The sequence below is a fragment of the Streptomyces sp. NPDC043896 genome, assembly GCF_056435605.1.
In genome coordinates this window covers 1-57,671 of record NZ_JBWKEE010000021.1, presented here as the reverse complement: position 1 = coordinate 57,671, position 57,671 = coordinate 1, and the positions used below count along the sequence as shown (strand labels likewise).

The window sequence follows — 57,671 nt, the reverse complement described above, 5'->3', positions numbered from 1 at the left end:
GCGTTGGGAACGGCAGGGGGCAGGGGTTTCATGAACACCGAGGGCACGCACGACGGACCGTCGACCCACCAGGGTCACGTCCCCCGGCCGGCGGGCCCGCCGCCACCCCTCGGCGCCCCGCCCAAGCCCCTGCACGCACCTGCCGTCGGCACCCCCTTCACCGACTGGCTGCGCACCGCGCGCCCCCAGGCCGACCCCGGCGTCTGGCGCTTCGGCTTCGTCCCGCGCGCCGGGCGCGAGGAGGACCGGGCCACCGACCGGTCGCTGCTCAGCGGGGCCGCCATCTCCTTCCTGGCCTGCGTCCTGCTGTGGTCCCTGATCACCGACAACTACATCCCGTACACCGACCTGCCGGTCAAGCTGCTCACCCCGCACGACTGGTGGGAACTCGGCGGCGAGCCCAAGGCGGGGCCCGGCGTCGCCGCCCTCCAGGCGTACATGCTCCTCGTCACCGGGGCACTGGTGTGGTGGTTCAGCCGCCTCGGCTCCTGGGGCCTGGCCTTCGAACGGCTCGTCGCCGCCCGCGGACCGCGCGCCCGGGTGGCCGGCGCCGCCACCCTGGCGCTGCTCACCGTGGTGGTCATCTGGACCGGGACCGTGCCGCTCCTGGGCCTGCTGGGCGGCCACCTGCCCCTCGCGGACATGACCGAAGGGCAGCAGAGGCTCGTCAGCCACCTCGTGCTCGCCGTGGCCGTCGCACCGTTCCTCGTCTTCTTCACCCGGCTCGCCCTCAAGCCCGCCCCCGGCCGCCGCGCCCCGGCCGCCCCCGCCCCGGCACCCGCCGGAGCCGACCCCGCCGACTGGCCCGAGGTACGCGGGGCCGGACTCGCCGGGGCCGCCGACCGGCTGGGAGCCGAAGCCGGCGCCGGGCGGATGAACGACGTCGACTACGCCCGCATCCGGCGGGCCTGGGAATCCGTCCGCGCCGACCCGACCCGGCTGCGCGCCTTCGACAGCGCCGTCCGCGACAAGGGCGCCGCCGCCTGCGCACACCCCTCCGGCGACCGCGACCTTCCCGCCCGCGCCGCCCGGCACGACCTCCTCGCCCGGCAGGTGCTGCTCGGCACCGTCGAGGACGGCGAGCGCAACCCCTACGCCCGCCGGGGCACCGGATTCGCCCTCGACCCCGGGGTGCTCGGCACCTCCCTGCTGGCCGTCGGCCCGTCCGGCACCGGCAAGACCGCCCGCCTCGTACGGCCCGTCGTCGAATCCCTCGCGCTCCAGGCGCTGGCCGGACAGGCCGCCGTCGTCGCCGTCGGCGCGGCCGGCTCGCAGCTCGGCCCCGACAGCGCCTACGACATCGTCGTGCGCGTCGGCGACCCCGCGTCCGTCCACGACCTCGACCTCTACGGAGGCACCGCCGACCCCGACGAAGCGGCCGGGCTCCTCGCCGAGGCCTTCGTCGGAGACGTCCCCGGCATCGACGTACGCCGCGCCGCGACCGCCCTCGCGCAGCTGATCGGCCCCTTCCGCGAGGCCTACGGCCGCTTCCCCGCCGTACCCGAACTGCGCGAGCTCCTCGACGGGGTGCCCTCCGCCCTCACCGCGCTCCGCCAGGCCCTGGAGGGCACCGGCCGGCAGGCCATGCTCCGCGAGCTGGACGCGCGCCTGCGCCAGCAGGGGGCCCCCGGCGACCCCGGGCCGGCCCTCGCCGACCGCGCCGCCCTGCTCGACCGGCCCGCCTTCGCCGGATTCTTCGACGTCGGGGCCTTCGAGGCCGGGGCGGCCCGCGCGGGCTCCGAGCGGCGCGGGCGGCCCTTCTCGCTGCGCGCCCTCGAACACCCCGTCCGGGTCCGCGTCGACCTCCCCGAACGCGGGCACGCCGACGCCTCCCGGATGCTGGCCCGGCTGCTCCTCGCCCAGTTCAACGCCTCCGCCGCCGCCCGCGCCGACCGCTCGCTCTTCGCCTTCCTCGCCCTCGACGACGCCTCGCACACCCTCACCCCGGAAACCGTCCGCGGCGTACAGCGGCTGCGCTCGGCCAACGCCGGCGTCCTGCTCACCCTGCGCACCCTGGACGACGTACCGGAGGCCCTGCGCACCCCGCTGCTCGGCGCCGTCGGCTGCCGGATGGCCTTCTCCGGGGTCACCACCTGGGACGGGCAGCGCTTCGCCGAGGCCTGGGGCACCGAGTGGGTCGAGACCCGCGACGTCACCCACCGCACGGTCTTCGCCGACCAGCCGCTGACCCGCGCCGTCCACGCCTTCCGCAAGCTGGTCACCGGAAAGGCCGTCACCACCGACGCGGTCACCGTGCGCCAGGTGGAGCGCGCACGCTGGTCCGCCTCGGACCTGGCGCACGCCGTACCGCCCGGCTGCGCGGTGCTGTCGCTGACCTCCGTCCGGGGCGAACGCGCCGCTCCGCTGCTCGTCCGGCTGTCGGGAACCGGCTGAGCACAGGCTGAGCCGACCCGTACGGGGTGGCAGAATCGGAGGGGGTCGTTCATACGGCTTGGCGAAAACCGCTCCCGGCCCCCTCCCCTCCGTCCCCCGTCTGGAACCCGATGCCGCTCACCCTTGCCTCGCTCGTCCAGCACTCGGCGCTCAAACTCACCGTCCGGGCCGGGGAGAGCCGCCTCGACACCCCCGTGCGCTGGGCCCACGTCAGCGAGCTCGCCGACCCCGTGCCGTACATGGAGGGCGGCGAGCTGCTGCTCGTCACCGCGATGAAGCTGGACGCGGACGACCCCGACGAGATGCGGCGCTACGTACGCCGCCTCGCCGCCGCCGGGGTCGTCGGCATCGGCTTCGCCGTCGGCGTCAACTACGAGGCCATCCCCGAAGCGCTCCTCCAGGCCGCCCGCGAGGAGGACCTGCCGCTGCTGGAGGTACCCAGGCGCACCCCCTTCCTCGCCATCAGCAAGGCCGTCTCCGCCGCGCTGGCCGCCGACCAGTACCGGGCCGTGACCGCCGGCTTCGAGGCGCAGCGGGAGCTGACCCGCGCCGCGCTCTCCTCCGACGGCCCCGCCGACCTGCTCGCGAAGCTGGCGGCCCACGTGCACGGCTGGGCCGCGCTGTACGACACCTCCGGCGCCGTCGTCGCCGCCGCCCCCGACTGGGCGGCGCGGCGGGCCGCCCGGCTCACCCCCGACGTGGAGCGGCTGCGGGAGCGGCCCGCGCCGGCCAGCGCCGTCGTGGGCGGCGCCGAGGACCGGGTCGAGCTCCAGTCCCTCGGCACCGGCCGACGCGCCCGCGGCGCCCTCGCCGTCGGGACGGGGGCCCCGCTGGGCACCGCCGAGCGGTACGCGGTCCACTCCGCCGTCGCCCTGCTGACCCTGACCACCGAGCGCTCCCGGTCCCTGCACGACGCCGAGTCCCGGCTGGGGGCGGCGGTGCTGCGGATGCTGCTGGAGGGGGAGCCCGAGCACGCCAAGGCCGTCGCCGGCGACCTGTACGGCGCCCTGCTGGAGGGACCGTTCCGCATCGTCGCCGCCGAGCCGGCACTCCCGGGGACGGCCCAGCCGGAGGGGCTGGCACTGCTCGCCGACGCGGTGGAGTCGGCGGCGGCCCGGACCGGGGAGGCGCTGCTCGTGGTCCCGGAGCCGGGCCGGCTCGTGGTGCTGGCCGCCGACGGGGGCTCGGCGGTGCAGGCCTGCGCGGACCACGCCGAGGCCCTGGAGTCCCGGCGCGGCCGGGAGGCGGCCGGACCGGAGCCCGACGAGCTGGTCGTCGGCCTGTCGGCGGCGTCCGGCCCGGCGGGCGTGGCGGCGGCCCTCAAGCAGGCCGACCAGTCCCTGGCCGTGGCCCGGCGGCGGGGCCGGGCGATGGTCGAGCACGAGGACCTGGCGGCGGGGTCGGTCCTGCCGCTGCTCGCCGACGACGCCGTACGCGCCTTCGCCGACGGCACCCTGCGGGCCCTGCGGGAGCACGACGCGACCGGCCGGGGCGACCTGGTGGCCTCCCTCCAGGCGTGGCTCTCCCGCCACGGCCAGTGGGACGCGGCCGCCGCCGACCTCGGCGTGCACCGCCACACCCTGCGCTACCGGATGAAGCGCGTCGAGGAGATCCTCGGCCGCTCCCTGGACGACCCGGACGTCCGCATGGAGCTCTGGCTGGCCCTCAAGGCCAGCCCGGCGCCCTCCTGACGCGCGGCCCCCCTTCCTGGCGCGCCGCTCGCCTTCCTGACGCGCCGCTCGCGCGGCTCGGCCGCAGGCGGCCTCCCCGGCTTCGCGCCGCTGCGCCGGCCTCCGGCCGTCGGACCCGGTCGGGTCCGGTCCCGGTGGCTGGTGCCGGTGGGCTCTGTGCGGGTGGCGGGCCGCCGCCCTTCCGCCGTTCCCAGGGGCCGCCCCTGAGCCCGGGACGGTCGCTGCGCGCCCGTCGCCTCGTACGCCGGCCGGGCTGAGAACGGCCCCGCCGGCGTACGGGACGCGGCTCCGCGCGGCGGCACGGCCTCGGGCGGAGGCCGCGACAGTGACAAAGCGGCGCAGGGTCGTGCGGAGGTTCTCCAACGCGGCTAAACCGTGAAGTCCGGGCGGCGCCCTACCTTGGTGGGGACAAGGACCACCGCACAAACCGAAGGGCCGGGATTCGCATGACTTCCACCCACGCCTTCTGGCTCGCCGGCCGCCAGGCCACCGGCGAGGACAGCTTCGACGTCCACAACCCGTGGGACGGCCGGCTGGTCGGCACCGTCAGCGTGCCCACCGACGCCCAGGTCGAAGAGGCCGTGGCCGCGGCGTACGCCGTGACGGCGGAGTTCTCCGCGACCCCCGCCCACGTACGTGCCGCCGCCCTGGACCACGTGTCCAAGCGGCTGGTCGAGCGCACCGAGGAGATCGCCCAGCTGATCTCGGCCGAGAACGGCAAGCCGATCAAGTGGGCCCGCGGTGAGGTCGGCCGTGCGGTGTCCGTGTTCCGTTTCGCCGCCGAAGAGGCCCGCCGCTTCAACGGCGGCGAGGCCCAGCGCCTCGACACCGACGCCGGCGGCGTCGGCCGCCTGGCCCTGACCCGCCGCTTCGTCAAGGGTCCGGTCCTCGGCATCGCGCCGTTCAACTTCCCGCTGAACCTGTGCGCCCACAAGGTGGCCCCCGCCATCGCCGTCGGCGCGCCGATCATCCTGAAGCCGGCCCCGGCCACCCCGCTCTCCGGCCTGATCCTCGGCGAGCTGCTCGCCGAGACCGACCTGCCGGCCGGCTCCTGGTCCGTGCTGCCCGTCGCCAACGACAAGATGCCGGCCCTGGTCAAGGACGACCGCCTCCCGGTCATCTCCTTCACCGGCTCCGACACCGTCGGCTACGCCATCCAGCAGTCGGTGCCCCACAAGCACTGCACCCTGGAGCTCGGCGGCAACGCCGCGGCCGTGGTCCTCGCCGACTGGTCCTCCGACGCCGACCTCGACTGGGCCGCGACCCGCATCGCGACCTTCTCGAACTACCAGGCCGGCCAGTCCTGCATCTCCGTGCAGCGCGTGATCGCCGACGCCTCCGTCTACGACCGCCTCGTCGAGAAGGTCGTCGCGAAGGTCCAGGCCCAGGTCACCGGCGACCCCGCCGACGACGCCACCGACGTCGGCCCCCTGGTCTCCGAGGACGCCGCCAAGCGCGTCGAGTCCTGGGTGGACGAGGCCGTCTCCGCCGGCGCCAAGCTGCTCACGGGCGGCAAGCGCGACGGTGCCACGGTCGAGCCGACCGTCCTCGCCGAGGTCCCGGCCGGCGTGAAGCTGGCCACCGAGGAGGTCTTCGGCCCGGTCCTGACCATCACCCGGGTCGAGAACACCGACGAGGCCTTCGCCGCCGTCAACGACTCGAAGTTCGGCCTCCAGACCGGCGTCTTCACCCGCGACGTCCAGGTCGCCTTCCGCGCCCACCGCGAGCTGGAGGTCGGCGGTGTGATCATCGGCGACGCGCCGTCCTACCGCGCCGACCAGATGCCGTACGGCGGCGTCAAGCAGTCCGGCGTGGGCCGCGAGGGCGTCCGCTACGCGATGGACGACTACACGTACGAGCGCGTCCTGGTCCTCACGGGCCTCGACATCTGACCGACTCGTACGGTCACAGACCGACGGCCGGAGCCTACTGTGCGGGGGCTCCGGCCGTCCCCCTTTTCCGGACGACTTCGCGGGCGTCCCCCTTTTGCAGGCGCCCGTATTTTCCCGGGCGCCGGGAGCGGGTACGACTGACAGGTAGCACCGATCGGTAGGTCCCCCGATGCGGCGAGGTGAGTACCCGGATGTCGGCAACACGGCCCGTACAGCCCAAGGTGACCGAGCGCGAGGCGCGTCAGGTCGCGGAAGCGGCCCGCGAGCAGGACTGGCGCAAACCCAGCTTCGCCAAGGAGCTCTTCCTCGGCCGCTTCCGGCTCGACCTGATCCACCCCCACCCGACCCCCGCCGACGAGGACGTCCGGCGCGGGGAGGCCTTCCTGGCCCGGCTGCGGGACTTCTGCGAGCGCGAGATCGACGGGCAGCGCATCGAACGCGAGGCCCGGATCCCCGACGAGACGGTGCGCGGGCTCAAGGAGCTGGGCGCCCTCGGCATGAAGATCGGCACCGAGTACGGCGGCCTCGGCCTCACCCAGGTCTACTACAACAAGGCGCTCGCCCTCGTCGGCTCCGTCAGCCCGGCCATCGGCGCCCTGCTCTCCGCCCACCAGTCGATCGGCGTGCCGCAGCCGCTGAAGATGTTCGGCACCAAGGAGCAGAAGGACGCCTACCTGCCGCGCTGCGCCACCACCGCGATCAGCGCCTTCCTGCTCACCGAGCCGGACGTGGGCTCCGACCCGGCGCGGCTGGCGACCACCGCCGTGCCCGACCCGGACGACGACGGCACGTACGTCCTCGACGGGGTCAAACTGTGGACCACCAACGGGGTGGTCGCCGACCTGCTCGTGGTCATGGCCCGCGTCCCCCGCGGCGAGAACCACCGCGGCGGCATCACCGCGTTCGTCGTCGAAGCCGACTCGCCCGGCATCACCGTCGAGCACCGCAACGCCTTCATGGGCCTGCGCGGCCTGGAGAACGGCGTCACCCGCTTCCACCGCGTCCGGGTGCCCGCCGCCCAGCGGATCGGCGCCGAGGGCGCCGGGCTCAAGATCGCGCTGACCACCCTCAACACCGGTCGGCTGTCCCTGCCCGCCATGTGCGTCGGCGCCGGCAAGTGGTGCCTGAAGATCGCCCGGGAATGGTCCGGCGTGCGCGAGCAGTGGGGCCGCCCCGTCGCCCGGCACGAGGCCGTCGGCGCCAAGATCTCCTTCATCGCCGCCACCACCTTCGCCCTGGAGGCCGTGGTGGACCTCGCCTCCCAGATGGCCGACGAGGACCGCAACGACATCCGCATCGAGGCCGCCCTCGCCAAGCTCTACGGCTCCGAGATGGCCTGCCTGATGGCCGACGAACTCGTCCAGATCCGCGGCGGACGCGGCTTCGAGACCGCCGAGTCCCTCGCCGCGCGCGGCGAACGCGCCGTGCCCGCCGAACAGCTCCTCCGCGACCTGCGCATCAACCGGATCTTCGAGGGCTCCACCGAGATCATGCACCTGCTGATCGCCCGCGAGGCCGTCGACGCCCACCTCTCCGTCGCCGGCGACCTCATCGACCCCGAGAAGGACCTGGGCGACAAGGCCAAGGCCGGAGCCCGCGCCGCCGGCTTCTACGCCCGCTGGCTGCCCAGGCTCGCCACCGGCCCCGGCCAGGTCCCCGGCACCTACCGCGAGTTCCACCCGGCCGGCCACCCCGACCTCGCCACCCACCTGCGCTACGTCGAACGCGGCGCCCGCAAACTCGCCCGCTCGACCTTCTACGCCATGTCCCGCTGGCAGGGCCGCATGGAGACCAAACAGGGCTTCCTCGGCCGGATCGTGGACATCGGCGCCGAGCTCTTCGCGATGAGCGCGGCCTGCGTCCGCGCCGAGCACCTGCGCGAGACCGGCGACCACGGACGCGAGGCCTACCAGCTCGCCGACGCCTTCTGCCGGCAGTCCCGGCTGCGCGTCGAAGAGCTCTTCGGCCGCCTGTGGGCCAACACCGACGACCTCGACCGCAAGGTCGTCGAAGGCGTCCTCGGCGGCACCTACACCTGGCTGGAGGAGGGCGTCCTCGACCCCTCCGGCGACGGCCCGTGGATCGCGGACGCCGCCCCCGGACCCTCCACCCGCGAAAACGTTCACCGCCCCCTGCGCTGACCTGCCATCATCGGCAGCAGATCGGACCGATGTACGAGACGGACGTACGGGCACGAGCACCGGTACCGGCACGAGCACGAGGCGGGCGAGAGGACGATGGCGACGGCCGAGGAGGACCGGGCCCGCCGACGGCTGGCCTGGTGCGTGGCGCACCTGCTGCGCCACGCACCGCACCACGTGGTGGCCGACCTGATCGACCGGCTGGACGGGCCCACCCGCAAGTACCTGTGCCGCGACCAGTGGCTCCCCGCCGGGGCCGTCACCCTGCTGCTGCGCCAGGGCACCGACACCGACCGGCACTACATCGCCCGCAACCCGCACGTCGTCGGCCGCCCGCTGCCCGGCCTCCCCGGCCCCGCCCGGTACGCCGCCCGGCCGGGGCCCTCGCCCGAGCTGCTCCGCGAGACAGGCCCCGGCCCCCTCACCCCCGACGCACTGATACGCCTGCTGCGCCGGCACGGCCGGCGCCCCCGGATCCCGCTCACCCTGCTCCGCATGCCGCACCTGCTCGACCTCCACGACCCCGAGCCGCTGCTGCGCGCCCACGCCCGCGCCCCGCTGCCGGCCGGCGCGGTCGAGGCGCTGCTGCTGGCGGGCGGACTGCCCCGGCGGGCGTGCCGCGCCCTGCTCGACGCGCGCACGGGGGACCCGTACGGGCGCCACTGGTACCGGCCCGCCGTCCGCGCCGTCCGGATGGGCCTGCTGACCTGCGACGAACTCGTCGCCTCCGTGGCACCCGCCGCGCGCACCCTGCTCCTCGGCCACCTCCCCGCCGCCCACGGGCTGCGCTGGACCCTGCCCGAACAGGCCGAGATGCAGTCGGCCGTGCACCGCGCCCTGCGCCCCGCGCTCGGCGACGACCCCCGGCTGTGGGCCGAACTGGGCCGCCGGGCCCCCGCCTTCCGCGGCACCCTGCCCGAACTCGCGGCCGCGCTCGCCGCAGGCACCCCGCCCGCGCCCGGAGAGGCACGCCACGACCCGGCACTGGCCCGCGCCGTCCGCCACCTCGCCCCCGACCCGGCCCCCGCCGACCCGGCCGGCGCCTGGGAGCGGGAGCTGGCCCTGGTGAGCCTGGCCGTACCCATGGAGACGGCCGCCGAGGACGTCCGCTGGGTCCGCGACTGCCTGGACCGGGGCCTGCTCACCGGCGCCGACGTGGTCCGGCACAAGGTCCCCGCCTGCTGGGCGCTGGACGAGGACCAGTGGCTCGGGTACACCGGCCACCCCGACCGCCACGACCGGCCCGCCGCCGTGCTCGCCGCCCGCGCCGAGGCCGACCGGCTCTTCGAGGCGGCCCTCGGCGACGACCCGGGGGCCTGGTGGCGCGCCGCCCGGGTGCTCCCCGACTTCGCCGGGACCCTCCCCGAACTCCTGGCGCGCGTCACGGACGGGGACTCCGTGTCCAAGCGTCCGTGAGTTGCGGCAACAATGGGGGGCATGAGCGACAGTCCAGCCCCCCTCGCCGACCCGCACCTCCTCTTCGACGCCGCGGCCGGCCGCCGGGACATCGTCATCCTCGGGTCGACCGGGTCCATCGGCACCCAGGCCATCGACCTCGCCCTGCGCAACCCGGACCGGTTCCGGGTCACCGCGCTGTCCGCCGCCGGCGGCCGGGTCGCCCTGCTCGCCGAGCAGGCCAGGCGGCTCGGGGTCCGGGCCGTGGCCGTCGCCCGCGAGGACGCCGTACCGGCCCTGAAGGAGGCGCTGGGCGAGCAGTACGGCGCCGGCGAGCCGCTGCCCGAGATCCTGGCCGGGCCCGACGCCGCGACCGAACTCGCGGCCTCCGACTGCCACACCGTCCTGAACGGCATCACCGGCTCCATCGGCCTCGCCCCCACCCTCGCCGCGCTGCGGGCGGGCCGCACCCTGGCCCTGGCCAACAAGGAGTCGCTGATCGTCGGCGGCCCCCTGGTCAAGGCCCTCGCCAAACCCGGCCAGATCATCCCCGTGGACTCCGAGCACGCGGCCCTCTTCCAGGCCCTCGCCGCCGGCACCCGGGCCGACGTCCGCAGGCTCGTGGTCACCGCCTCCGGCGGCCCCTTCCGCGGCCGCACCCGCGCCGAGCTGGCCTCCGTCACCGTCGAGGACGCCCTCGCCCACCCCACCTGGGCCATGGGCCCGGTCATCACCGTCAACTCGGCGACCCTCGTCAACAAGGGGCTGGAGGTCATCGAGGCGCACCTGCTCTACGACATCCCCTTCGACCGCATCGAGGTCGTGGTCCACCCGCAGTCCTACGTGCACTCCATGGTCGAGTTCACGGACGGCTCCACCCTCGCCCAGGCCACCCCGCCGGACATGCGCGGCCCCATCGCCATCGGTCTCGGCTGGCCCCAGCGGGTCCCCGACGCCTCCCGTTCCTTCGACTGGACCAAGGCCTCCACCTGGGAGTTCTTCCCGCTGGACACCGAGGCCTTCCCGTCGGTCGGCCTCGCCCGCCACGTCGGCACCCTGGGCGGCACCGCCCCCGCCGTCTTCAATGCGGCGAACGAGGAGTGCGTCGACGCCTTCCTGGCCGGTCGGCTGCCGTTCACAGCAATCATGGATACGGTCTCCGCAGTGGTCGAGGAGCACGGAACGCCCACGTCGGGAACCTCCCTGACGGTGGCGGACGTCCTCGAAGCGGAGACCTGGGCCAGGGCCCGGGCACGGGAGATGGCGGCGCGGGCCGCCGTGGAGGCGGGCGCATGACCTTGCTGCTGACCCTGATCGGCGTACTCGTCTTCGTCGTCGGACTGCTGTTCTCCATCGCCTGGCACGAGCTCGGCCACCTCTCCACGGCCAAGCTCTTCGGCATCCGCGTGCCCCAGTACATGGTCGGCTTCGGCAAGACCCTCTGGTCGCGGAAGAGGGGCGAGACCGAGTACGGGATCAAGGCCATCCCGATGGGCGGCTACATCCGCATGATCGGGATGTTCCCGCCCGGCGAGGACGGCAAGGTCACCGCCCGCTCCACCTCGCCGTTCCGGTCGATGATCGAGGACGCCCGCTCGGCGGCCTACGAGGAGCTCCAGCCGGGCGACGAAACGCGGCTGTTCTACACGCGCAAGCCCTGGAAGCGCGTGATCGTGATGTTCGCGGGCCCCTTCATGAACCTGGTGCTCGCCCTCGCGATCTTCTTCGGCGTCTGGATGACCTTCGGCATCAACCGGACCACCACCCAGATCGCGACCGTCTCGCCCTGCGTCATCCAGCAGAGCGAGAAGCGCGACGTCTGCAAGGACGGCGACCCGGTCGCCCCGGCCAAGAAGGCCGGCCTGCGGGCCGACGACCGGATCGTCGCCTTCAACGGCAAGCAGGTCACCGACTGGTCCGCCCTCCAGAAGCGGATCCGGGACACCGTCGGCCCCGCCACCGTCACCATCGTGCGCGACGGCCAGGAGCTGAACGTCCCCGTCACCCTGATCGCCAACCAGGTCGCCAAGAGCGACGGCCACGGCGGCTACGTCAAGGGCCAGTACGTGACCGCCGGCTGGCTCGGCTTCAGCCCGAAGACCGAGATCGCCGCCCTGTCCTTCGGCGAGTCCGTCGACCACATGGGCGAGATCGTCGAGAGCAGCGTCGAGGGCCTCCTCAAGCTCCCCGCCAAGATCCCCGCCCTGTGGGACGCGGCCTTCGGCGGCGCCGAGCGCGAGCCCGACTCCCCGATGGGCATCGTCGGCGCGGCCCGGATCAGCGGGGACATCGCCGCCCTGGACCTGCCCAGCGAGCAGAAGATGTCGATCCTGCTGAACGTGCTGGGCATGTTCAACCTCTCGCTCTTCCTGTTCAACATGCTGCCCCTGCTGCCCCTGGACGGCGGGCACATCGCCGGCGCCCTGTGGGAATCCCTGCGCCGCACGATCGCGAAGATCTTCCGGCGCGCCGACCCCGGCCCCTTCGACGTGGCGAAGCTGATGCCCGCCGCGTACGTCGTCGCCGGCGTCTTCGTCTGCTTCACCCTGCTGGTGCTCGTCGCGGACGTGGTCAACCCCATCAAGATCACCTAGCCGTACGGGCACCACGTCGGCGGCGACCGGAGCCGGGCACGCATCGTGCCCGGCTCCCTACGTTCGGGTGGCGCCACCCCCTCGGATGCAAGGGGCGCTCGCTGCTTGGCGTAACCTCGAAGGCTGGAGCCCGCCGATCTCGGGACCTCGATCCACACCTTGGGGTTGCACAGCAGATGACTGCCATCTCTCTCGGAATGCCGTCCGTGCCGACGAAGCTTGCCGACCGCCGGGTCAGCCGCAAGATCCAGGTCGGTTCCGTGGCCGTCGGCGGCGACGCGCCGATCTCGGTGCAGTCCATGACCACGACCCGCACCTCCGACATCGGCGCCACGCTCCAGCAGATCGCCGAGCTCACCGCCTCCGGCTGCCAGATCGTCCGCGTCGCCTGCCCGACGCAGGACGACGCCGACGCGCTGGCCGTCATCGCGAAGAAGTCGCAGATCCCGGTCATCGCCGACATCCACTTCCAGCCCAAGTACGTCTTCGCCGCGATCGACGCCGGCTGCGCCGCCGTCCGCGTCAACCCGGGCAACATCAAGCAGTTCGACGACAAGGTCAAGGAGATCGCGTACGCCGCCAAGGAGGCGGGCACGCCGATCCGCATCGGCGTCAACGCCGGCTCCCTCGACGCGCGACTGCTGAAGAAGTACGGCAAGGCCACCCCCGAGGCGCTCGTCGAGTCCGCGCTCTGGGAGGCCTCCCTCTTCGAGGAGCACGGCTTCGGCGACATCAAGATCTCGGTCAAGCACAACGACCCGGTCGTCATGGTCAACGCCTACCGCCAGCTCGCCGCCCAGTGCGACTACCCGCTGCACCTCGGCGTGACCGAGGCCGGCCCCGCCTTCCAGGGCACCATCAAGTCCGCCGTCGCCTTCGGCGCGCTGCTCTCCGAGGGCATCGGCGACACCATCCGCGTCTCCCTCTCGGCCCCGCCGGTCGAGGAGGTCAAGGTCGGCAACCAGATCCTGGAGTCGCTGAACCTCAAGCCGCGCCGCCTGGAGATCGTCTCCTGCCCCTCCTGCGGCCGCGCCCAGGTCGACGTCTACAAGCTCGCCGAGGAGGTCACGGCCGGCCTCGACGGCATGACCGTCCCGCTGCGCGTCGCCGTCATGGGCTGCGTCGTCAACGGCCCCGGCGAGGCCCGCGAGGCCGACCTCGGCGTCGCCTCCGGCAACGGCAAGGGCCAGATCTTCGTCAAGGGCGAGGTCATCAAGACCGTCCCCGAGTCCAAGATCGTGGAGACCCTGATCGAGGAGGCGCTGAAGATCGCCGAGCAGATGGAGAAGGACGGCGTCGCCTCCGGCGAGCCCAGCGTCGCCATCGGCGTCTGACCCCGGCGTCCGGCCCCCGGCGGCTCTCCGGCCCCGTCCGCGCAGCTCGCGGACGGGGCCGGGCCCTTTTCGTGACCTGCGGGACCAGGCGTGCGCAGGGTGCGGCGGGTACAGTGCGGAGATCAGCAGACCTGCACGGTGAGGCCCCAGTGTTGACGCAGACCACGACAAGGGTCCTTGAGCCCGGTGATCTCAACGCCGCGCTCGCCATCCTCGGACGCGAGCCCGTCGAGAACGCCTTCGTCACCTCCCGGGTCCAGGTCGCCGGGCTCGACCCGTGGCGCCTGGGCGGCGAGATGTGGGGCTGGTACGCCGACGGCGAGCTCCGCTCCCTGTGCTACGCGGGAGCCAACCTGGTCCCCGTCTGCGCCGGCCCCGACGCCGTGCGCGCCTTCGCCGACCGGGCCCGCCGCACCGGCCGCCGCTGCTCCTCCATCGTCGGCCCCGCCGAACCCACCCGGCTGCTGTGGCAGCTCCTGGAGCCCAGCTGGGGCCCGGCCCGCGACATCCGCGCCCACCAGCCGCTCATGGTCACCGAGCAGCCGTCCGCCGAGGTCGCCCCCGACCCGCTGGTCCGCCGGATCCGCAAGGACGAGATGGACCTGATCATGCCCGCCTGTGTGGCCATGTTCACCGAGGAGGTCGGCATCTCGCCGCTCGCCGGGGACGGCGGCCTGCTCTACCAGGCCCGCGTCGCCGAGCTCGTCGGCAGCGGCCGCTCCTTCGCCCGCGTCGAGAACGGCAAGGTCGTCTTCAAGGCCGAGATCGGCGCCGCCACCGCCGCCGCATGCCAGATCCAGGGCGTGTGGGTGGCCCCCGAGTTCCGCGGCCGGGGGCACTCCGAGACGGGCATGGCCGCCGTCGTCGAGTACGCCCTGCGCGACGTGGCCCCCGTCGTCAGCCTCTACGTCAACGACTTCAACACCGCCGCCCGCGCCGCCTACCGCCGGGTGGGCTTCCGCGAGGTGGGCGCGTTCATGAGCGTGCTGTTCTGAGCCCGGCGGCGCCGCCGTCCGGCTCCGGAGGAGGGGGCGCGGGGGCGGCGGCCGGTTTCGTCCCGGAAGCCGTACCGGAGCGGCCTACCCCACAGTAAGGTCGCGGCATGCTGCCTCCTTCCCCGGGCGACGACCCCGTACGGCCCGCCGGCCTCCGCATCGGGCACCTCGACCTGGCCGGCCGGGTGGACGAAGCCCTGCGCGTCCAGGCCGTCGCCTTCGGGCTCAGCGAGGAGGAGGTCGGCATCCGGCGCTACATCGTCCAGCGCCACATGACCTGCCCCGGCGCCCGCGCGCTCGGCGCGTTCACCGACGACGGCGCCCTGGCCGGCTTCGTGTACGGGATGCCCAACGACCGCGCCCACTGGTGGTCCACCATCGTCGAGCCCTACCTCCGCGCCGGCGGCGCCGACCACTGGCTCGACCACTCCTTCGTCATCACCGAGCTGCACGTCCACCCCGGCTTCCAGGGCCGCGGCGTCGGCCGCGCCCTCATCACCCGGATCACCGACAGCGCCGCCGAACCCCGCTCGATCCTCTCCGCCATCGACACCGACAGCCCGGCCCGCGGGCTCTACACGGCCCTCGGCTACCGGGACCTGGCCCGGAAGGTCCACTTCCCGAGCGCGAGCCTGCCCTACGCGGTGATGGGAGCCCCGCTGCCGCTGCTGAGGCGGCCGGAGGGGCGCTGACGGGGGGCGGCCCCGCCCGGCCGCCGTCCGGTCCCCGTGTGTCGCCGGCCGGTCTCCGCCGGCCGCCGCCCGGCTCCGGGGTGAAATGGGTTTCCGGGCCCCGCCCGGCCCCCGGTAGCCTCCCGGCATGTCCACACACCACGTACAGCGCATGTCCCGCCTCATGGCCAAGACCCTCCGCGAGGACCCGGCCGACGCCGAGACCCTCAGCCACCGCCTCCTGGTCCGGGCCGGCTACGTCCGGCGCAGCTCCGCCGGTGTGTGGACCTGGCTGCCGCTCGGCAAGAAGGTCCTGGACAACGTCTCGCGCATCGTCCGCGAGGAGATGGACGCCATCGGCGCCCAGGAGGTGCTGCTGCCCGCGCTGCTCCCGAAGGAGCCGTACGAGGTCAGCGGCCGCTGGTCGGAGTACGGGGACCTGCTGTTCCGGCTGAAGGACCGCAAGGGCACCGACTACCTGCTCGGACCCACCCACGAGGAGATCTTCACCCTCGTGGTGAAGGACCAGTGCACCTCCTACAAGGACCTGCCGGTCATGCTGTACCAGATCCAGACCAAGTACCGGGACGAGGCCCGGCCCCGGTCCGGCGTGCTGCGCGGCCGCGAGTTCCAGATGAAGGACTCCTACTCCTTCGACGTGTCGGACGAAGGGCTCGCCGAGTCCTACCGGCTGCACCGCGAGGCGTACGTACGCATCTTCGAGCGCCTCGGCCTCGACCACCGCATCGTGTCGGCGGTGTCGGGCGCCATGGGCGGCTCGGCCTCGGAGGAGTTCCTCGCACCGGCCGGCGCGGGCGAGGACACCTTCGTGGACTGCCCCTCCTGCGACTACGCGGCCAACACGGAGGCGGTCACCTTCGCGCTGGAGCCGGTCGCGGCGGGGGACGGTGGGCACCTTCCCCTGGAGGAGATCCCGACCCCCGACACCCCCACCATCGAGACCCTCGCCGCGCACCTCGGCGTGCCCGCGTCCGCGACCCTGAAGAACCTCCTGGTCAAGGTGGACGGCGAGATCACCGCCGTCGGCGTGCCGGGAGACCGCGAGGTGGACCTCGGCAAGCTCGGGGAGCACCTGGCCCCGGCCGTCGTGGAGCTGGTGACGGCGGAGGACTTCGCGGACCGGCCGGACCTCGTACGCGGCTACGTGGGCCCGCAGGGCCTGGACAAGGTCCGCTACCTGGCCGACCCGCGCGTCGCGCCGGGAACGGCGTGGGTGACGGGCGCGAACAAGGCCGACACGCACGCCCGGAACGTGGTCTGCGGCCGGGACTTCGAGGTGGACCGGTACCTGGACGTCGTAGTGGTGGAGCCGGGCGACCCCTGCCCGGCGTGCGGTGCGGGGCTCAAGCTGGACCGCGCCATCGAGGTCGGGCACATCTTCCAGCTGGGACGGAAGTACGCGGACGCGTTCGGGCTCGACGTGCTCGGCAAGGAGGGCAAGCCGGTCCGGGTCACCATGGGCTCCTACGGCATCGGCGTCTCCCGGGCGGTGGCCGCACTGGCCGAGCAGACGGCCGACGAGCGCGGCCTGCGCTGGCCCGCGGCGGTGGCACCGGCCGACGTCCACGTGGTGGCGGCGGGCAAGGCGGGACCGCTGGCGCTGGCGGAGGAAGCGGCGGCCGCCCTGGCCGGGGCGGGGCTGCGGGTGCTGCTGGACGACCGCCCGGGGCTGTCGCCGGGGGTCAAGCTGACGGACGCGGAGCTGATCGGCGTCCCGTGGATCCTGGTGGCGGGCCGCCGCTCCGCCGAGGGCGTCGTCGAACTCCAGGACCGCCCGTCGGGCACCCGCGAGGAACTCCCGCTGGAGGAGGCGCTGGCGCGGCTGGCGTAGGGGGCGCGGCGGGCCCTTACGGCGGCGGGGGGCCGACCGGTGGCGGGGGGTCGACCGGCGGCGGGGCCGGCTGGGCGGCGTGGGGGACCGGGGCCGCGCGTTCCAGGAAGCGGAGGAGCTCCACCGGGAAGGGGAGGACCAGGGTGGAGTTCTTCTCCGCGGCCACCGCGATCACCGTCTGGAGCAGGCGCAGCTGAAGGGCCGCCGGCTGGTCCGACATCACCGCCGCGGCCTCGGCCAGCTTGTGCGACGCCTGGAGCTCCGCGTCCGCGTTGATGACGCGGGCCCGCCGCTCGCGGTCCGCCTCCGCCTGGCGGGCCATCGAGCGCTTCATCGTCTCGGGGAGGGAGACGTCCTTGATCTCCACGCGGTCGATCTGGACCCCCCAGCCCATGGCCGGGCTGTCGATCATGAGCTCCAGGCCCTGGTTGAGCTTCTCGCGGTTCGACAGCAGGTCGTCCAGGTCGCTCTTGCCGATGATGGACCGCAGGGAGGTCTGCGCCATCTGGGAGACCGCGAAGCGGTAGTCCTCCACCGCGATGATCGCGCTCGCCGGGTCGACCACCTTGAAGTACACGACCGCGTCCACCCGGACGGTGACGTTGTCGCGGGTGATGCCCTCCTGCGCGGGGACGGGGAGGGTGACGATCTGGAGGTTCACCTTGTGGAGGCGGTCCGCCACCGGAAGGATCATGGTGAAGCCGGGCGGGCGGACACCCTCGCGCAGCCGGCCGAAGCGGAAGACCACGCCCCGCTCGTACTGCTTCACCACCCGGGCGGCCGCGCCCAGGTACACCGCGACGCCCGTGGCGGCGGCGATTCCCGCTGTCAGCAGTTCCTCGACCATGACGGCCCCCTGCCGGACACATACCTTTTACTACGGTATGCCCTAGAGCCAGGCCGCGAACTCCAGCAGCAGCTCCGCGTCCCGGTGCCGTCCGGCCCCCAGCGCGCGCACGCCCGATTCCACCGCCCGGAACACCGTCCAGCCCCGCAGCCGGTCCCGGTCCACCTCCAGCGAGTCGGCCAGCTTGTTGACCCGCCGGCGGGCCCCGGCCGCTCCCGTCGAGGCGGCGACCTGGTCCTCCAGCCGGTCCCGGACCAGCCGGGCCAGGTCGTACGCCCGCTCGCCCACCAGGGGCTCCGGGCCCACCGTCAGCCACGGGGCGCGGTCGGCCGCCAGGACCTTGCCCTGCCGGAAGTTCCCGTGCAGGAGCACTTCCTCGGCGGGTGCGGCGGTGAGCTCCGCGAGGAGGGAGAGGGCGGTGTCCGCGAGCGCGCGGGCCTCCGGCGGCGCCGAGCGCAGGGCCCCGGCCTGGGCCGCCGTGCGCTCGGCGACCGTTTCGAAGGGGTGGCCCTGCGGCGGGCGCACCCACAGCCGGCGCAGCGTGCCGCAGGCCTCCAGCAGGGCCTTGGCCTCCGGCAGAGACCGCAGCGACACGTCCGGGTGCAGCCGCTCCAGCAGCAGGGCCCCGTCCTCCTCGTGGTGGCGCGAGTCGAGGACCCGTACGGCCCCGAAACCGCCCCAGTGGGCGAGCGCGGCCAGCTCCCGGTCGGGCCGGGCCCCGGGCGGCGCCAGCTTCAGGACGGCCGGCGTGCCGTCGGGGTAGCGGACGAGCAGCACCAGGCTGCTGCGCCCGCCGGGGGCCTGGGCCCGCTGGGACGCCACGTCCCGCCGCTTCAGGGCCTCCTCGGCGAGCTCGGGCAGGCGCCCCAGCCACTCCGTGTCCCGCTCGGTCGGCGGCAGCTCGCCGAGCGCCCGTACGAGCCGCTGCGGCGGTTCGAAAGCCATGCGTGCGTGGTCCCTTTCAGCTGGTGCGGGCCCCCTACGAGCGTTCCGTGAGCCCAGGGAAGGCTACGCCGCCGCCGCGCCAGCGCGCCGCGCGCACGGCCGCGGCGCTCAGCGCGTCAGCCGCCTCGCGGCGCAACTGGCCGTCCGCCGACCGCACCAGATCGGAGTACGCCCCCGCCACCCGGTCCTCGATCACGGCGGCCAGCCGCTCGGTGTCGGCCGGGGTGCGCACCTCGAAGGGCAGGGCGTACGCGGCCTCGGCGGGCCGCGGCGCGCCGCCCAGCTCCCGCACGGTCCGGGTCAGCCGGTCACGGCGGGCCAGGTGGGCGCCGTACGCCTCCCGGGCCTCCGTGGCCCGGGCGGGGGCGACGCGCGCGCCGATCACCCCGTACCCGTACGCCGCCGCGTGCTCGGCGGCCAGCGCGGCCTGGGCGGCCCGCAGCGGGCCGCCGGCGGGGGAGGGCGAGGGCGAGGGCTTCACGAGGCGGCTCCCGGGGTCGAGGTCAGCAGGTAGGCGTGGACGGCCCCGCAGGCCGCCACCGAGGCGAGCATCCGGGCCAGCTCCCCGGGGGCGCCGGCCAGGGCGATGGTCCGGGCCTCGGACAGGCTCCGCTCGGCGTCCGCGAGGGCGCTCAGGGCCTCGCCGGGCTCCTTCGGGACCGGTTCCTTCCGCGCGGCGGGCGGACCGGCCGCGCCGGACGCGGCCGGGGACGGCGACGGGGGTCCCGGCCGGGGGGACGGCTTGCCGCCGGCCGGGTCGGCGAAGGCCAGGGCCGTGGTGTGCGCCGCGACGGCGGCGCGCAGCGGCGCGAGGCGGTCGGCGAGCCCGGGATGGGCGGCCGCGGTGGTGTCGTAACGTTCCAGCAGCTGCTCGCTGTCACGGACGGCGCTCTCGCGCATCCGCCGTTCGAGTGCGATTCCGCTGTCGGCTCCGGAGGCGTCACCGCCGCCGGAGCACCCGGTGAGCAGCACGGTCCCCGCCGCGCCGGCGGCTCCGGCGAGCAGGCTCCTTCGGGAGGGCGAGGGCCTCAAGGGCGTGGTCCAGGGCACGGCGGCGTCCTCGGGGTGATGGCGGGGCAGGGTGTGATCACGGTACCCGGGGGTCCCGTCCGGAGCGCGGACGGCAACACCCTCCGCGACCGGATACCCTTTGACCTGACACGCGACGGAAAACCACAACAGCACACGCGGCCGAGGAGTCACCCGGATGAGCACCACCCAGAGCGACAGGCTGCGCGGACTGCTGGAGCCACTCGTCGCCGCCAAGGGCCTGGACCTCGAGGACATCGAGCTGTCCAAGGCGGGCAAGCGCCGGATGCTGCGCATCATCGTGGATTCCGATGAAGGTGTCGACCTGGACGAATGCGCCGAGCTGAGCCGTGAGATCTCCGACCGGCTCGACGAGTCCGATGTGATGGGCGAGGACGAGTACAACCTCGAAGTCAGCTCCCCGGGCGCGGACCGCCCGCTCAGCGAGCACCGTCACTACGTTCGGGCGACGGGCCGCCTCGTGAAGTTCCAGTTGGCCGAGGGCGGGGAACTGATCGCCCGCATCCTCGGTGTCGACGACGAGGGCATGGACCTCGAAGTCCCGGGTGTGAAGGGCCGCAAGGCGACCGCCCGCCGCATTGCTTTCACCGACATCGCCAAGGCGCGTGTCGAGATCGAGTTCAGCCGCAAGGACAAGAAGGAAGAGGAGGCGTAGCCGTGGACATCGACATGAGTGCCCTGCGGGGTCTGGTCCGGGAGAAGGAGATCTCCTTCGACCTGCTCGTCGAGGCGATCGAGTCGGCCCTCCTCATCGCGTACCACCGCACCGAGGGCAGCTTCCGGCGCGCCCGTGTCGTGCTCGACCGCACCAACGGTCACGTGGTCGTGTGGGCGACCGAGGACCCGAGGGACCTCGAAGAGGGTCAGGAGCCCAAGGAGTTCGACGACACGCCGTCGGACTTCGGGCGGATCGCCGCGACGACCGCCAAGCAGGTGATCCTCCAGCGTCTGCGCGACGCCGAGGACGACCTGACCTTCGGCGAGTTCGCCGGCCGCGAGGGCGACGTCATCACCGGTGTCGTCCAGCAGGGCAAGGACCCCAAGAACGTCCTCGTCGACATCGGCAAGCTGGAGGCCATCCTGCCGGTGCAGGAGCAGGTCCCGGGCGAGGAGTACACGCACGGCCTCCGCCTCAAGACGTACGTCGTCCGAGTGGCGAAGGGCGTCCGCGGTCCGTCCGTGACCCTGTCGCGCACCCACCCCAACCTGGTGAAGAAGCTCTTCGCGCTGGAGGTCCCGGAGATCGCCGACGGCAGCGTCGAGATCTCCGCGATCGCCCGCGAGGCCGGCCACCGCACCAAGATCGCCGTCCGGTCCACCCGCTCGGGCCTCAACCCGAAGGGCGCCTGCATCGGCCCGATGGGTGCCCGCGTGCGCAACGTGATGGCCGAGCTGCACGGTGAGAAGATCGACATCGTCGACTGGTCGGACGACCCGGCGGAGATGGTGGCGAACGCGCTGTCACCCGCCCGGGTGAGCAAGGTCGAGGTCGTCGACTGGGACACCCGCTCCGCCCGGGTGACCGTGCCCGACTACCAGCTCTCGCTGGCGATCGGCAAGGAGGGGCAGAACGCCCGCCTCGCCGCCCGCCTCACCGGCTGGCGCATCGACATCCGGCCGGACACCGAGGCGCCCGCCGACGCGGACGCCGGTGCCTGACCGGGAATAAACCACTACCGGCCGGGGGTTCCCGGCCGGTAGACAGGTGCTTCGGGCCCCCGCGGCACCCCACGAGACCACGACGACATCCGTTCGATTTTTCACCTGAAGGGGTGAGGTCGGTACGGGGAGGTAGACTTAGGCGTGTCTGGCCGGACGCAAGCCCGCGCATGCCCCGAACGCACCTGTGTGGGGTGCCGGGAGCGAGCGGCCAAGAGCGATCTGCTGCGCATCGTGGCGATCGGGGACGAATGCGTCCCGGATCATCGCGGTACGCTGCCCGGCCGGGGTGCCTACGTGCACCCTGCCGTGGTCTGCCTCGACCAGGCGGTCCGCCGCCGGGCGTTCCCCCGGGCCCTCAGGTCCGCCGGAGCGCTCGACACGGAGGGACTGCGCAAGGCCCTGGCCCCAGCGGCCGAGGCGACACCGTAAGAAGAAGTACGGCACGGACACCCCGTGCGGTCAGGTACCTCGCGAGTTGGAAGTAGGTCGAGATTGCGATGAGCACTCGATGAGTACGCGATGAGTACGCCCATGAAGTAGCGACGGTCCGGCGTAACCCGGACCTAAAAGGAGCGAAGTGGCTAAGGTCCGGGTATACGAACTCGCCAAGGAGTTCGGGGTTGAGAGCAAGGTCGTCATGGCCAAGCTCCAAGAACTCGGTGAATTCGTCCGTTCGGCGTCCTCGACGATCGAGGCGCCGGTTGTACGCAAGTTGACTGACGCACTGCAGGGGCCCGGCGGCAACGCCGGCAAGTCCGCTGCGAAGCCCGGCGCGCCCCGCAAGGCCGCGCCCGCCAAGCCCGCGGCGCCCTCCCCGGCCGCTGCGGCACGTCCCGCCGCCCCCAAGCCCGGCGCACCGGCCCCCAAGCCGGCCGCTGCCGAGGCCCCGGCGGCCCCCGCCCCGGTGACACCGGCCGCCCCCGGCCCGCGTCCCGGTCCGAAGGCTCCCGCCCCGAAGCCCGCTCCGGCGGCTCCCGTGGCGACCGAGTTCTCCGCGCCCCCGGCGGCCCCGGCCGCCCCCGCGCGTCCCGCCGCGTCCCCCGGCCCGCGTCCGGCGCAGCAGCGTCCGGCCGCTCCGGGTCAGGGTGCCCGTCCCGGCGCCCCGCGCCCGGCCGGTGCCACCCCCGGCGCCCAGGCGCAGCGTCCTGCCGGTGGCCCTGGCGGCTCCCAGGCCCCGCGTCCCGGCGCCCGTCCGGCCGGTCCCCGTCCGGGCAACAACCCCTTCACCTCCGGCGGCTCGACCGGCATGGCGCGCCCGCAGGCGCCCCGTCCGGCCGGCGCTCCCCGTCCCGGTGCCCCCGGCGCCGGCGGCCAGGGTGCTCCGCGTCCGCAGGCCGGCCCCGGCGGCGCCCCGCGTCCGCAGGGTCCCGGTGGTGCCCGTCCGACCCCGGGCGGCATGCCCCGTCCCCAGGGCGGCGCTCCGCGTCCGGCCCCGGGTGGTAACCGTCCCAACCCGGGCATGATGCCGCAGCGTCCCGCTGCCGGCGGTCCCGGCCCGCGTCCCGGCGGCGGCCCCGGCCGTCCCGGTGCCGGCGGTCCGCGTCCCGGCGGTGGCGCCGGTCGTCCCGGCGGCGGCTTCGCCGGCCGTCCGGCCGGTCCGGGCTCCCGCCCGGCGGGCGGCGGCTTCGGCGGCCCGCGTCCGGGTGGCGGCGGCTTCGGCGGCGGCCCGGCCGGTGCCGGTGGCGGCGGTCGTCCCGGCTTCGGCGGTCGTCCCGGCGGCCCGGGTGCCCGTGGCGGCACGCAGGGTGCCTTCGGCCGTCCCGGCGGTCCGGCCCGTCGCGGCCGCAAGTCGAAGCGTCAGAGGCGCCAGGAGTACGAGGCCATGCAGGCCCCGTCCGTGGGCGGCGTGATGCTGCCCCGCGGCAACGGCGAGACCGTTCGCCTGTCGCGCGGTGCGTCCCTCACCGACTTCGCGGAGAAGATCAACGCCAACCCGGCGTCGCTGGTCGCGGTCATGATGAACCTCGGCGAGATGGTCACTGCCACGCAGTCCGTCTCCGACGAGACCCTCCAGCTCCTCGCCGACGAGATGAACTACACCGTTCAGATCGTCAGCCCGGAGGAGGAGGACCGCGAGCTCCTCGAGGGCTTCGACATCGAGTTCGGCGAGGACGAGGGCGGCGAGGAGTTCCTGCTCCCGCGTCCCCCGGTCGTCACCGTCATGGGTCACGTCGACCACGGTAAGACCCGACTGCTCGACGCCATCCGCAAGACGAACGTCGTCGCGGGCGAGGCCGGCGGCATCACCCAGGGCATCGGTGCCTACCAGGTCTCGACCGAAGTCAACGACGAGCAGCGTCGCATCACCTTCATCGACACCCCGGGTCACGAGGCGTTCACCGCCATGCGTGCCCGCGGTGCGAAGTCGACCGACATCGCGATCCTCGTGGTCGCGGCCAACGACGGCGTCATGCCGCAGACGATCGAGGCGCTCAACCACGCCAAGGCCGCCGGCGTCCCGATCGTCGTCGCGGTCAACAAGATCGACGTCGAGGGTGCCGACCCGACCAAGGTCCGCGGTCAGCTGACCGAGTTCGGTCTGGTCGCCGAGGAGTACGGCGGCGACACGATGTTCGTCGACATCTCCGCCAAGCAGGGTCTGCACATCGACTCCCTGCTGGAGGCCGTCGTCCTCACCGCCGACGCCTCGCTCGACCTGCGCGCCAACCCCGAGCAGGACGCCCAGGGTATTGCGATCGAGTCCCACCTCGACCGCGGCCGCGGTGCCGTCGCCACCGTCCTCGTCCAGCGCGGTACCCTCCGCGTCGGCGACACGATGGTCGTGGGCGACGCCTACGGCCGCGTGCGCGCCATGCTCGACGACAAGGGCAACAACATCGAGGAAGCGGGTCCGTCGACCCCCGTCCTGGTCCTGGGTCTCACCAACGTCCCCGGCGCCGGCGACAACTTCCTCGTCGTCGACGAGGACCGCACCGCCCGTCAGATCGCCGAGAAGCGTGCTGCGCGCGAGCGCAACGCCAACTTCGCCAAGCGCGTCCGCCGGGTGTCCCTGGAAGACCTCGACTCGGTCCTCAAGGCCGGTCTGGTCCAGGAACTCAACCTCATCATCAAGGGCGACTCGTCCGGTGCGGTCGAGGCCCTCGAGTCCTCGCTGCTCCAGCTCGACGTCGGCGAAGAGGTCGACATCCGCGTCCTGCACCGCGGTGTGGGTGCGGTCACCGAGTCCGACATCTCGCTGGCGATGGGCTCCGACGCCATCGTCATCGGCTACAACGTCCGCGCTGTCGGCCGTGCCGCGCAGATGGCGGACCGCGAGGGCGTCGACGTCCGGTACTACTCGGTGATCTACCAGGCCATCGAGGAGATCGAGGCGGCCCTCAAGGGTCTGCTCAAGCCGGAGTACGAAGAGGTCGAGCTCGGCACGGCGGAGATCCGCGAGATCTTCCGCTCGTCCAAGCTGGGCAACATCGCCGGTGTCCTGGTCCGCTCGGGCGAGGTCAAGCGCAACACCAAGGCGCGCCTCCTCCGCGACGGCAAGGTCATCGCGGAGAACCTCACGATCTCCGGTCTGCGCCGCTTCAAGGACGACGTCACCGAGATCCGCGAAGGCTTCGAGGGTGGTATCAACCTCGGCTCCTTCAACGACATCAAGATCGACGACGTCATCGCGACGTACGAGATGCGCGAGAAGCCCCGCGCGTAAGCGCGAGGCGGTTCGCACCGTGTCGTAACACCGGGGCCGGTCGGCGGAATATCCGTCGATCGGCCCCGGCCGTTGCGTGTACGGTGCTGGTGACCCTGCCGAGCGTCGGCCGGCAGGCCACCTAACCCGCACCGGCGGGACATCCGGAACTGCATGTACGTGGGGACTCTGTCCTTCGACCTCCTCCTCGGCGACGTCCACTCGCTGAAGGAGAAACGCTCCGTCGTCCGGCCCATCGTGGCCGAGCTCCAACGCAAGTTCTCCGTGAGCGCGGCCGAAGTGGGCGACCAGGACCTGCACCGCAGGGCCCGCATAGGGGTCGCCCTGGTGAGCGGGGACGCGGGGTTCGTATCGGACGTGCTCGACCGCTGTGAGCGGCTGGTCGCGGCGCGTCCGGAAGTGGAGCTGCTGTCCGTGAGGCGGCGGTACCACGGTGATGAAGACTGATTGCTTGTCTGCAACAAAGAAGGAGACGGACCAGTGGCCGACAATGCGCGGGCGAAGAAGCTGGCGGACCTCATCCGGGAGGTGGTGGCCGAGAAGCTGCAGCGCGGCGTCAAGGACCCCCGCCTCGGTACGCACGTGACCATCACGGACACCCGGGTCACCGGCGACCTGCGGGAGGCCACGGTCTTCTACACGGTCTACGGCGACGACGAGGACCGGGCCAGCGCGGCAGCGGGCCTGGAGAGCGCCAAGGGCGTGCTGCGCTCCGCGGTCGGCCGGGCGGCGGGAACCAAGTTCACGCCCACCCTGACCTTCGTCGCGGACGCCCTCCCGGAGAACGCCCGCACCATCGAGGACCTCCTCGACAAGGCCCGGGCCTCCGACGCCCAGGTCCGCGAGGTGTCCTCCGGCGCGAAGTACGCCGGCGACGCCGACCCGTACAAGAAGCCGGGCGACGAGGACGACGAGGACGCAGCCGCGGAATGAGCACCAACGCAGGGAAGACTCCGGACGGACTTGTCATCGTCGACAAGCCGTCCGGCTTCACTTCGCACGACGTGGTCGCCAAGATGCGCGGGATCGCCAAGACCCGCCGCGTCGGCCACGCCGGCACCCTCGACCCGATGGCGACGGGCGTCCTCGTCCTCGGCGTGGAGAAGGCCACCAAGCTCCTCGGCCACCTCGCGCTGACCGAGAAGGAGTACCTCGGCACCATCCGGCTCGGGCAGAACACCCTCACCGACGACGCCGAGGGCGAGATCACCTCGTCCGCCGACGCCTCCGGGGTGACCCGCGAGGCCGTGGACGCGGGCATCGCCAAGCTGACCGGCGACATCATGCAGGTCCCGTCCAAGGTCAGCGCCATCAAGATCAAGGGCGTGCGCTCCTACAAGCGCGCCCGCGACGGCGAGGACTTCGAGATCCCGGCCCGCCCGGTCACCATCTCGTCGTTCCAGGTGTACGACATGCGCGAGGCCGAGGCCGAGGACGGCACCAAGGTCGTCGACCTCGTCGTCTCCGTCGTCTGCTCCAGCGGTACGTACATCCGCGCCCTCGCCCGCGACCTGGGCGCCGACCTCGGCGTGGGCGGCCACCTCACGGCGCTGCGGCGCACGCGGGTGGGCCCGTACAAGCTCGACAAGGCGCGCACGCTGGACCAGCTCCAGGAGGAGCTGACCGTCATGCCGATCGGCGAGGCCGCGGCCGCCGCCTTCGCGCGCTGGGACCTGGACGCCCGCCGGGCCTCGCTGCTCGCCAACGGCGTGCGGATCGAGATGCCGGACGAGTACCAGGACGGCCGCACCGTCGCCGTCTACGGCCCGGACGGCCGGCTGCTCGGGCTCGTGGAGAGCAAGGGCGGCAAGGCGAAGGCCCTCGCGGTCTTCGCCTGAGGGGAACCGCTCCTCGTTGACGTGGAGCGGTGAGCGCCCACGGATCGCTGCTCACCGCTCCACGACCCCCCTCGGGTAGGTCTCTATCCACCCGGAGCACCGTATTCACCCGTCCGAGCAGGCGCTCGGAGTGAATGCGGGGAGCGCAAGGGGGCGCTTTCGCCACGCGTGCTTTTCGCGCTGATCTTCACTTGCCTACCGTCGTGAACACGGGTCCCGCGGCGGGGGAGTGGTGCGGCGATGGCGGACGAGGTCACGGGCGGTACGAGGGGCACCGCCTTCGCGGGAGCCGCGGGTGCCCCGGAACTCGTGGCGATCCGGGATCCGGACGGGCGGCCGCGCGGCACCGGCTTCGTCGCCGACGACCGCGGCACCGTGATCACCAGCCACGCGGCGGTCCACGGACTGGCCCGCGTGGTCCTGCACGCGCCGGGCCCCGGGGACCGCACCTGGCCGGCCGGCGCCGACGACGTCACCCCCCTGCCGGAGCTCGGGCTGGCCCTCGTGCGCAGCGACGGACTCGGGATGCGGCCGCTGCCCGTGGCGATGCGCGAGGAAATCCCTCCCGGGACGTACGTACGCCTGCCCGCGCGGGGCTGGCGACAGGCACGGGTGCTCGCGGCCGGAGCGGAGGTCGGCTACACCTGGGCGGACCGCCGCCACGTCCTGCCCGCCACCGTCGAGCTGGCCATCGGAACCGCCGGCCGGGACGCCCTGCTGCACGGCGGCGTCTGCGGGGGGCCGGTCCTCGACGCGGGGACCGGAGCGGTGCTCGCGGTCCTCGGCACCGCTCTCGAAGCGGAGCACCGCTCCGGGAGCTTCGCGGTCCCCCTGCGCGCAGCCGCCGCGGCCGCACCCGGCGGCCTCCTCGCGGCACTGCTGGAGCGCAACTCCGCCACCGTCCCGGGCTACGGAGCGGACCTCAACCTGGCCGGGGCCCTGGAGCTGACCGCCACCACCGTCGGCTCGGCGTTGCCCCCGGCCGCCACCGCCGCGCCCGGGCCGGACGGCGGGTCCGACGGCGGGCCGGGACCCGGCCCGACCCCCCGGCCGGAGCTCGTGCCGCGCCCCGGCATCGCCGCCGGGCTGGCCGCCTTCACCGCCGGGCAGGCCCTCGTGCTCGGCCTGGTCGGCGCCCCCGGCACCGGCCGCACCACCGCCCTCGCCGCCCTCGCCGCCGACCGGGCGCGCGGACCCCGCCCCGCACCGACGCTCTGGCTGCGCGGCGCCGACCTGCGTGCCGCCGACGCCTCCCTGGCCGACGCCGTGACCCGGTCCCTGACGGCGGCGGCCCGCATCGTCACCGCCGACTCGGCGGCGCCCGCCGCGCCGCCCGTCCCGGCGCCGCCCGCCGCCTCGCCCTCCCCGCCGGAACCGGCCCGCCCCGCAGGCCCGGGCTCCGGCGGTCCGGTCCCGGGTCCGGTCCCGGGTCCGGTCCCGGGCTCCGGCGGGCCGGGCGTCGCGGAGGGGATCGGCGAGCGCGTGGCCCGGCTCGCGCGGCAGGCCGGGCGGGGGCTGCTGGTCGTGCTGGACACCCCCGAGGAAATGCCGCCGGAGCTCGCGCACCGCCTCGCGCGGTGGACCGTCTCCACCTCCGCCTGGCTGTGCGGCACCGGGGCCCGGCTGGTGGTCGCGGCCCGGCCCGAGTACTGGGAGCGGGCCGGGGAGCTCTACCCGCCGGAGCTGCTGCACGTCCCGGACCGCGCCGCCCGGCGGCTGCCGCCCGCGCTGCCCGTCGGCGACCTGACCCCCGAGGAGGCGCGCACCGTCCGGGCCCGGCTGGGCATCCCGGACGACGCGGTGCGGGAGGCCGACGCCCGGCACCCCCTCACCCTGAGCCTGCTCGCCGGGATCCGCGCCGCCGGGGTCACCGCCGGCCGCCCGGGCCGTGACGAGGTCTTCGCGGCGCACCTGGACCTGCTGGCCCTGCGCGTCGCCGTCCGCATCGCGGCCGCCGCCGCGCGCGGGGCCGCCGTGCACGGCCCCGGGGTGCGGCGGCTGGCCGCCCGCGTCGCCGGGCGGGTGCACGAGGCCGCGCGCCGGTGCCTCGGGCCCGGGCAGGGCCGGCTGGACCGGGCCGCCTTCGAGGAGCTGTTCCCCTGGCGCACCGGCTGGGCCTCCGCCGTCCTCACCGAGGGCCTGCTGGTCCCCGCCGGCCCCGGCTACCGCCTCGCCCACGAGGAGCTGTCCGACTGGCTCCAGGCCGGGCACCTCGACGTCCCGAGCGCCCTGGACGCCCTCGTGCACCGGGGCCCCGCCGACACCGGCCCGCCCGTGCCCCGGCACCGCATCGGGCCCGTACTGGAAGCCCTCCGCAGGCTCCCCGCCGCCGAGGCACGGGCCCGGCTGGACACCCTGGTGGGCGCCCTGAACGCCTTCGCCGAGCGGGCGGCGGCCGACCCCGTCCACCCCGACCGGGTCTGGTGGGCCTCCCGGCTGCTGCGCGGGACCCTGCTCGGCGCCGCCGACGCCACCCCGTACCTGCCCGTCCTGCACGCCCTCGCCGAGCACGTGGCGCGGGCCGGCCCCGCCGACTTCGGCGGCTGGTTCTGGAACCGGCTCCGGCTGCCCGAGTCCGACCGCCTCGACCTGCTGCGCCGCCTGCTGCCCTCCGACCACCACTACCTGGAGGCCGCCGCCCGCCGCCTCGCCCGCGCCCCGGGGCTCGTCCTGCCGCTGGTCTGCGCCTGGTTCACCGACGAGCGCCGGCTGCGCGGCCGCCCCGGAGCCACCGTCGCCACCGCCGCCCAGGCACTGCTGCACACCCACCGCCGCCTGGCGGTGGACGAGCTCACCGAGACCCTGGTCGGCGCCGCCCACCACCGCGCCGACGAACTGCTCGCCGTCCTCGCCGAGGACGAACCCTCCGCGCTGTGCCGGGCCGTCGACCGCTGGGCACACGACGAACGGCCCGAACGGCGCGTGGCCGCCGCCGCGTACGGCCTGGCCACCGCCCCGCACGTGCGCACCCCCGCCGACCGGGAACTGCTGCGCGGCGCCGCCCGGGCGCTCCTCGACCGGCCCGGCGACACCGGCCTGCACGGCAGCGCCCTCGGCATCCTGCTGCGCGACCCCCAGGCCCGGGCCCAGTGCCTGCCCGAAGCCCTCGACCGCTTCCGCGACCCCGCGGGCGGACCGCGGCTCCCCGCCTCCGCGCTGGTCGCGGCGCTGCCCGTACTGCCCGACCAGGACGCGGTGTTCGCCGCCCTGCGGGCCCGTGCCGACGGGGAGGTGATCCGGGCCCTGGCCGCGCTGACCACCCCGGGCCTGGCCCGCCGCGCGGCCGACCTCGTCCGGGAGCACCTCGCCCGGCACCCCGAGGACGCCCCGCACGCCGCCGCCTTCGTGGACCGGCGCCTCGACCAGGGGCCCGCCGCCGGGCCGGTGCTGCGCCCGCTGGTCCTGGGCCTGCTGCGGGGCGCCCCGCAGCAGGTGCGGGCCGGGCTGGCCGGCGTACTGGCCGCGCCCGGGGCGGAGTCCTCGTACCCGCTGCGGGCCGAGCTGGGCGACGTACTGCTGCGCGAGGAGGCCGATCCGGCGGTGCTGGGCGCCTTCCTCGCGGGGCTCGCCGCCGGGAGCTGCCGGCGGCCGGAGGCCCGTACCCGGGAGCTGCTGCGGCGCACCGGCCGGCAGCTGCTGCGGGTACCCGGCGGGCCCGAGGTCTTCGAGCACCGCACGGTGGAGCTGGCCCGGGCCGATCCGGTGTTCGGGGCGCTGGTCTGCCGCTGGCTGACGGAGGCCGCGACGGAGGCGGCGGCACTGCTCGGGCCGGGCGCCCGGCGTACCGTGGAGACTCTTCGTAGAGCCGCGCCGGACATTACGTGAGGCGTCGAACGATTCCGGCCAGAGCCGATGCGGGGCACCGGCCGACGGCATGGCAGTCTTAGACCTGCAATCGGCACATCAGTACAGGGACTACACGGGTTCGGGCGAGGAGCGGTCACAGTGCAGCGCTGGCGTGGCTTGGAGGACATCCCCCAGGACTGGGGACGCAGCGTCGTCACCATCGGCTCCTACGACGGTGTGCACCGGGGGCACCAGCTGATCATCGGGCGGGCCGTGGCCAAGGCCCACGAGCTGGGCGTTCCGGCGGTCGTCGTCACCTTCAGCCCGCACCCGAGCGAGGTCGTGCGCCCCGGCAGCCACCCGCCGATCCTGGCCCCCTACGACCGGCGTGCCGAGCTGATGGCCGGCCTCGGCGTGGACGCGCTGCTGATCCTGCCCTTCACGGCGGAGTTCTCGCAGCTGTCCCCGGCCGACTTCATCGTCAAGGTGCTGGTCGACAAGCTGCACGCGCGCGCCGTCATCGAGGGCCCGAACTTCCGTTTCGGCCACCGGGCCGCGGGGAACGTCGACTTCCTGCGCGAGCTGGGTTCCACGTACGACTACGAGGTCGACGTCGTGGACCTGGTGGAGCGCGGCGAGGCGGGCGGCGGCGTGCCGTTCTCGTCCACCCTGGCGCGCAGGCTGGTCGCCGAGGGGGACATGGAGGGCGCCGCCGAGATCCTGGGCCGCCCGCACCGGATCGAGGGCGTCGTGGTGCGCGGCGCGCAGCGCGGGCGCGAGCTCGGCTACCCGACGGCCAACGTCGAGACGCAGCCGCACACCGCGATCCCGGCCGACGGGGTGTACGCGGGCTGGCTGACGGCGGACGGCGAGCGGATGCCGGCGGCGATCTCGGTCGGCACGAACGTGCAGTTCGACGCCACCGAGCGGACCGTGGAGGCGTACGCGATCGACCGCGTCGGGCTGGACCTGTACGGCAAGCAGGTGTCCGTCGAGTTCCTCGCGTACGTGCGGGGCATGGCGAAGTTCGAGTCGCTCGACGGGCTGCTGGAGGCCATCGCGGACGACGTGAAGCGGGCGCGGGTCCTGACGGACGCCTTCGACGCCGCGCGGCGCTGACGCCGGTCCACCGGCCCCCGGGTCTCCGCGACGGGGAAGGGCCCGTACCGTCCTGGGGGACGGTACGGGCCCTTCGCGGTCTCCCGGGGCCTACCCGAGGCGCGGGTCGCGCGGCTGCTGGGCGGGGTACTGCGGCTGCTGGGGCGCCGGGGGCTGCTGCCAGGGCTGACCGGGCTGCGGGTAGGGCGTCTGCCCGTACGGCGACCCGCCCTGCGGCTGCCCCGGCTGCTGCTGGTACGGGCCCTGCGGGGGCTGCCCCGGCTGCTGCTGGGGGTGCTGGGGCGGCTGGTGTCCCTGGGGCGCGCCCCAGTGGATCTGCGCGGCCTGCTGCCGGGCGCGTACGAAGTCCTCGGCGACCAGGGCGGAGAGGTTGAAGTACGCCTCCCTGGTCTTGGGCCGCATCAGGTCGAGGTCCACCTCGGCGCCGGCGGCGAGGTGCTCGTCGAACGGCACCACGACGACCCCGCGGCAGCGGGTCTCGAAGTGCTGCACGATGTCCTCCACCTTGATCATCTTGGCGGTCTCGCGGACCCCGGAGATGACGGTGATCGACCGCGCGACCAGGTCCGCGTAGCCGTTGGCGGACAGCCAGTCGAGCGTGGTGCTCGCGCTGCTGGCACCGTCCACGGACGGGGTCGAGATGATGATCAGCTGATCGGCCAGGTCCAGGACGCCGCGCATGGCGGAGTAGAGCAGTCCGGTGCCGGAGTCGGTCAGGATGATCGGGTACTGGCGGCCGAGCGTCTCTATGACGCGGCGGTAGTCCTCGTCGTTGAAGGTCGTCGAGACCGCGGGGTCCACGTCGTTGGCGATGATCTCCAGCCCGGAGGGGGCCTGCGAGGTGAACCGCCGGATGTCCATGTACGAGTGCAGGTACGGGATCGCCTGGACCAGGTCCCGGATCGTCGCGCCGGTCTCGCGGCGGACGCGGCGGCCGAGGGTACCGGCGTCGGGGTTCGCGTCGATGGCCAGGATCTTGTCCTGGCGCTCGGTGGCGAGGGTGGCCCCGAGGGCGGTGGTCGTCGTGGTCTTGCCGACGCCGCCCTTGAGGCTGATCACGGCGATGCGGTAGCAGGACATCACCGGGGTGCGGATCAGCTCCAGCTTCCGCTGACGGTCGGCCTCGGCGGCCTTGCCGCCGAAGCGGAAGCCGGGGCGCGAGGGCTTGGGCTTCTGCTTGGCCCGGATCAGGCGGTCCGATGACAGCTCCACCGCGGCGGTGTAGCCGAGCGGGGCGCCGGGGCCCTGGCCGGGCTGCGGCTGCTGCTGGTACGGACCCTGCCACTGCGCCTGCTGCGCCTGCTGGGGGTAGCCCTGTGGCTGCGCCGGAGCCTGCTGCTGCGGGGCGACGGGCGGGAAACCGTACCCCTCGGGCTGGGGCTGCGGCTGCGGCTGCGGCTCGGGGGTGGCCGGCGGGAACCCGTACCCCTGCGGGGTCGGTACGGGTGCCTGCGGCCGGGACTGCGGCTCCGGGGCCCCGGGCGGGAAGCCGTACCCCTGGGGCACCTGCGGCGGGGCCTGCGGTTCGGCGGCGGGCGGGAACCCGTACCCCTGCGGCGCGCCCGAGGAGGCGAACGCGGGGGGCAGTGGCGGGAGTTCGGCGCCGGGTCCCCCGAACGGGGGATCGGCGGGCCCGGGTGCCGGAGTGCCCTCGGCCGGCGTGGGCGTCCGGGGAGGACCCGCCTCCCCGGCGGCCGCCGCGTACCCCGGGGGCACGGCGTCGGCGGGCGCGGCTTCGGCTGCGGGTGCTGCGGGTGCTGCGGGCGTGGCGGGCTCGGCCTCGGCGAACGCGGCGGGAACGGCGATGGGGGCCACGGTCGGCACCGCGAACGGCGCCGGCGGCTCCGCCTGCGCGGCGGAGAAGCCCGCCGGGGTGCTGCCGGGCAGCGCCGGGAGCGGCGCCGGGCCCTGCGAAGGTTCGGCCGCGCCATGGTCCCCGGCGCCCGCGCCCGCGGGCGCGGCACCGCCCGTCGGGGTTCCGCCCGGGAGCGGGGCCGCAGCCCCGCCGGCAGCCCCCGTCGCGCCCTCGGACCCCTGTCCCGGGAACCCGGGCGCCGCAGCCGGGGCCTCGCCCCGCGCGGGCGGACCGTCCTGGGCCCCGGGGAACGCGGCTGCTTGGCCCGGCGCCCCCTGCGCGGGCCCGGTCACGGGGGTCTGGCCCTGTGCCGGGAGGCCGGCCTGACTGCCCGGAACCTCGGCCCCCTGCGCGGGCGGACCGTCCTGGGCCCCGGGGAACGTGGCCCCTTGGCCCGGCGCCTCGTGTGCGGGCCCGGTCACGGGGGTCTGGCCCTGTGCCGGGAGGCCGGCCTGACTGCCCGGAACCTCGGCCCCCTGCGCGGGCGGACCGTCCTGGCCTCCGGGGAACGTGGCCCCCTGGCCCGGCGCCTCGTGCGCGGGCCCTGCCGCCGCTGCCGGCGCCTCGGACCCCTGGCCCGGGAACGCGGGCCCGTGGTCCGGGGCTTCGGCCGCCCGGGCGGGGAAGCCGGCCTCCCCGGGCGCGGCCGGGGAGGCCGGGGACGCGGCGGCCGGGCGCGCCGACGGTGCCATCCGCATCGTCGGCGGCGAGACCACGTCCGCCGGGCGGTGGGGTTCGAAGCCGCTGCCCTCCGGCAGCCCGGGTACCCCCGGGACCGGCGCGGCCGTCGCCGGGGTGCCCTGGGTGTACCAGGCCGGCGGGGTGTAGTCGATGGTGAACTCGCCCGTCATCTCGGGCTCCGCGTCGGACTGATCGTCCGTCGGGACGTCCCACGTCCCGCCGCGCCTCTCGTTCCGATCGCCGCTCACTGGTCCTCCTGGTCTGTCGAACACGGTCGGCGCCCACCTCGACGCCGCGCCCGCGCTCAGCCTAATCGCGCCCCGTGCCCGAAAGCCCCCGAGGTCGCGCCCCCGTACTCCTGCCTACAGGCCGGTCCGGCCCTGAGCAACCGTCATCACGCACCGCCCGTCAGTCGATGCGCCGGGCCGCCCCCAGCAGCCCGGTCTCCGTCTCCGTCCCCCGGGTCATCACGAACTTCCGGTCCCGGGGCGTGCACCACAGCGTCACCCCGTCCCCGAGCGTCGGCAGCGACCGCACCGCCGAACCCGGCAGCCGCAGCAGCGCACCGATCCGCTCCGCCTCGTCCGGCGACACCCGCTGCACGCCCACCAACGCCGAGTCGCGCACCAGCCGGGGCGCGCTCGGGCTCAGGTACGGCAGCAGGGTCAGCACCGACTGCCAGGGCCCGGCCGCCACCCGCCCGTACGGCGGCCGCATCCCGCAGTCCCGGACCACCAGCACCGGGCTGCCCGCCGACGCGCCCTGCGGCGGGACCCGGCCCACGTCGTGCAGGGTCACGCACTGCTGCCCGCCCCCGGCCGCCTGCGCCAGCCCGGACCACACCTCGGGCCGCCCGGTCTCCACCGCGACCCGGGCCCCCGTCGCGGCCGTGCGCAGGGCCAGCACCTGCGCGGTCCACAGGCCGCCGACCAGCGTGACCTCGTACGGCGTGGGCCGGTTCACGCCGAGCACCGCCGGCCGCCCCCCGGCGTCCACGCCGATGACGACCCCGTCGTCCCCGACGGGCAGCGCCAGCGCGTCCAGGTCCGCGGCCGGGACCACGTGCCGCCCGCGGCGCGGCCCGGTCAGCCCGAACCCGCCCCGCGCCGCGCCGTCGCCCCGGGAAGCGGCGGCAGCGGCGGAAGCGGAACCCCTCAACCCCCTCAACCTCCGCAAACCCCTCACCCCTTCACCCCTCACCCCTTTACCGCGCCCCTCCCAGCGGCAGCGAGGCCAGCAGCCCCGGCACCTGTTCCCGGTCGAGCCGCACCAGTTCCGCCCGTACGCCCCGCGCGGTCCGCTCCAGCTCCCGCCGGGCCGCCGCCAGTTCCCCTTCGCTGCGCCCGGTGACCCGTACGTGCCCGGTCAGCGTCACGCCCCGGCGCCCCGCCGGAGCCATCGTCAGGCTGAAGTTCGTCGCCAGCGCGGGCAGCGAGGTGAGCAGCGCCGCGAACTGGGGCAGTCCGGCCGCCGTCCCGCCCAGCCGAGGCCAGCGGGCCAACCAGTAGGTGGTGTGGCGCCGGTCGTCGCAGCGCCAGGTGCGCGGGGTCTCCTCGGTCCGCCGGCCGCTGCCCGCCGCACGCCCCGCCCGGGTGATCGCCATCGGGTTGGCGCACGAGGAGGTCGCCAGCGCGCCCGTCAGCTCCTGCTCGGTCAGCACGGTCGCCCGGAACCCGGCCCCCGCCAGCCGGCTCGCCAGCTGGTCCGCCGCCCGCACCACGCACCGCTGCGCCCCCGCGAGGCCGCCGCCGCGCGCGGCGACCGCCTCCGGGCACAGCTCGGGGTCGAGCTTGAGCGCGATCCACGTCAGCCGCACCGCGGGGGTACCCGTACGGGCCTGCAACGGCGCGTAGTTGAGCGCCGCCGCCGACCGCGACGGCAGGTGCGGCGCCGGGGCGGGCTGGGTGTGCTGCACCAGCTGGGCCGACTCCAGCCGGATCCCGTCGACTTCGAGGACGTCCCGAACGAGGGACAGCGGCAGCGGCCGCTCCGTGCGGTCGGGCCGCAGCGCGGTGGCGTCCGCGTCCACCCGGACGACCGCCGTCAGGAAGGTGCCGTCGCCGACCAGCCCCACCGGGCGCCGGTCCCGGCCGCCGAAGACCGTGGTCCGCAGCGCCGGATCGGCCTCGACCAGCGGGGCCAGCCCGGGCTCGGTCCCCGCCGGCACGGTGAAGGAGGCGGCGCGCCGCCGCCGGGTGCGCAGCGCGAGGGCGCCGCCGATCCATTCGGGCAGGGAGCGCCGGCGGCGGCGTACGAGGGCGAGCAGGGCCAGGACCACCGCGAGGGCACCGGCGCACACCCGCGGCAGTGGCTCCGCCGCCCGGGCCACGAGCAGCGCGGCGGCGGCCGCCAGCTGGAGCAGGACGAGCTGTTGCAGTCGGAACGGACCGATGCGGCCCGGGCCGGATTCCGTGCGCGGCGCGACCCCGCCGCGCACGCGTGCGGCCGCGGCGGTCCGCGGCCGCGTCACGGTGGTGCCCACGCGCACATCCCCCCATCTCGCCCCTCGGTCAAGAGGCATAGTAGGGGCCCGGTCCGACAACGAAGGCCCGGGAAGCGAGCGGCCGTACCGGCCGTGCGGGGAGAAGCAGGCGGTCATGGCATCACGGCGTGATGAGCTCAACGCGTACACCTTTGCGAAGCGGCGCACCGTGGCCGCGTTCCTCCAGCCCTCCGGCACGGGCACCGAGGAAGGCGCGCCGCGCCCGCTCGGCGCGGTCCTGCCCGGCGTGGTGACCGGCGCGCTCCTGGTCGCGGGCTTCGGCGCCTGGGGCATGTTCAGACCGCAGGCGCCCCGGGGATGGGACGAGCCCGGCGCGGTGGTCGTCGTCGGCAAGCAGTCCACGACCCGGTACGTGGTACTGACCACCCGGGTGAACGGCGAGGACCGGACCCGGCTGCACCCCGTCCTGAACCTGGCCTCGGCGCGGCTGCTGCTCGACCCGGGGAAGTCGAAGGTCGTCCAGGTCGAGGACAGGGTGCTGGACGCGGGCAGGCCCCCGCGCGGCCCGGTCATCGGCATCCCCTACGCCCCCGACCGGCTCCCCGCCGGGGCGGACGCCGCGAAGCCCAAGCGCTGGGCGGTGTGCCAGCGGCCCGCCGGCAACGGCCGGGGCGTGCAGACCGCCGCCTTCGTCCTCGCCGACCGGGAGGCGGGCGTGCTCGACGACGGGAACCGCGCCACCGAAACCCAAGTGCTGTACGTCCGGAGCACGGGCGGCGCCCAGGAGCGCTTCCTCGTCGACTCGACGGGCACGAAGTACCGGTTACCCGACGGCGAGCCGGATTCCGCGACCCTGACCACGGCCCTGGTCGGCACCGGCGCCACCCCGCAGCCCGTGACCGAGGAGTGGCTGGCCACCCTGAACCCCGGTGACGACCTGGCCTTCCCACGGCTGCCCGGCACCCCCGGGGCGAACGCCGCCGTACGGGGGCCGGGCGGCGCCGGGAACAGGGTCGGCACGGTGCTGACCGCCCAGACCGGCTCCGGCACGCAGCACTTCGTGGTACTGCCCGACCGCATCGCCCCGGTCTCGGAGTTCGTGGCCTGGCTGCTGATCTCCTCACCCGCCACCGCAGGCCTCGGCATGCACGGCAAGCCCCGCGAGACCGGCCTCCGGTTCCTCGACCCGGACGCACCCCCCTTCAAGGAGGACGTCACGTGGCCCCACAGGCGCGGAACCCAGGTCAACCGGGTCGCCGACACCCCCGGCGCGGCGAGCGGCGGCGCGCGCCGGGACACCGTGTGCAACGTCCTGCGCTCCGTCGACGGCCGGGGCGGCCAGAGGCTGAGCACGTGGGCCGGCACCGGTTTCCCCCTCGACAGCACGGCCGGCGGCACCGGCTCGTACGTCACCCCCGGCACGGGCCTGCTCTACACCCAGGTCCAGGGCCGCCAGACCACCGCCGCCGGAGGCGCCCTGTTCCTGGTCACCGACACCGGCCTGCGGTACGCCGTGCAGGCCAACGGCGACAGCGACACCGGGCGGTCGGGCATCGGGGCGCCGGCCCCGCGCGGGCGGGGCGGCACCGGAGACGGCCGGCCCGAGCCCAGCCAGGCCCAGGTGCGCCTCGGCTACGGCGGCGTCGTCCCCGCCAGGGTGCCGGTCGCCTGGTCGGAGTTCCTCTCCAGAGGACCCCGCCTGGACACCAACTCCGCCCGCCAGCCACAGGGTTCGTGAGCGTGCCCGGCATGTCGAAGCCCTCCCGGGCCGCCGGGGCGGCCGCCGCCTTCGCCCTGGCCGCCCTCGCCGGTACGGCGCCCGCGCCGCGGTCCCCGTACGTCCTGGCCCTGGACGGGGCGGGGGAGTGCGGCTTCCCGATGAAGGAACAGATCGCCGGCCGGCCCTGGGCCCTCCAGCGGGTGGTGCTGGACGCCCTGTGGGCGCGGACCAAGGGCAAGGGGGTGCGGGTCGCGGTCATCGACACCGGAGTGGACCACGCCAACCCGCAGCTGTCCGGCGCCCTCGACACCCGCGCCGGCCGGGACTTCGTCGCCCCGGAGGGCGGTGACGGCACCGGCGACACCCTCGGCCACGGCACCAGGGTCGCCGGGCTGATCGCGGCCCGCCCCCAGCGGGGAACCGGCTTCGTCGGCCTCGCCCCCGAGGCCACCGTCATCCCCATCCGGCAGAACGACGGACAGGGCAACGGCGACGCCGCCACCCTCGCCCGGGCCGTCGACCACGCCGTCGCCGCGGGCGCCCACGTCATCAACGTCTCCCAGGACACCGACGCCCCGCTGACGGCGGACTCCGAACTGGCCGTGGCCGTCCGGCGGGCCCTGGCCGCCGACGCCGTGGTCATCGCCTCGGCGGGCAACGACGGGCTGAGCGGCCGCAAGCGCAGGACCTACCCGGCGGCCTTCCCCGGGGTCCTCGCCGTCGCCGCCTCCGACCGCAACGACGAGAGGGCCGCGTTCTCCCAGCCCGGCGACTTCATCGGGGTCGCCGCCCCCGGCGTCGACGTGGTGTCCACCGTCCCCGGCTTCGGCCAGTGCGCCGACAGCGGCACCAGCTTCTCCGCCCCCTACGTCGCCGGGGTCGCCGCCCTGCTGCGCGCCGAGCACCCGGAGTGGACCCCGCAGCAGGTGGTCTGGCAGATCCAGAACACCGCCCGGCGCTCCGTCAACGGCCGCGACGACTACGTCGGCTGGGGCGTCGTCGACCCCGTCCGGGCCCTCACCCAGGACGCCGGCCCGCCCGGGCCCCCCGTCCCGGACGCCGGCCCGCCCCCGGCGGCCGCACCGCGGGCGGCCGCCTTCCCCGGGCCGGAGACCGCGCGGGAGCGGGACCGGCGGATCGGGACGTACGCCCTCGGCGTCACGGGCGTGCTCATCGCCGTCATCGCCGGCACCGCGACCGTCGTACGCGACGCCCGCGCCCGCCGGAGCCGCCGGCCGTGAACACGCGCGGCCCGTTCACGGGACCGGGTGAACGGGGTGGGGGACGGTGGGGACGCGGTGTCCCAACTGGCTAGAGTGGCGCCGGACTTCACGCCCAGGTCCGGGGATGCGGGTGCAGTCCCCGGGCCGGTCGTGCCGGGGAACGGAGAAGCGAGGAGCTTCGGATGACGAACAGTTTCGGACTCGCGGACGACCCGGTCGTCAAGGCGGCCGGCAGGATCTCCGAGACCGCGAACGCGGTGACCACCCAGGCCCGTGAACTCGCCGACATCCTGGCCACCGCACACGCCGGGTGGACCGGTGTAGGCGCCGGCGGCTTCCAGAGGGCCCAGTCGGACCTCAACCTCGACCACGACGAGATCCGCCGGCTGCTCACCGTCCTGCACGACGCCGTCGCGCAGACCAAGAACCTGACCAACGCCCAGGACGAGGAAGTGCGCGCGGCGTTCCACACGATCAACGCCCGCCCCGCCGCCGCTTTCGCGGGCACTCCCCGCTCCGGACTCGACGGCGTCTGACGCCCGCGCCGCCCCGGCACACCCCCCGCCCGAAGGAGAAGGACATGGCAGGCCACGCAGACGGTCACACCCGGGTCCGGTACGAGAGCGTGCAGCAGATGGCCGACCGCATCCGCGTCGTCTCCAGGAACATCCTCAAGGACCTGGAGGAGATGGAGACGGCCGTGAAGGTCGTCACCGACACCTGGGACGGCGAGGCGCACGTCCAGTACCTCGACCTCCAGCGCAAGTACCGCGCCCGCGCCGACCACATGCAGAAGCAGCTGGAGTCCGTCGCCCGGCTCATCGAGCGGGGCAAGGGCGACTACCGCGCCACCGACGTGAAGGCCTCCCGCCTGTTCACCGAGGCCTTCTGAACCCGGCGAAGCACGCGAAGGGGGCACGCCCGGCACGGGCGCGCCCCCTTCCGCCGCCTCCGGGCGGGCCGTCAGGTGAGGTCGAACTCCCCGTCCCGGGCTCCGAGCACGAAGGCCTCCCACTCGGCCGCGGTGTAGCGCAGCACCGTCTCGCGGTCCAGCGAGGACCGCATCGCCACCGCGCCCTCGGGAAGCTTGGCGATCTCCACCCGCTCCTCGTCCGGGCTGGTCCCGGGCGGGCCCTGCCACTCGACGTCGCTGATGTCGAGCGCGTACAGCTCGTCCTTCTCCTGCTGGGTGCCCATGTGCGGCCCTTCCCGTCGGTCGTGCGGTGCTGCTCGGTCTTCGCTGCCGATTATCGGGGGAACCCGGCCTTCGGGGGAGCCGTTTCCCCCGACGGCCCGGACACCCTGACGGCCCGGACCCCGCCGGCCCGGACACCCCCGCCGGCCCGCCCACCCGCCGGGACGGCCTACGGCTGCGGCATCCGGCCCAGCTGCACCAGCGAGGCGCCCCGCCGCCGCGAGACGAAGAGGCCCCGCCCCGGCGGCATCGGGCGGGAGCGGACACCGCCGAGCAGGTCGCCCTCGGAGGGGTCGCCCGACAGGACGACGCCCTGCGCGCCCAGCTCCTTGATCCGCTGGAGGAAGGGCTCGTACATCGCCCGCGAGGCCCCCGCCGAGCTGCGCGCGATCACGAAGCGGACCCCGGCGTCCCGGGCGAAGGGCAGGAACTCCACCAGCTGCGCCAGCGGGTTGCCCTGGCCGGTGGCCACCAGGTCGTAGTCGTCGATCACGACGAACACGTCCGGGCCCGTCCACCAGCTGCGGTCCCGCAGCTGCCGCGGGGTGACGTCCGGCGGCGGCTGCCTGCGCGCGAACACCCCGGCCAGCGCGTCCATGTGCGTCTGGAGGGAGCCGGCCATCGGCGCGTACTCCAGCAGGTGCTCCTCCGGCAGCGCCCCCAGCAGCCCGCGCCGGTAGTCGCCGACGACCAGCTTGGCCCGGTCCGGGCGGTAGCGCCGGGAGATCTGCCGCGCGATGAGGCGCAGCAGGTTCGTCTTGCCCGATTCGCTCTCGCCGAACACGAGGAAGAAGGGGTCGCTCTCGAAGTCGACGAACACCGGCTCCAGTGCCGTCTCGTCGATTCCGAGGGCGATCCCGCGCTCCGGGAACTCCCCGCCCGCGGGCAGCCGGTCCGCGTGCAGGAGCCGCGGCAGCAGCCGCACCCCGGGAGCGGAGGGGCCCGCCCAGCCCGCCCGGACCGCGGCCACGAGCTCCTCCGTGCCCCGGGCCAGGTCCTCCGTCCCGTGCGAGCCGTCGGTCCGCGGCAGCGCGCCCAGGAAGTGCAGCTTCTCCGGCACCTGCCCGCGCCCCGGCATCCCCGCGGGCACGTTCGCCGCGACCCGCCGGTCGAACTCGGAGTCCATGACGTCGCCGAGCCGCAGCTCCAGCCGCCCCAGCAGCTGGTCCTTCAGCGCCGCCCGCACCTCCATGTACCGGGACGCCGTCACCACCACGTGGACGCCGTAGCCCAGGCCGCGCGCCGCGATGTCGGTGACCACCGGCTCCAGCCCCTCGTACTCGCCGCGGAAACCGCCCCAGCCGTCGACGACCAGGAACACGTCGCCCCACGCCTCGCCGGGCAGCTCGCCCGCCGCCCGCCTGCGCCGGTAGGTGCCGGCCGAGTCGATGCCGTCCGACCGGAAGAGCTCCTCGCGGCGGGCCAGGATCCCCGCAACCTCCGCGACCGTGCGCCGCACCCGCTCGGGGTCCAGCCGGGAGGCGATCCCGCCCACGTGCGGCAGCCCCGCCACCGCCGACATCCCGCCGCCCCCGAAGTCCAGCCCGTAGAACTGCACCTCGCGCGGGGTGTGCGTGAGCGCGAACGAGCAGATCAGCGTCCGCATCAGCGTCGACTTGCCCGACTGCGGACCGCCGACCACCAGCATGTGGCCCGCGGCCCCCGAGAAGTCCCGGCAGAGCACCTCGCGCCGCTGCTCGAAGGGCTTGTCGACCAGCCCGAGCGGCACCACCAGCCCGCCCGGCCGCGTGTACCCCGGCGCGTGCGGAGCGCGCTCCGCAGAAGGCGCCGGCGCCGGCAGCAGCCGGTCCAGGGACGGCGCCCGGTCCAGCGGCGGCAGCCACACCCGGTGCGCCGGCGGCCCCTGCCCCTCCAGCCGCCCCACGATCACGCCGAGCACCGTGTCCGCCGGCGCGTCGTCCGGCCGCCCGGGGCCCTGCGCCGCCCGTGCCGGGTCCGGGGCCGCGTACACCGCCGGCACCGGGGCCGCCGTGAACAGCACCGGCCGCCGCTCCACCGGCGGCGGCCCCGCCGACGGCTCCGGCCCGCCCGCCCGGCAGGGGCCCGAGACGTACGCGGCCTTGAAGCGCGTCATCTCCTCCGTACCGGACTTCAGGTAGCCCGAACCGGGCACCGACGGCAGGTGGTAGGCGTCCGGCACCCCGATCGCCGTCCGCGACTCCGCCGCCGAGAAGGTCCGCAGACCGATCCGGTACGAGAGGTACGTGTCCAGGCCGCGCAGCTTGCCCTCCTCCAGCCGCTGCGACGCCAGCAGCAGGTGCACGCCCAGCGACCGGCCGATCCGGCCGATCTGGACGAACATGTCGATGAAGTCCGGCTTCGCGGTCAGCAGCTCCGAGAACTCGTCGATGACCAGGACCAGCGAGGCCAGCGGCTCCAGCGGGGCACCCGCCGCGCGCGCCTTCTCGTAGTCGTGGACGTTCGCGTAGCCGCCCGCCGAGCGCAGCAGCTCCTGCCGGCGCTGGAGCTCCCCGCGGATCGAGTCGCCCATCCGGTCGACCAGCGTCAGGTCGTCCGCCAGATTGGTGATCACCGCCGCGACGTGCGGCAGCCGGCCCATACCGGTGAAGGTCGCACCGCCCTTGAAGTCCGCGAGGACGAAGTTCAGCGTCTCCGAGGTGTGCGTGACGGCCAGCCCCAGCACCAGCGTGCGCAGCAGCTCCGACTTGCCCGAACCGGTCGCGCCCACGCACAGACCGTGCGGGCCCATGCCCTCCTCGGCGGCCTCCTTCAGGTCCAGCATCACCGGCGCGCCGCCCTCACCCACCCCGATCGGCACCCGCAGCCGCTCCCCGGCCGACCGCGGCCGCCAGGTGCGGGACACGTCGACCGAGGCCGCGTCGCCCAGGTTCAGCAGGTCGGTGAAGTCCAGGTTCGCCAGCAGCGGCTCGTCGTCGTCCCCGCCGCCCGTGCGCAGCGGCGCCAGCTGCCGGGCCAGCGCCTCCGCCGCCGGCAGCGACAACGTGTCCGGGACGCCCTCGTACGCGACGCCCGCGCCCGACTCCAGCCGCAGCAGGCCCGGCCGCACCACGACCGACAGCCCGCCCCGGCGCTCGTCCAGCTCGCCCGGGACCACCTCGACGACGGTCACGCCCTGCAGCCCCTCGGCCGCCGCGAACACCGAGTCCGGCGGCACCAGCCCGCCGTCCAGGACCACCACCAGGTGGGGCTGGTCCGGCACCGGGGACGCCTCGCGGCCGAACCGCGGCCGCCCCTCCAGCCGTGACCCGAGCAGCCCCTCGATCTCCCCCAGGTCGTCGCCGAACAGCCGCTTCGTCCCGGCCCCGTCGACCTGCCCGGGCACCTGGGCGTGCGGCAGCCACTTCACCCAGTCCCACGCGGGCACCGCGCCCGGCGCCGCCACCACCGCCACCACCAGGTCCTCCGGGGAGTGCAGCGTCGCCAGCTGCGCCACCACCGCCCGCGCCGTACCGCGCGCCGACTCCGCCTCCCCGGACACCGTCACGTGGTAGAACGCCCGGACCGACACCGCCACCGGCAGCCCGTCCAGCGAGGAGTGCACCTTCAGGAAGCGCTGCATCGCGCCCGCCGTCAGCGGCTCCAGCCCGTCCACCGGAGCGGTGTCCGGAGCCACCAGCGCGGTCGCGAGCCGCTGCGCGCCCAGCCCCAGCCGGGCCTGCCCGAAGTCCGCGTCCCCGGGGCGCCGTTCCCACAGCCGCGAGCCCTCCGCCACGACCGACCACAGCTGGTCGGGCGCCGGGTGCAGGTACAGCTGCGCGTCGCGCTGCGCCCGCGCGGTGCGGCGCACCTGACGGCGGGTCCGCGCGAGGTACCCGAGGTAGTCCCGCCGCAGGTCGGCCATGTGCCCCTGGGTACCGCGCCGGTGGCGCACCAGCTGGGCGATGACCAGGCCCGCCGTCGACGCCAGCATCAGCGCGCCCATGACCCGCATGAACGCCGTCGCGGTCGGCACGAAGAAGAAGACGACCGAGGAGCCCATGCCCAGCATCGGCAGGAGTTGCATCAGCAGGCCCTCCTGCTGCCCCCGGGGGAGTTCGGGCGGAGCCTGCAGCCGGAGTTCACCCGAAGGGACTTCGGGCGGCAGCGACCGGGGCGGACGCTTGACGACGATCCGGCTCACGGGAGCACCCTTCCCTCGAAGGCGGTGGGGACGCCACAGCCGTTCGTCCCCCGACTACCGCGCGCCCGGGGGCACTCCGGCGCCCGGCGCGACGGCGATCGTACTGGCCGGCGGGCCCCCGGCAGCCCGGTAGGGTTCCGCCCGGAACGAGCGCTTCCGTGCCGTACGCGGGCGCGCACCCGGCCGCGCACCCGGCCGCACTCCGGCCGCGAACAGGGCCGCGAACAGGGCCGCGAACACGGCCGCGCACCGGCCGCCGCCGGTTCGGCCGGCACGGCACGGCAGCACGGCACGGCACCGACCAAGGGGGCACACAGGTGAGTACGGCCGAGGCCACCGGATTCCGCAGGGTCACCGTCGTGGCCCCCGACAGCCGCATCGACGTCGCCCTCCCCGAGGACATCGCCGTCGCCGACCTGTGCCCCGAACTGCTGCGCCTCACCGGCCAGACCCAGCCCGTCGGCGCCCCCACCGGATTCCACCTGGTCCGCCGCTCCGGCACCGTCCTCGACGGCGCCCGCACCCTCGCCGCCCAGCAGGTCCTCGACGGCGAGGTGCTCGGCCTGCGCCCCTTCGCCGAATCCCTGCCCCCGGCCGTCTTCGACGACGTCTCCGACGCCGTCGCCTCCGCCGTCGCCCGCGACCGGCACCGCTGGAGCGAGGACATGCTGCGCGGAGCGGGACTGGCCGGTGCCGCCGTCCTGCTCGTCCTGCTCGCCGTCGTCCTCTGGTACGCCGACCCGGTCCGCCACGACATGCACGGCCCGCCCGGGATCGTCGCCGGGGCCGTGGGCCTGCTCCTCACCGCCGCCGCCGGGGTGCGCGCCCGCGTCTACCGCGACCGGGGCTCCGCCGCCGCCCTCGGCCTCGCGGCGCTGCCGCACCTGATGATCGCCGGCTCCGGCACCGTCGCCGCAGGCGCCGGCCAGGGGCCCGGGCGCCTGCAGTTCCTGCTCGGCTGCGCCTGCGTGCTGGTCGCCTCCGTGGCGCTGGTCGCGCTCACCCCGGACGGAGGCGCCCCCTTCGCGGCCGCCGCCTTCCTCGCGGCCACCGGGACCCTGGCCGGGTTCGGCGCCATCGCCGCCGACGCCTCCGCCACGGCCGCCGCGGCGGTGTGCGCCCCCGCCGCCATCGGGCTCGTCGCCTTCCTGCCCGCCCTGTCCGCCCGCACCGCCGGGCTGCCCATCGGGTACGCGGCCCCGCAGAGCGCCGCCCCGGCGTACGGGACCCCGGACCACCACGACGCCGAGCCGTACGCCGACGGCGGCGCCCCCGGCCGGGAGCCCGCGCCGCTCGACGCCGCGGCCCTCGCCGCCCGGGCCCGGCGGGGGCACGAGACGCTCCTCGGCCTCGTCGGGGGGTGCGCCGCCGTCACCGTCGGGGCCGCCGCCGTCCTCGGCTCCTCCGGCGGCGGCTGGGCCAGGCTGCTGGCCCTGGCGGCCGGGCTGGCGATGCTGCTGCGCGCCCGCCTCTTCCGCTACACCGCCCAGGTGGTCTGCGCCCTGGCCGCGGGGCTGGCCGCCGTGGGACTCCTGATCCTGGGCGTGGCCCTGCACACCCCGGTCGATCAGGCGTTCGACCGCACCGCGTGGCTGTCGGCCGCCGTCGCCGCCGGCGCCGCCCTCCTCGTGGGAATTGCGCTTGTCATCCCCCGTACCGGCCTGTCACCCTTCTGGGGAAGGCTGCTCGACCTCACCGAGGCCGCGGTCCTGCTCAGCCTGGTCCCGCTGGCCCTGGCCGTGCTCGACGTCTACGGCCGTGCCCGCTCTCTCACCAGCTGAGACGGCGCGACCCGGCAGCCTGGTACGCTGTGTGACGGCCGTTTGTGTACGCGTCCCCGGAAGCCTCTGGAGACAGCGCCCAGCGGACCCCGCCTCCCGAGTTACGGAAGTTCCCCAGAGAATTCGACCTGGGGCACTCGGTGGCCACGAAGACCAACGAGGAGTAAGCGTGCCGCTCGACGCCGCTACGAAGAAGCAGATCATCGCCGAATTCGGTGCCAAGGAGGGCGACACCGGCTCTCCCGAGGTCCAGGTCGCGATGCTGTCCCGCCGCATCTCGGACCTGACCGAGCACCTCAAGACCCACAAGCACGACCACCACTCCCGTCGTGGTCTGCTGATCCTGGTCGGCCAGCGCCGCCGCCTGCTGCAGTACCTGGCCAAGAAGGACATCCAGCGCTTCCGTACGCTGGTCGAGCGCCTCGGCATCCGCCGCGGTGCGGCCGGCGCCAAGTAAGCACACTGTGAAGGGAGCGGTTCCCACACCGATGGGGCCGCTCCCTTTGCTGTACGTGCGCGACGTACCGGACGCTTTGTAGTCTGGGACACAGTGCACAACTGAAGAGGAGGAGCGCCCTCCCTACGCCGCCGGTCCTCGGTAGTGGCACCCGGAAGCCCCGTCGGAGGGGTCGAGACCCGGATGCTTCGATCGAAGACCGGCCCGCACGCCAGGAGCGCTTCTCCGCCACCGTCCACCACCACACGGGTGGCGGACGGAGACGACGAAAATGGAGAAAACGCTAGTGGAGAACGAGACCCACTACGCCGAGGCCGTCATCGACAACGGCTCCTTCGGCACCCGCACCATCCGCTTCGAGACGGGCCGCCTCGCCCGCCAGGCCGCCGGCTCCGCCGTTGCCTACCTGGACGACGACACGATGGTGCTCTCCGCGACCACCGCGTCGAAGAAGCCCAAGGACCAGCTCGACTTCTTCCCCCTGACGGTGGACGTCGAGGAGCGCCAGTACGCGGCCGGCAAGATCCCCGGCTCCTTCTTCCGCCGCGAGGGCCGCCCCTCCGAGGACGCGATCCTCACCTGCCGCCTGATCGACCGCCCGCTGCGCCCGTCCTTCAAGAAGGGCCTGCGCAACGAGATCCAGGTCGTCGCCACCGTCATGGCGCTCAACCCGGACCACCTGTACGACGTCATCGCGATCAACGCCGCGTCCGCGTCCACACAGCTCGCCGGCCTGCCCTTCTCCGGCCCGATCGGCGGCGTCCGTGTCGCGCTGATCCGCGGCCAGTGGGTGGCCTTCCCGACGCACACCGAGCTCGAGGACGCCGTCTTCGACATGGTCGTCGCGGGCCGCGTCCTGGAGGACGGCGACGTCGCGATCATGATGGTCGAGGCCGAGGCCACCGAGCAGACCATCGCCCTGGTCAAGGGCGGCGCCGAGGCGCCGACCGAGGAGATCGTGGCCGCCGGCCTGGAGGCCTCGAAGCCCTTCATCAAGGTCCTGTGCAAGGCCCAGGCCGACCTGGCCGCCAAGGCCGCCAAGCCCGAGGGCGAGTTCCCGGTCTTCCTGGACTACCAGGACGACGTGTACGAGGCCCTCGCGGCCGCCGTCAAGGGCGAGCTCTCCCAGGCGCTGACCATCGCGGGCAAGCAGGACCGCGAGGCCGAGCTGGACCGCGTCAAGGAGATCGCCGCCGAGAAGCTCCTCCCGGCCTTCGAAGGCCGCGAGAAGGAGATCTCCGCCGCCTACCGCAGCCTGACCAAGGCCCTGGTGCGCGAGCGCGTCATCAAGGACAAGGTCCGCATCGACGGCCGCGGGCTCACGGACATCCGTACCCTCGCCGCCGAGGTCGAGGCCATCCCGCGCGTGCACGGCTCGGCGCTGTTCGAGCGTGGCGAGACCCAGATCCTGGGCGTCACCACCCTCAACATGCTCCGCATGGAGCAGCAGCTGGACACCCTCTCCCCGGTGACCCGCAAGCGCTACATGCACAACTACAACTTCCCGCCGTACTCCGTCGGCGAGACCGGCCGCGTCGGCTCCCCGAAGCGCCGCGAGATCGGCCACGGCGCGCTCGCCGAGCGCGCGATCGTGCCGGTCCTGCCGACCCGCGAGGAGTTCCCCTACGCGATCCGCCAGGTGTCCGAGGCCCTCGGCTCCAACGGTTCGACGTCCATGGGCTCGGTCTGCGCCTCCACCATGTCGCTGCTGAACGCCGGTGTGCCGCTCAAGGCCCCCGTCGCCGGCATCGCCATGGGCCTGATCTCCCAGGAGATCGACGGCAAGACGCACTACGTCGCCCTCACCGACATCCTCGGTGCGGAGGACGCCTTCGGCGACATGGACTTCAAGGTCGCCGGCACCAAGGAGTTCGTCACCGCCCTCCAGCTCGACACCAAGCTGGACGGCATCCCGGCCTCCGTCCTGGCCGCGGCCCTGACCCAGGCCCGCGACGCCCGCCTCCACATCCTCGACGTGATGATGGAAGCGATCGACACGCCGGACGAGATGTCCCCCAACGCCCCGCGGATCATCACCGTCAAGATCCCCGTGGACAAGATCGGCGAGGTCATCGGCCCCAAGGGCAAGATGATCAACCAGATCCAGGAGGACACCGGCGCCGAGATCACGATCGAGGACGACGGCACCATCTACATCGGTGCAGCCGACGGCCCGGCCGCCGAGGCCGCCCGCTCCACGATCAACGCGATCGCCAACCCGACCATGCCGGAGGTCGGCGAGCGCTACCTGGGTACGGTCGTCAAGACCACCACCTTCGGTGCCTTTGTCTCCCTCATGCCCGGCAAGGACGGCCTGCTGCACATCTCGCAGATCCGCAAGCTCGCCGGCGGCAAGCGCGTGGAGAACGTCGAGGACGTGCTCGCGGTCGGCACCAAGGTGCAGGTCGAGATCGCCGAGATCGACCAGCGCGGCAAGCTCTCCCTGGTCCCCGTGATCGAGGGCGAGGACGCCGCCGAGGCCGACAAGGACGACTCCGACAAGTGACGTCGCGTAGTTCCCGTGTGACGGCCCGCCCCTCTTCGGAGGGGCGGGCCGTCGCCCGTACCCAAACCCTCCTCAAGGGCCGCAGCGGCATCGGCACCGTCCGGCGCACGGTCCTGCCCGGCGGGCTGCGCATCGTCACCGAGACGCTGCCCTCCGTCCGCTCCGCCACCTTCGGCATCTGGGCCAACGTGGGCTCGCGCGACGAGACGCCTTCCCTGAACGGCGCCACCCACTACCTGGAACACCTCCTCTTCAAGGGCACCGCCCAGCGCAGCGCCCTCGACATCTCCTCCGCGATCGACGCGGTCGGCGGCGAGATGAACGCCTTCACGGCGAAGGAGTACACCTGCTACTACGCCCGGGTCCTCGACACCGACCTGCCGCTCGCCATCGACGTGGTCTGCGACATGCTCACCGGCTCGCTGATCCGCGAGGAGGACGTCGACGCCGAGCGCGGGGTCATCCTCGAAGAGATCGCGATGACCGAGGACGACCCGGGCGACATGGTCCACGACCTGTTCGCCCAGACCATGTACGGGGACTCGCCGCTCGGCCGCCCCGTCCTCGGCACGGTCGACACCATCAACGCCCTCGGCGCCGACCGGATCCGCCGCTTCTGGAAGAAGCACTACGACCCGACCCGCCTGGTCGTGGCGGCCGCCGGCAACGTCGACCACAACAAGGTCGTACGCCAGGTCCGCGCGGCCTTCGAGAAGGCCGGCGCCCTGAAGCACACCGACGCCGTCCCGCTCGGCCCGCGTACCGGCACCAAGCGGATCCGCACCGCCGGCCGCGTCGACCTGGTCAACCGCAAGACCGAGCAGGCCCACGTGGTCCTCGGGATGCCCGGCATCTCCCGCACCGACGAGCGCCGCTGGGCCCTCGGCGTGCTGAACACCGCCCTGGGCGGCGGCATGTCCTCCCGCCTCTTCCAGGAGGTCCGCGAGAAGCGCGGCCTGGCCTACAGCGTGTACTCGTACACCTCGGCCTTCGCCGACACCGGCCTCTTCGGCGTCTACGCAGGCTGCCGGCCCAGCCAGGTCCACGACGTGCTGCGGATCTGCCGCCAGGAGCTCGACACCGTCGCCTCCGAAGGCCTCACCGACGAGGAGATCAGGCGCGCCGTCGGCCAGCTCTCCGGCTCCACCGTCCTCGGCCTGGAGGACACCGGCGCGATCATGAACCGCATCGGCAAGAGCGAGCTGTGCTGGGGCGACCAGATGTCCGTCGACGACATGCTGGCCCGCATCTCCGAGGTGACCCCGGACGACGTCCGCGCGGTCGCCCAGGATGTACTGGCCCAGCGGCCCTCGCTCGCGGTGATCGGCCCCCTCAAGGAGAAGCAGGCCGCCCGCCTCGACGAAGCGGTCGCCTAGAACGTACGCACGGACCCTAAGGAAGCAACAATGAGCAAGCTGCGCGTGGCAGTCCTCGGCGCCCGGGGCCGCATCGGCTCCGAGGCGGTCAAGGCGGTCGAGGCCGCCGAGGACATGGAGCTGGTGGCGGCCCTCGGACGGGGCGACAAGCTGGAGACGGTGACCGAGGCGGGAGCCCAGGTCGTCGTCGAGCTGACCACCCCCGACTCGGTCATGGGGAACCTGGAGTTCCTCGTCGGCCACGGTATCCACGCCGTGGTCGGCACCACCGGCTGGAACGAGGACCGCCTCGCCCGGCTGAACACCTGGCTCTCGGCCTCCCCGGAGACCGGGGTGCTCATCGCCCCGAACTTCTCGATCGGCGCCGTCCTCACCATGAAGTTCGCCGCCCAGGCCGCGCGCTACTTCGAGTCCGTCGAGGTCGTCGAGCTGCACCACCCGAAGAAGGTCGACGCCCCCTCCGGCACCGCGACCCGTACCGCCCAGCTCATCGCGGCCGCCCGCGCCGAGGCCGGCCTCGGCGCCCAGCCCGACGCCACCGCCACGGCCCTCGACGGAGCCCGCGGCGCCGACGTCGACGGCGTCCCGGTGCACGCCATCCGCCTGCGCGGTCTGCTGGCCCACCAGGAGGTCCTCCTCGGCGGCGAGGGCGAGACCCTGACCATCCGTCACGACTCCCTGCACCACAGCAGCTTCATGCCGGGCATCCTGCTCGGCGCCCGCCGCGTGACGCAGACCCCGGGCCTCACCTTCGGCCTGGAAAACTTCCTCGACCTCGGCTGATGAGGCAGTAACCCCATGCGCGCGAAGATCACCTACCTCGTCACGGCCGCCGTCCTGGTCGTCTACTTCGTCCTGGTCGGAAGCCGGGGCGTGCTGCTGATCCAGCAGGGCACCTGGCTGACCGTCACCTTCGGTGCGGCCGTGCTGATCCTGCCCGTCATCGGCGTCTGGTTCCTCTGGATGAACACCCGCTTCGTCACCCGGGCCAACCAGCTCGCGGCCGAGCTGGAGGCCGAGGGCGGCCTGCCCGCCGACGAACTGGAACGGGACCAGTACGGCCGGATCCTGCGGGACTCCGCCGACGAGGTCTTCGCGCGCCGCAAGGCGGAGACCGAGGACGCGCCGGGGGACTGGCGCACCTGGTTCCGCCTCGCCGTCGCCTACCACGACGCCCGCGACACCCCGCGGGCCCGCAAGGCCATGCAGCGGGCCATCGCCCTGCACCAGGCGCACGCCTGACCGCGTACGCGCACGAACGAGAAGGGCCCGTACAGGAAGATCCCCGTACGGGCCCTCGTGCCGTCCCGAGCCGTCAGGCGGGAACGGCCCGGTACTCCTCGGCCCACGCCTCCACCAGGCCGGCGGCCCGGTCGAAGGCCTCGCCCCGCGCCAGGAAGTCGGCGCTGTGGTCGGTCAGCAGCACCGGCAGCTCCGCGCCGCCGCGCCGGGCCACCGTCAGCGCCTGCCCCTGCACGGTCCTCGGCAGTCCCAGCCAGCGCACCGGCTGCTGGACCGTGCGGACCTTCTCCACCTCGCTCCAGGCGAGGGAACGGGTCCCGAAGAACCCGACCCGGCGCAGCCCGGCGGGGCTCACCCACACACCCGTGCGCAGGATGCGCAGCGCCGAGCCGACCACGACGAGCGAGGCGGCCAGGGCGATGCCCGCACCCGCCCACGTGCCCGCGAAGGCGATGATCACCGTGGCGAGCAGCATGAAGGCGGAGAGCAGCAGCAGGACCGCCGCACCGGCCACCCGCCAGGGGCCCGGCCGGTAGGGGCGCCGCCAGCGCTCGGGATCCACGTGCGGGAGAGGTTCGTCCTCGTCCGCGTCGAAGACGCCGTCGGCCGTCAGGAAGGGCAGGGGCACGGCAGGACCTCACTCACATGCACGTTCGGTTGGGCTGTGCCCGAGAGGCTACCGCCCTCCGGACACCTCCGATTGCTGCGCCGTCCCCGTGGGCTTGTCGGACGCCTGGTACGGCTGCAGTGCGGGTATGCCGAAAAGCAGCGAGCCCACGAGCCCCGCCACCACGGTCAGTCCGACCAGACTACGGGCGGTGATCTGGGTGACGCTCAGACTCTCGCGCGGCGGCGGAGTGACGTTGCTGCGGAAACGCTCGGCCTCGGCGACGAAGGCGAAGGGGACGGGTTCGCGCCGGCGAAACACGGTGGCGACTCTCCTCACGGTCGGGGCTCAGGGGCCCGGGGTCTGACGGATGGTGTGCTCTCTCCAGGACAGACGAACGAACGGCCCAATCGGTGCCGGATTTCCGGACATTAAGCAAAATTCATGGCGCCTCGTCAGCTCGCGGCGGACCGTCGGCACCCGACCGCCCCCGCCGGCGGGCGGTCGGGCGGCCCGGCCGATCCGCCGTAGAGTGGGCGCGCCCCTCGAAAGACCCGTTCGGAAGGACCCCGTGTGAGCGACACCGCCGCCTCAGACCTGAAACCAAGCTTCCGCAGTGACGTGACGGTGGAGCTGGTGAAGCACGCCGCCACCGACAGCGACGTGCTGTGGGCCGCCCGAGTCTCCACGGCCGGCGAGCAGTCCCTGGAAGAGCTCCAGAAGGACCCGGAGCGCTCCAAGGGGCTCATCAACTACCTGATGCGCGACCGCCACGGCAGCCCCTTCGAGCACAACTCGATGACCTTCTTCATCAGCGCCCCGATCTTCGTCTTCAGGGAGTTCATGCGGCACCGCGTGGGCTGGTCCTACAACGAGGAATCCGGCCGCTACAGGGAGCTGGAGCCGGTCTTCTACGTCCCGGACGCCGAGCGCAAGCTCGTCCAGGAGGGCCGCCCGGGCAAGTACGTCTTCGTCGAGGGCACCGAGGCGCAGCAGGAGCTCACCGGCCGCGTCATGGAGGACTCCTACCGCCAGGCCTACGAGGCGTACCAGGAGATGCTCGCGGCCGGCGTGGCCCGCGAGGTCGCCCGTTCGGTCCTGCCGGTCGGCCTGTTCTCCTCGATGTACGCCACCTGCAACGCCCGCTCGCTGATGCACTTCCTCGGCCTGCGCACCCAGCACGAGCTGGCCAGGGTGCCGTCGTTCCCGCAGCGGGAGATCGAGATGGTCGGCGAGAAGATGGAGCAGCACTGGGCCGCGCTCATGCCGCTGACCTACGCGGCCTTCAACGCCAACGGTCGCGTTGCCCCGTAAGGGCTGATACACGCGTGGCGTACGCATGTGCGGGAGCAAGTCCCAAGTGTCCGTATTGCGGCGTTTCGTAAAGTTCATCTAGGCTGATCAAACGGACCCGGCACTGCTTGAACCCCCGAGCAGGCAGTGCCGGGATCCAACACCCTCCCGGCCCCCACCGGGCGGCACCGCCTGTTGACGTCCCCCGAGGGGACACCGCGAGCATGGCAGCGAGTAGCGTGTTACCCATGGCTCCGATCTCGACTCCGCAGACCCCCTTCGGGCGGGTCCTCACCGCCATGATCACGCCGTTCACGGCTGATGGCGCACTTGACCTCGACGGCGCGCAGCGTCTCGCCGTCCACCTGGTGGACGCAGGCAACGACGGCCTGATCATCAACGGCACCACCGGTGAGTCGCCCACCACCACCGACGCGGAGAAAAACGACCTCGTACGAGCCGTACTCGAAGCGGTCGGCGACCGCGCCCACGTCGTCGCCGGCATCGGCACCAACGACACCCGCCACACCCTCGAGCTCGCCCGCCAGGCCGAGCGCACCGGGGCCCACGGCCTCCTCGCCGTGACGCCCTACTACAGCAAGCCGCCGCAGGAAGGCCTCTTCCAGCACTTCACGGCCATCGCCGATGCCACCGAGCTCCCGGTGATGCTCTACGACATCCCCGGCCGCAGCGGCGTCCCGATCAACACGGAGACCCTGGTCCGGCTGGCCGAGCACCCCCGCATCGTGGCCAACAAGGACGCCAAGGGCGACCTCGGCCGCGCCAGCTGGGCCATCGCCCAGAGCGGCCTGGCCTGGTACTCCGGCGACGACATGCTGAACCTGCCCCTCCTGTCGGTCGGCGCGGTCGGCTTCGTCTCCGTCGTCAGCCACGTGGTCACCCCCGAGCTGCGCGCCATGGTGGAGGCCCACGTCGGCGGCGACGTCCAGAAGGCCACCGAGATCCACCAGAAGCTGCTCCCGGTCTTCACGGGCATGTTCCGCACCCAGGGCGTGATGACCACCAAGGCCGCCCTGTCCCTCCAGGGCCTGCCCGCCGGCCCGCTGCGCCTGCCCCTCATCGGACTGACCGACGAAGAGACGGCCCAGCTCAAGATCGATCTTGCCGCGGGCGGGGTACAGCTCTGACAACGGACTTCACAACTGAATAGGCAAGACCGAAACAGACAACAGCAAGTGCACGAATGACATGCGCGCCACGTGCCTGGGAGGTACGTGGCGTGCGTGGTGAAGGAGAACCTTTTGAGCCATCCGCACCCCGAACTCGGCCCACCGCCGAAGCTGCCCAAGGGCGGCCTCCGGGTCACCCCCCTGGGCGGCCTCGGCGAGATCGGCCGCAACATGACCGTCTTCGAGTTCGACGGCCGTCTCCTGATCGTCGACTGCGGCGTCCTCTTCCCCGAGGAGGAGCAGCCGGGCATCGACCTGATCCTGCCGGACTTCACGTCCATCCGGGACCGTCTCGACGACATCGAGGGCATCGTCCTCACCCACGGCCACGAAGACCACATCGGCGCCGTCCCGTACCTCCTCCGGGAGAAGCCGGACATCCCGCTGATCGGCTCCAAGCTGACGCTGGCCCTCATCGAGGCCAAGCTTCAGGAGCACCGCATCCGCCCCTACACCCTCGAGGTGAAGGAGGGCGAGCGCGAGAACCTGGGCCCCTTCGACTGCGAGTTCATCGCCGTCAACCACTCCATCCCGGACGCCCTGGCCGTCGCCATCCGCACCGACGCGGGTCTTGTCGTCGCCACCGGCGACTTCAAGATGGACCAGCTCCCGATGGACAACCGCCTCACCGACCTGCACGCCTTCGCGCGTCTGAGCGAGGAGGGCATCGACCTCCTCCTCTCGGACTCGACGAACGCCGAGGTCCCGGGCTTCGTCCCGCCGGAGCGCGACATCTCCAACGTGATCCGCGGCGTCTTCGCGGGCGCGCAGAAGCGGATCATCGTGGCCTCCTTCGCGAGCCACGTCCACCGCATCCAGCAGATCCTGGACGCCGCCCACGAGTACGGGCGCCGGGTCGCCTTCGTGGGCCGCTCCATGGTCCGCAACATGGGCATCGCCCGTGACCTGGGCTACCTGCGCGTGCCGGCCGGTCTGGTCGTCGACGTCAAGACCCTCGACGACCTGCCGGACGACGAGGTCGTGCTCGTCTGCACGGGCTCCCAGGGCGAGCCGATGGCGGCCCTGTCCCGCATGGCCAACCGCGACCACCAGATCCGGATCGTCCCCGGCGACACCGTGATCCTGGCGTCGTCCCTGATCCCGGGCAACGAGAACGCGGTCTACCGCGTGATCAACGGCCTGACCCGCTGGGGCGCCAACGTCGTGCACAAGGGCAACGCCAAGGTGCACGTCTCGGGCCACGCCTCCGCCGGCGAGCTGCTGTACTTCTACAACATCTGCAAGCCGCGGAACCTGATGCCGGTCCACGGCGAGTGGCGCCACCTGCGCGCCAACGCCGAGCTCGGCGCGATGACGGGTGTCCCGAAGGACCGCATCGTCATCGCCGAGGACGGCGTGGTCGTCGATCTGATCGACGGCAAGGCCCGCATCTCCGGCAAGGTCCAGGCCGGCTACGTGTACGTCGACGGCCTCTCGGTCGGCGACGTCACCGAGGCCTCCCTGAAGGACCGCCGCATCCTGGGCGACGAGGGCATCATCTCGGTCTACGTCGTGGTCGACAGCACCACCGGCAAGGTCGTGAGCGGCCCGAACATCCAGGCGCGCGGCTCCGGCATCGAGGACTCGGCCTTCGGTCCGGTCAGCGCGAAGATCGAAGAGGCGATCGCCCGCGCCGCCGCCGACGGCGTCGCGGAGCCGCACCAGATCCAGCAGCTCATCCGCCGGACCATGGGCAAGTGGGTGTCGGACAGCTACCGCCGCCGCCCGATGATCCTCCCGGTCGTGGTCGAGGTCTGACCTCGGCGTACGCGTCCGCGTACGTAGCGACCTCACTGGAGCGGGGCAACCGGATTTGCGTCCGGGGGCCCCGCTCCAGTACGTTTACGTCTCCACCTCGCAAGGAACCGGGCACACACGTGTGCCCGTTGCCGTGTGCGAGCGGGTGGCAATCAGCAGCCAGGGAAACCTGATAAAGTCTGATCCGCCCGAAAGGGAAAGGCCTCTCCGAAGGCCATCGGAATTCCAATCCAAGCCGGGAACGGCACGGAAAAGAATCTGATAGAGTCGGAACCGCCGGAAAGGGAAAGCGCGAAAGCGAAGGACCTGGAAAGCAAGCGAGAAAGACTCTGATAGAGTCTGAATCGCAAG

The 57,671-nt window shown here is 73.9% G+C and carries 44 protein-coding genes; 33 read left to right on the top strand and 11 right to left on the bottom strand.

The features are described 5' to 3' along the window. The first annotated feature begins 30 nt into the window (after positions 1-30). The 11 genes from AC069X_RS27235 (at position 31) to AC069X_RS27185 (ending at position 16,959) form a co-directional block, all read left to right on the top strand. Positions 31-2,394: an ATP/GTP-binding protein gene (locus AC069X_RS27235; protein WP_478732386.1), complete on the top strand. Its 2,364-nt coding sequence runs from the start codon at positions 31-33 to the stop codon at positions 2,392-2,394. A gap of 110 nt (positions 2,395-2,504) precedes the next feature. Beyond that, positions 2,505-4,085 (top strand): PucR family transcriptional regulator, encoded by a 1,581-nt coding sequence (locus AC069X_RS27230; RefSeq protein WP_478732384.1) that lies wholly within the window; start codon positions 2,505-2,507, stop codon positions 4,083-4,085. 446 nt (positions 4,086-4,531) lie between these two features. Then, entirely contained in the window at positions 4,532-5,977 is a 1,446-nt protein-coding gene (locus AC069X_RS27225; protein WP_390688993.1) for an aldehyde dehydrogenase family protein, read from the top strand. A 191-nt stretch (positions 5,978-6,168) separates the two neighbouring features. Next, positions 6,169-8,118 carry an acyl-CoA dehydrogenase family protein gene (locus AC069X_RS27220; RefSeq protein WP_478732382.1) on the top strand — a complete coding sequence of 650 codons (1,950 nt, stop codon included), beginning with the start codon at positions 6,169-6,171 and terminating at the stop codon, positions 8,116-8,118. A gap of 96 nt (positions 8,119-8,214) precedes the next feature. Then, entirely contained in the window at positions 8,215-9,534 is a 1,320-nt protein-coding gene (locus tag AC069X_RS27215; RefSeq protein WP_478732380.1) for a hypothetical protein, read from the top strand. 12 nt (positions 9,535-9,546) lie between these two features. Continuing rightward, complete coding sequence (dxr, locus tag AC069X_RS27210; RefSeq protein ID WP_478732378.1) at positions 9,547-10,809, top strand: 1-deoxy-D-xylulose-5-phosphate reductoisomerase; 1,263 nt, start codon at positions 9,547-9,549, stop codon at positions 10,807-10,809. Continuing rightward, positions 10,806-12,107: a M50 family metallopeptidase gene (locus AC069X_RS27205; protein WP_478732376.1), complete on the top strand. Its 1,302-nt coding sequence runs from the start codon at positions 10,806-10,808 to the stop codon at positions 12,105-12,107. The genes dxr and AC069X_RS27205 overlap by 4 nt, the downstream gene beginning before the upstream one ends. 176 nt (positions 12,108-12,283) lie before the next feature. Next, entirely contained in the window at positions 12,284-13,441 is a 1,158-nt protein-coding gene (gene ispG / locus AC069X_RS27200; RefSeq protein ID WP_478732374.1) for a flavodoxin-dependent (E)-4-hydroxy-3-methylbut-2-enyl-diphosphate synthase, read from the top strand. Between the two features lie 152 nt (positions 13,442-13,593). Then, the gene (locus AC069X_RS27195; RefSeq protein ID WP_478732372.1) at positions 13,594-14,436 is read left to right on the top strand and encodes a GNAT family N-acetyltransferase; all 843 of its coding nucleotides are present in this window, start codon (positions 13,594-13,596) and stop codon (positions 14,434-14,436) included. Between the two features lie 107 nt (positions 14,437-14,543). After that, a complete protein-coding gene (locus AC069X_RS27190; protein ID WP_478732370.1) occupies positions 14,544-15,128 on the top strand; it encodes a GNAT family N-acetyltransferase in 585 nt (194 codons plus the stop codon). Between the two features lie 127 nt (positions 15,129-15,255). After that, positions 15,256-16,959 carry a proline--tRNA ligase gene (locus AC069X_RS27185; protein ID WP_478732368.1) on the top strand — a complete coding sequence of 568 codons (1,704 nt, stop codon included), beginning with the start codon at positions 15,256-15,258 and terminating at the stop codon, positions 16,957-16,959. A gap of 16 nt (positions 16,960-16,975) precedes the next feature. Here the strand turns inward: AC069X_RS27185 and AC069X_RS27180 are convergent, their stop codons facing one another. Genes AC069X_RS27180 through AC069X_RS27165 form a run of 4 tightly spaced genes read right to left on the bottom strand, consistent with a single transcriptional unit; the run spans position 16,976 to position 19,801 of the window. Continuing rightward, the gene (locus AC069X_RS27180) at positions 16,976-17,806 is read right to left on the bottom strand and encodes a slipin family protein (RefSeq protein ID WP_478732366.1); all 831 of its coding nucleotides are present in this window, start codon (positions 17,804-17,806) and stop codon (positions 16,976-16,978) included. 42 nt (positions 17,807-17,848) lie between these two features. Beyond that, positions 17,849-18,751 (bottom strand): aminoglycoside phosphotransferase family protein, encoded by a 903-nt coding sequence (locus tag AC069X_RS27175; protein WP_478732364.1) that lies wholly within the window; start codon positions 18,749-18,751, stop codon positions 17,849-17,851. A 34-nt stretch (positions 18,752-18,785) separates the two neighbouring features. Further along, on the bottom strand, positions 18,786-19,232 hold the full coding sequence (locus tag AC069X_RS27170) for a ferritin-like domain-containing protein (protein ID WP_478732362.1): 447 nt from the start codon (positions 19,230-19,232) through the stop codon (positions 18,786-18,788). Further along, positions 19,229-19,801 carry a hypothetical protein gene (locus AC069X_RS27165; protein ID WP_478732360.1) on the bottom strand — a complete coding sequence of 191 codons (573 nt, stop codon included), beginning with the start codon at positions 19,799-19,801 and terminating at the stop codon, positions 19,229-19,231. The genes AC069X_RS27170 and AC069X_RS27165 overlap by 4 nt, the downstream gene beginning before the upstream one ends. Positions 19,802-19,958: 157 nt before the next feature. Here AC069X_RS27165 and rimP point away from each other — a divergent pair, with 157 nt between their 5' ends. The 9 genes from rimP to AC069X_RS27120 all read left to right on the top strand — a co-directional run bounded on the left by rimP (position 19,959) and on the right by AC069X_RS27120 (position 31,870). Beyond that, entirely contained in the window at positions 19,959-20,456 is a 498-nt protein-coding gene (rimP, locus tag AC069X_RS27160) for a ribosome maturation factor RimP (protein ID WP_478732358.1), read from the top strand. 2 nt (positions 20,457-20,458) lie between these two features. After that, positions 20,459-21,460, top strand: coding sequence for a transcription termination factor NusA (gene nusA / locus AC069X_RS27155; RefSeq protein ID WP_125817007.1), 1,002 nt, complete (start codon positions 20,459-20,461; stop codon positions 21,458-21,460). A 144-nt stretch (positions 21,461-21,604) separates the two neighbouring features. Beyond that, the gene (locus tag AC069X_RS27150) at positions 21,605-21,892 is read left to right on the top strand and encodes a YlxR family protein (RefSeq protein ID WP_478732356.1); all 288 of its coding nucleotides are present in this window, start codon (positions 21,605-21,607) and stop codon (positions 21,890-21,892) included. A gap of 148 nt (positions 21,893-22,040) precedes the next feature. Beyond that, on the top strand, positions 22,041-25,127 hold the full coding sequence (gene infB / locus AC069X_RS27145; RefSeq protein ID WP_478732354.1) for a translation initiation factor IF-2: 3,087 nt from the start codon (positions 22,041-22,043) through the stop codon (positions 25,125-25,127). Positions 25,128-25,280: 153 nt separating this feature from the next. Further along, positions 25,281-25,574 carry a DUF503 domain-containing protein gene (locus AC069X_RS27140; protein ID WP_007266901.1) on the top strand — a complete coding sequence of 98 codons (294 nt, stop codon included), beginning with the start codon at positions 25,281-25,283 and terminating at the stop codon, positions 25,572-25,574. A 33-nt stretch (positions 25,575-25,607) separates the two neighbouring features. Next, on the top strand, positions 25,608-26,060 hold the full coding sequence (rbfA, locus tag AC069X_RS27135) for a 30S ribosome-binding factor RbfA (protein ID WP_362468381.1): 453 nt from the start codon (positions 25,608-25,610) through the stop codon (positions 26,058-26,060). Continuing rightward, positions 26,057-26,965, top strand: coding sequence for a tRNA pseudouridine(55) synthase TruB (truB, locus tag AC069X_RS27130; protein WP_478732352.1), 909 nt, complete (start codon positions 26,057-26,059; stop codon positions 26,963-26,965). The genes rbfA and truB overlap by 4 nt, the downstream gene beginning before the upstream one ends. A 240-nt stretch (positions 26,966-27,205) precedes the next feature. After that, a complete protein-coding gene (locus AC069X_RS27125) occupies positions 27,206-30,790 on the top strand; it encodes a serine protease (protein WP_478732350.1) in 3,585 nt (1,194 codons plus the stop codon). Positions 30,791-30,910: 120 nt separating this feature from the next. Further along, a complete protein-coding gene (locus tag AC069X_RS27120; protein WP_478732348.1) occupies positions 30,911-31,870 on the top strand; it encodes a bifunctional riboflavin kinase/FAD synthetase in 960 nt (319 codons plus the stop codon). A gap of 90 nt (positions 31,871-31,960) precedes the next feature. On the opposite strand, the gene AC069X_RS27115 is transcribed toward AC069X_RS27120, so the two are convergent. The 3 genes from AC069X_RS27115 to eccE form a co-directional block, all read right to left on the bottom strand. Beyond that, positions 31,961-34,654: an SCO5717 family growth-regulating ATPase gene (locus AC069X_RS27115; protein ID WP_478732346.1), complete on the bottom strand. Its 2,694-nt coding sequence runs from the start codon at positions 34,652-34,654 to the stop codon at positions 31,961-31,963. Positions 34,655-34,814: 160 nt separating this feature from the next. Continuing rightward, a complete protein-coding gene (locus AC069X_RS27110) occupies positions 34,815-35,564 on the bottom strand; it encodes a hypothetical protein (protein WP_478732344.1) in 750 nt (249 codons plus the stop codon). A gap of 46 nt (positions 35,565-35,610) precedes the next feature. Next, a complete protein-coding gene (gene eccE, locus AC069X_RS27105) occupies positions 35,611-36,927 on the bottom strand; it encodes a type VII secretion protein EccE (protein WP_478732342.1) in 1,317 nt (438 codons plus the stop codon). A 76-nt stretch (positions 36,928-37,003) separates the two neighbouring features. On the opposite strand from eccE, the gene eccB reads away from it, so the two are divergent. The 4 genes from eccB (at position 37,004) to AC069X_RS27085 (ending at position 40,684) form a co-directional block, all read left to right on the top strand. Further along, complete coding sequence (gene eccB / locus AC069X_RS27100) at positions 37,004-38,587, top strand: type VII secretion protein EccB (RefSeq protein WP_478732340.1); 1,584 nt, start codon at positions 37,004-37,006, stop codon at positions 38,585-38,587. Between the two features lie 11 nt (positions 38,588-38,598). After that, a complete protein-coding gene (gene mycP / locus AC069X_RS27095; protein WP_478732338.1) occupies positions 38,599-39,810 on the top strand; it encodes a type VII secretion-associated serine protease mycosin in 1,212 nt (403 codons plus the stop codon). A gap of 164 nt (positions 39,811-39,974) precedes the next feature. Then, on the top strand, positions 39,975-40,328 hold the full coding sequence (locus AC069X_RS27090; protein WP_478732336.1) for a WXG100 family type VII secretion target: 354 nt from the start codon (positions 39,975-39,977) through the stop codon (positions 40,326-40,328). Between the two features lie 44 nt (positions 40,329-40,372). Continuing rightward, on the top strand, positions 40,373-40,684 hold the full coding sequence (locus AC069X_RS27085) for a WXG100 family type VII secretion target (RefSeq protein ID WP_478732334.1): 312 nt from the start codon (positions 40,373-40,375) through the stop codon (positions 40,682-40,684). 71 nt (positions 40,685-40,755) lie between these two features. On the opposite strand, the gene AC069X_RS27080 is transcribed toward AC069X_RS27085, so the two are convergent. After that, positions 40,756-40,989, bottom strand: a complete 234-nt coding sequence (locus AC069X_RS27080; protein WP_079430064.1) for a DUF397 domain-containing protein — start codon at positions 40,987-40,989, stop codon at positions 40,756-40,758. 167 nt (positions 40,990-41,156) lie between these two features. Beyond that, the gene (gene eccCa / locus AC069X_RS27075; protein WP_478732332.1) at positions 41,157-45,110 is read right to left on the bottom strand and encodes a type VII secretion protein EccCa; all 3,954 of its coding nucleotides are present in this window, start codon (positions 45,108-45,110) and stop codon (positions 41,157-41,159) included. A gap of 317 nt (positions 45,111-45,427) precedes the next feature. Here eccCa and eccD point away from each other — a divergent pair, with 317 nt between their 5' ends. From eccD to AC069X_RS27045, 6 genes are all read left to right on the top strand, one after another. After that, a complete protein-coding gene (gene eccD, locus AC069X_RS27070) occupies positions 45,428-46,891 on the top strand; it encodes a type VII secretion integral membrane protein EccD (RefSeq protein ID WP_478732330.1) in 1,464 nt (487 codons plus the stop codon). A 169-nt stretch (positions 46,892-47,060) separates the two neighbouring features. Next, the gene (rpsO, locus tag AC069X_RS27065; RefSeq protein ID WP_007266917.1) at positions 47,061-47,348 is read left to right on the top strand and encodes a 30S ribosomal protein S15; all 288 of its coding nucleotides are present in this window, start codon (positions 47,061-47,063) and stop codon (positions 47,346-47,348) included. Positions 47,349-47,634: 286 nt separating this feature from the next. Next, positions 47,635-49,854 carry a polyribonucleotide nucleotidyltransferase gene (locus tag AC069X_RS27060; protein ID WP_478732574.1) on the top strand — a complete coding sequence of 740 codons (2,220 nt, stop codon included), beginning with the start codon at positions 47,635-47,637 and terminating at the stop codon, positions 49,852-49,854. Further along, on the top strand, positions 49,851-51,230 hold the full coding sequence (locus AC069X_RS27055; RefSeq protein ID WP_478732327.1) for a M16 family metallopeptidase: 1,380 nt from the start codon (positions 49,851-49,853) through the stop codon (positions 51,228-51,230). The genes AC069X_RS27060 and AC069X_RS27055 overlap by 4 nt, the downstream gene beginning before the upstream one ends. Positions 51,231-51,260: 30 nt before the next feature. After that, positions 51,261-52,013, top strand: coding sequence for a 4-hydroxy-tetrahydrodipicolinate reductase (dapB, locus tag AC069X_RS27050; protein WP_478732325.1), 753 nt, complete (start codon positions 51,261-51,263; stop codon positions 52,011-52,013). A 15-nt stretch (positions 52,014-52,028) separates the two neighbouring features. Further along, a complete protein-coding gene (locus tag AC069X_RS27045) occupies positions 52,029-52,472 on the top strand; it encodes a hypothetical protein (protein WP_478732323.1) in 444 nt (147 codons plus the stop codon). A 73-nt stretch (positions 52,473-52,545) separates the two neighbouring features. Here AC069X_RS27045 and AC069X_RS27040 read toward each other — a convergent pair whose 3' ends face one another. Further along, positions 52,546-53,100, bottom strand: coding sequence for a PH domain-containing protein (locus AC069X_RS27040; RefSeq protein WP_478732321.1), 555 nt, complete (start codon positions 53,098-53,100; stop codon positions 52,546-52,548). A 48-nt stretch (positions 53,101-53,148) separates the two neighbouring features. After that, positions 53,149-53,400 carry a hypothetical protein gene (locus tag AC069X_RS27035; protein ID WP_478732319.1) on the bottom strand — a complete coding sequence of 84 codons (252 nt, stop codon included), beginning with the start codon at positions 53,398-53,400 and terminating at the stop codon, positions 53,149-53,151. A gap of 252 nt (positions 53,401-53,652) precedes the next feature. Between AC069X_RS27035 and thyX the strand changes: the two genes are divergently transcribed. The 3 genes from thyX to AC069X_RS27020 all read left to right on the top strand — a co-directional run bounded on the left by thyX (position 53,653) and on the right by AC069X_RS27020 (position 57,320). Further along, on the top strand, positions 53,653-54,393 hold the full coding sequence (thyX, locus tag AC069X_RS27030) for an FAD-dependent thymidylate synthase (protein WP_478732317.1): 741 nt from the start codon (positions 53,653-53,655) through the stop codon (positions 54,391-54,393). A gap of 227 nt (positions 54,394-54,620) precedes the next feature. Next, entirely contained in the window at positions 54,621-55,520 is a 900-nt protein-coding gene (gene dapA / locus AC069X_RS27025; protein WP_478732315.1) for a 4-hydroxy-tetrahydrodipicolinate synthase, read from the top strand. Positions 55,521-55,634: 114 nt separating this feature from the next. After that, positions 55,635-57,320: a ribonuclease J gene (locus tag AC069X_RS27020; protein ID WP_478732313.1), complete on the top strand. Its 1,686-nt coding sequence runs from the start codon at positions 55,635-55,637 to the stop codon at positions 57,318-57,320. The last annotated feature ends 351 nt before the right edge of the window (positions 57,321-57,671 follow it).

Excerpts from the sequence above, each read along its gene's own strand:
- AC069X_RS27205 (WP_478732376.1), top strand. The coding sequence starts at position 10,806 with ATGACCTTGCTGCTGACCCTGATCGGCGTACTCGTCTTCGTCGTCGGA.
- AC069X_RS27140 (WP_007266901.1), top strand. The coding sequence starts at position 25,281 with ATGTACGTGGGGACTCTGTCCTTCGACCTCCTCCTCGGCGACGTCCAC.
- mycP (WP_478732338.1), top strand. The coding sequence starts at position 38,599 with ATGTCGAAGCCCTCCCGGGCCGCCGGGGCGGCCGCCGCCTTCGCCCTG.
- ispG (WP_478732374.1), top strand. The coding sequence starts at position 12,284 with ATGACTGCCATCTCTCTCGGAATGCCGTCCGTGCCGACGAAGCTTGCC.
- AC069X_RS27190 (WP_478732370.1), top strand. The coding sequence starts at position 14,544 with ATGCTGCCTCCTTCCCCGGGCGACGACCCCGTACGGCCCGCCGGCCTC.
- eccE (WP_478732342.1), bottom strand. The coding sequence starts at position 36,927 with ATGCCTCTTGACCGAGGGGCGAGATGGGGGGATGTGCGCGTGGGCACC.
- AC069X_RS27085 (WP_478732334.1), top strand. The coding sequence starts at position 40,373 with ATGGCAGGCCACGCAGACGGTCACACCCGGGTCCGGTACGAGAGCGTG.
- AC069X_RS27235 (WP_478732386.1), top strand. The coding sequence starts at position 31 with ATGAACACCGAGGGCACGCACGACGGACCGTCGACCCACCAGGGTCAC.
- AC069X_RS27180 (WP_478732366.1), bottom strand. The coding sequence starts at position 17,806 with ATGGTCGAGGAACTGCTGACAGCGGGAATCGCCGCCGCCACGGGCGTC.
- AC069X_RS27090 (WP_478732336.1), top strand. The coding sequence starts at position 39,975 with ATGACGAACAGTTTCGGACTCGCGGACGACCCGGTCGTCAAGGCGGCC.
- rimP (WP_478732358.1), top strand. The coding sequence starts at position 19,959 with ATGAGCACCACCCAGAGCGACAGGCTGCGCGGACTGCTGGAGCCACTC.
- dxr (WP_478732378.1), top strand. The coding sequence starts at position 9,547 with ATGGGGGGCATGAGCGACAGTCCAGCCCCCCTCGCCGACCCGCACCTC.
- AC069X_RS27225 (WP_390688993.1), top strand. The coding sequence starts at position 4,532 with ATGACTTCCACCCACGCCTTCTGGCTCGCCGGCCGCCAGGCCACCGGC.
- AC069X_RS27185 (WP_478732368.1), top strand. The coding sequence starts at position 15,256 with ATGTCCACACACCACGTACAGCGCATGTCCCGCCTCATGGCCAAGACC.
- AC069X_RS27220 (WP_478732382.1), top strand. The coding sequence starts at position 6,169 with ATGTCGGCAACACGGCCCGTACAGCCCAAGGTGACCGAGCGCGAGGCG.
- dapA (WP_478732315.1), top strand. The coding sequence starts at position 54,621 with ATGGCTCCGATCTCGACTCCGCAGACCCCCTTCGGGCGGGTCCTCACC.
- AC069X_RS27045 (WP_478732323.1), top strand. The coding sequence starts at position 52,029 with ATGCGCGCGAAGATCACCTACCTCGTCACGGCCGCCGTCCTGGTCGTC.
- AC069X_RS27080 (WP_079430064.1), bottom strand. The coding sequence starts at position 40,989 with ATGGGCACCCAGCAGGAGAAGGACGAGCTGTACGCGCTCGACATCAGC.
- dapB (WP_478732325.1), top strand. The coding sequence starts at position 51,261 with ATGAGCAAGCTGCGCGTGGCAGTCCTCGGCGCCCGGGGCCGCATCGGC.
- AC069X_RS27175 (WP_478732364.1), bottom strand. The coding sequence starts at position 18,751 with ATGGCTTTCGAACCGCCGCAGCGGCTCGTACGGGCGCTCGGCGAGCTG.
- AC069X_RS27215 (WP_478732380.1), top strand. The coding sequence starts at position 8,215 with ATGGCGACGGCCGAGGAGGACCGGGCCCGCCGACGGCTGGCCTGGTGC.
- AC069X_RS27125 (WP_478732350.1), top strand. The coding sequence starts at position 27,206 with ATGGCGGACGAGGTCACGGGCGGTACGAGGGGCACCGCCTTCGCGGGA.
- eccB (WP_478732340.1), top strand. The coding sequence starts at position 37,004 with ATGGCATCACGGCGTGATGAGCTCAACGCGTACACCTTTGCGAAGCGG.
- AC069X_RS27230 (WP_478732384.1), top strand. The coding sequence starts at position 2,505 with ATGCCGCTCACCCTTGCCTCGCTCGTCCAGCACTCGGCGCTCAAACTC.
- truB (WP_478732352.1), top strand. The coding sequence starts at position 26,057 with ATGAGCACCAACGCAGGGAAGACTCCGGACGGACTTGTCATCGTCGAC.